Below are 57,671 nucleotides of genomic sequence, written 5' to 3'. Positions count from 1 at the left end.
AAGTTTACCTATCAAGATGTACTGACTGTTGTAGAACGCCGTGACATTGGGGTTTTCACCGCGCTTTGTCGCTTTTTCAAAATCATAGGGGATCACGACGGTGGCGTAAGTTTTGGCGCTGTTTAACGATGCGGATGCATTATCTACGTCATCGAAGGTACGAATCGCGAGTGTGGGGGTGGCATCGTAATAACGTACTAACGATCGAGACAATGCGCTGTTGTCTAAATCGACAACCCCAATGGGCAAATCGCGTCCTGTTCCCGAGGAGAAAATCGCCCACACCAATAAGAACATCACCAATGGCAAACCGCCTAAAAGAGCCGCGAGCCAACGGTCAGAAGCGATGAGTCGCCATTCTTGCCAGAGTAAGGAGGTGAATGCGGTGTTTTTCATTCTACTTACCCTTGGGTAGCGTTTTCAGTGACTAACACGCTCATGCCAGCTCGTAGTTCGCTAATTGGCTCAACAGGGCGCGCTTCAACTTCAAAGGTGCGCATGTCATACCCTTGTTGACTGTTTGTCGCACGCCATGTGGCGAAATCGCCCATAGGGGCCACGTGCGTGACTTCAAAGCGGTAAGCGCTTTCGCCTAAGGCTGGAATGCTGGCATCAAACTGCGTGCCTTTTTGGAACTGACGTAGTTTGTCTTCACGAATGTTGAACACGGCCCATGCATCGTTCATGTCAATCACTGTCACAACAGGGAAGCCTTGTGGCGCGAGTTCGCCTGGGTGCAGCAGCACTTGGCTCACTTCGCCTTGATACCAACTGTGGATCTTGGTGTCTTTCGTGTAAGCCTCTACCTCTGCAACCGCGCCTGCTGCCATGCGAACCTTTTCTTGTGCAGCGCGTTTGGTTTCTGTGCGCGCACCCTCCTTCGCCATGTCATACATTTGGCGAGCGGCGTTTTCTGTGTACTCGGATGCTTTCCACCGGGTAAAGGCTTCGTCGCGTTTTTGCTCTGCGGTCACGCCTTCACGATACAGGGCATCAACACGGCGGTAGGTTTTTTCATATAGCGCTGATGCAGCCTTGGCTTTTTGCCATTGGTCGCGAGCTGCGTTGATCTCTTGCGAACGTGCGCCACTCTCTGCTTGTTCTGCCATCGCGCCCGCAGCTTGTTCGCCTGCTTTTGCTTGCTCAAGTTTCGCATCAAGTTCTGGGCTGTATAAGGTGAAAATTAAATCGCCTTTATCAACCTGCTGACCTTTACGCACTAGCACCTCATCAATACGCCCTGGCACTTTCGAAGACACACTATACTGCTGCGCTTCGATTTGCCCCTGAAAACGCTCAGGCGCGGGTTGATACGCTTGATAGAAGCTGTAACCGACCCAACTTACCAGAGCCACAGCAGGAATAACGAGAATGGCAGATTTTACTTTAGACATGATGTTTATCCCTGTTGCGATGTGTGTAGAGAAAGGGTTGGCGACGTTGATAATTGCAGTGCAGCAGCTTGGTAATTCGCGAAGTCGTTCATGTCACCGCTGATCGCAAGAAGGCGAGACAGGGATAAAACATATTGATAAGCAGCCACAAGTTGTTGCGTCTTGATGCTAGCGAGGTAAAGCTCGGCATCGACCACATCCAGTGATGTAGATAGCCCTTGAACGAAAGCTTTTTCGCGTAAGCGAAGGTTTTCATCAGCCAGTGAAATGCTTGACGCTAAACCTTGGTATTCTTCTAGTGCTTGTCCTGCTTCACGCCATGTCTTCTCCACCAACAGTGATAAATCTTGCTCTGCTTGAGCCCGAAGGTGATTCACTTGAACGGCTGTGCTGTGTGCTGCTTTCAGTTTGTCTGAACGGCCGCCATTATCGACAAGCGGAATGCTGACACCGACACCAACAGCCCAGTCTGGGGTCAATTCTGCTGTTAATGAATCGCCTTCATACAAGTTGTAGTTTCCGTAAAGGAAGACTTGCGGGTAGTACTTGCCTTTTTCGAGGTCGACAAGGCCATCTGCCTGTTGACGTTTCGCATCTAACACTTTTAAACCAGGGTATGTTGCGAGGGTTTTAGCAAGAAACGGTGACATGGCAGGCACGGCATCTTGGGTAAATAGGCCGTTTGAAGGTGTCACAGGCGCGTTGCTTTTCACCAAGGTTTGCAGTGCTGCGTGGGCGATATCTAAATCCCGCTGTGCTTTCTTGCGTTCCGTTTTTGCTTTGTCGAAGGACACTTCTGCTTGGAGGCGTTCAACGCGCGCGATTTGGCCTTGTGCTTCCATTTTTTTCGCGTGGTCGAGGTGTTTTGCGAGGCCTTGCTCAACCTCTAAGCGGGTTTGCACCACTTGTTCGGCTAACACGGTTGAGAAGTACACCTTGGCGAGATCTTCAAACTTGGCTTGCTGCGCCATTTGCATCAAATAGGTCGCTTCTTGTTTCTGTGCGCTGGCGATGTCTTCAGCAGCCAAAATGCGACCACCTGTAAATATCGGCCAGATAGCACGGATTGAACTGGTGTATACATCGCGGTCCGCCAAGGTGGTCGTCAACATGTTGTCGAGGTTGCCTAAGCCGGGAGGCAGTAACCCCGCCAGATTACCAATCGCATCGCCACCATTCATATGATGCGCAAGCTGAGACGGCGACACTTCTACGTTTTGATCTAACCGTGTGTAGTTACCACTGACAGAAATGCTGGGTAAGTGATGTGCAGAGGCGGCGTTTTCCATGTGTTCGGCGCGTTGCACGTTTGCGCGTTCTGCGGCAATGGCATCATTGCGGGTTAGAACGGCTTGCCATGCTTCGGCAAATGACAGGGATTCTGCGTGGGCGTTTTGCGATACTAATGTGACAGGAAAAAGCAGGGTCACAAGGGCAAGTACGCGCAGAGAAAAAGGGATTCTGGCAAACATCAAGGTGTCCACATTGGGAGAGATGCAAACAGTTTAGAGTTAATGCTCTAAAATTGCCAGTAAGATGAAGGAATACGTCTTACTCATTGAACTGGGTGAAAAAAGACCATTGATTTTGTGATGATAAAAGGTAGAATCTCGACCGAAAGTAACACTTTCTCCTATCTAAGCCTGTGCGAACGTTGGCGTCATCGTTTGCTCAAGGCGACACAAGGTAACGGTTGTCAGGTTACATTGTGGGAATGCAGCACTATCCTCCGTTGTATTCTTCGAGCTGGACTCATCCATGACCTTTCTGCCTTTCGATGTGCTCCCGAGCAGGCAAATTCTTAGACACTGTACTGATCTTCATCTTCTATTTTTTCTACGCTGTTAGTGCGCCGTAAATTTGAGCATTTAGCGAAAGCCGCCGACTAAACCGTTTTCGTCTTTGGCGAAAATTACGCGTGTCGAAGTCAGTGCAACGTCTGCCACTCGCATTTTCTAATGCAAAACGTTCTTTTGTCTAAAAGGGGCTGACATGCCAACCAGTGCATTAAGCGAACGTACTATTCGTTTTTTGATTTTGATGATATTTCTCGCCGCAGCGATGGAGACGGACATTTATCTTCCGGCGTTTCCAGACATGATGGCTGCGTTTAACACCAATGAAACGATGATCCAACGCGTACTCAGTTTCAACTTTTTGGGTATTTGTGTTGCATCGTTAATTTATGGGCCGCTTTCTGATGCCATTGGGCGTCGTCATGTGCTTAACCTCGGCTATGCCTTGTTTATTCTCGGCAGTATTGGCTGTGTGTTTTCCAACAACATCGACATATTGATTTTCTGGCGCTTTGTTCAAGGCTTCGGCAGTGCGGCGTGCATGATCATCGGTGCGGCGATGGTATTTGATTTATACAAAGCCGAAAAAGCGGCTGAAATCGTGTCTGATTTGAACAGCTTGGTGGTGAGTATCATTGCCTTCGCCCCCATGCTCGGCGGTTGGATAAACTACCAGTTTGGTTACACCTATAACTTTGTGTTTATTGCTGCACTTACCATTGCTACAGGGCTGATTTGTTTTCTCAAATTGCCTGAATCCTTGCCGATAGAAAAGCGTAAACCGTTGTCAGTGAAAGGCATTGGACGCGACTATGTGACGGTATTGAAAAACGGTGAGTTCTGGGCAAACACCTTGATCACCACCATGATATTTTCCGGCTACATGATTTTCATTTCCAATATGCCGTTGATATTCGTGAACCACTTGGGTGTCGACAGCGCGGTGTTCCCGTTCTATCAAGTGAGTTTGCTGGTGGCCTTCGTGATTGCGAGCGTGAACAATGGGCGAATGATCAAAGGGTTTGGGGTGAATGGTTTACGTCGTTACGGCTTTCTAACCATTGTGTTGATGACCTTTGCCATGTTTGTCATACCCACGCATTGGCAGCAACACCCATTGTTGATCACTGCGCTGATGGTGATTTACTCACTCGGGGCGGGTGTGTGTATTGGTATTTTCTTCGCGCGTTCAATGGAAGCGGTACCTGAACAAACTGGCGTTAGCGCCTCATTAGTCACGGCAATTCGTTTGGCGCTTGTGGCAGTACTTATTGATATCAGCGGCGCGATGTTTGATGGCACCATGACGTCGGTGATTAACCTTATCAGCGGGTGTATTTTGATGAGTGTGGTGATCTATCTGTTGGATGAACATAGATCGAAACGACAAAAAGTGAACGTCGCTTTGTAGCCTTATCTACATTATAAAGATGAAAAAGCCTGCATGATGCAGGCTTTTTACGTCATATCCTGCTAAAACGCCAAAAACGGTATAGCTAGCTATCAACGCTGGCGATGCGATCAAACGGCAGAAAGCTGTAATGGAAACGTGTAATCCTGCAAGGCGTTTTCAATGGCAGCAATGGCCATTTTCACGCCAATGGGCACGTTGCCGTGAAATGGGTGGATGGCATACACGTTTACGCGCGGCATCTGAAAATCCGGCAACACGGGCTTGAGCGTTGGGTTTGCGGCCACAATAAAGTTGGGCAAAATACCCATGCCATAGCCTGACTCAATCAGAGCAAGCGTCGTTTGCATCGCGTTCGTTCTGTGTTGCGGTGAAAACGTGAGCGACAGCGTTTCATCAGTTTTGGGATTGTAGAGCTGATGCGCAATGAGGCGTGGTTGCCATTGATGAACCACATAGGGCACTTCATCCATGGGGGAGTCATTGCCAACAGCACAGCACAGCACGTCGCGAAATTCTCCAATGCGGCGCTGTTTGTAATTGCTGTGCGCGGAATTACCCGCCCGAATGGCAAGGTCGATATTGTTCTCCATCAAATCGAGCTGACTGTCATCGTTGATCAGATCTAACTCCACATCTGGAAACTCAGAGAATGTGTCTAGCAGCGCAGGAACAACCAATGAAGACATCAACGCGTTCGGTGCTGTGAGGGTGATCTTCCCCTTTGGCACAGTCTGCTGAATCTTCATGTCTTCCCATGCTTGCTCTGCGAGCCGATGCATTTCACAGCAGTATTTGTAGAACTGCTCACCCGTTTGGGTCAGAGATTGACGACGCGTTGTTCTTTTAAGCAAGGTCGTTGCTAGCTCTTCTTCGAGTTGTTTTAAGGACTGACTAACGACGGACTTCGAGATATCGAGTTTGTCCGCAGCCTTTGTGATGGAACCTGCTTCGACCACGTTCATGAACAAGGTCATTTTTCTAAGTTTATTCATATTGTCTTGTATGGACGAACAATGCGTTTGTTTTACTTTATTTATCTTATCTAATCATGTTTCTACACTTAGTCCTTTCACATATGTAAGACAAGGCTAAATTAATGAACAACTCAGAAGAGCTTTCTATCTACAATGCAGGCATAAAAGCGTGGCAAGATGCCTTTAACAATCAAGATGCAGCGGGCTGCGCAGCACAATATGCAGACCACACGACTTTGATGGTCGCACGACCATTTGGTGAGTTTACCGGGCATGAAGAAATCCAAGCGTTTTGGCAGCAAATCATCGATCAGGGCTTTACCGATGTTGAGTATACGAATGTGACGTGGAAACCCGCAGAGGGTGATGAAGGGTATATTCTTTGTGCTGACTGGACCATGAACAAAGCATTTGGTGTTGTTCATCATGAGCATTGGAAAATCCAAGAAGACGGCAAAGCGCGTTTGGTGTTTGATGAATTTGAAGTGCAGGGCGAACGTTAATTGTCTCTATTGACCCTCTGTGCCTAAATAACCCAAAGATACCCGTATCAGAGGCCATCAGTGCGTTCAATTCGAGGCGAATTTCGCGACGAATAGCATCCTATTTTCGTGTGATTTAACAAAGAAGTGAGCGGATTGAGGGCCTCGTTTCGGGTTATAGACCTCGCTGCGTTTAATACGCCTTTCACCAGCACACATTTCACCACCAAAGGTGAACAGTCCCTAGGCTGGTCAAAGGTGTTTCACCAAATCTCTGATGGCATCGATCACGATTTTAGGTTCTTCTGCGGGAATGAAATGGCCGCTGTTTGCCGTAAAAATGTGGTGACTTAACGGTGATAAGTTTGTCATTTCTTTGTGCAGTTTTGTTTTATCTCTGAGCATCGATGGGCGTTGTAGCCAAGGCGGAGCATCAGGCTTTGTGCTTGTCAGTATTTTTATGGGGATGTGAGGAAAGGCACCTTCATGCTCAATCATACTCGCGGTGTTTTCTAAATGATTCAACTCTGAAAGCGGGAACAGTTTCTTCATTGTCCATAGAAGACTTTTTTGTAGTGCATTGAGGTGACCACTGAGCATGCTTAACTGTTTAGGGTGTGTGGGATCGACAAAAACGATCCCAGAGACGTTTTCTGGGTATCTTCTTGCATAGAGATTGGCAAGCAGTCCGCCGCTTGAATGACCTATTAGAATGTAAGGAGGGGCAAGCTTCAGAGCACTCAATAGATGATTCAGTGTTTCGATAATTTCGTCACCTGTTTGGGCTCGAACAGGTTTACTGCTTTTTCCTCTGCCGGGGCGATTGAACAGCAATACGTTACCTAGCAGAGAGATACTAGAGGTAACGTCATTCCACGAGCGTTGGAAGTCTAGGCCATCTCCGTTTAAGAAGATAAACACGGTTGATTCAGTCCCAAAGACGGTATTCAATGTGCTGTTCATTGAGTGAAATGATATCACTCATCATTGGTCGTGATCCCCTCGTATGCTCCTGGGGTGCTCACTGCTTTGATGTGAACACAGACTCGCCACAGAATCGCAATCGACCACCCTTGAAAGAGGACGACCTCAAATGGGGTTGTGACTATCTCTCCATGCGCACCAAAGGTAAACGCATAGTAAACAGCAAGGATGACGATAATGGGAATCAACAGCAATAAAAACCGGATGGTGACAACAATGCTAATGCTCAAAAATCGACCAAGGAAGTCAGTGCCTTTATGTCCCCCATTACTTCTGTACGCAAACATGCAGCCAAAGAACATGACGAGTATATTCATGAAAGATAATACATAATCCCAGTCATGATAGGGCTCAGCCGGAAACATGTAGGACGCTTCTATAAAGAGAGCAATGAGGATAAAGTAAATAAGTCCATACAGAAATCGGTCTTTTTCTGAAAACGAACCTGACTTAATGTCTTCTTTTAAACGTTCAATTTTCCACACGCGCATTTTGGTTGTTGGCCTTATTTTACTTGGCTAATAGGGTCAAAAAACTAGCAAAGGATGTATTCTTTTGGGAATGAGCAAGCGCGTTGTGCGACGCGGTATTAATAATTTTTGCAACGTTCACTGAAATGAGTGTGCTAGCTGGATTATTTTTTCGCGTTTTTTAGGTGAAAGAAGCCACCTCTTTTTCCGTTAAATCTCGCCATTTTCCTTCTTCCAGATCAAGTAACACCTCTCCAATGCGCTCGCGATGTAACGAAACAACGCGGTTCCCTATGGCAGAAAACATGCGCTTTACTTGATGGAACTTCCCTTCGGTGATGGTGAGCGTGACCTCTTTAGGGCTAACGATGTTGAGCTTGGCGGGCAAAGTTGGTTTGTCTTCGCCCTGCAACAGGACGCCGCGTTCAAATTGCTCTGCTGCATCATCACGGATGGGACGAGAAAGCCCAACGCGGTAGACTTTTTCACAGTGCTTGCTGGGTGTGGTGATATTAAAAGACCAATGCCCATCGTCAGTGATCAAAACCAAACCCGTTGTGTCTGCGTCTAATCGTCCTGCGATATGCAGTTCTTCTGTGTGCTCGATATGAGTGTCGTTAAACAAAGAGGGATAGGCTTCATCCACATTGGAACAAATGGTGCCTGCTGGTTTGTGCATCAATATGTAGCGGAAAGGGCGAGGCGAGAGTGTTTCACCATTTAGCATTACCGCGTTGCTTTCATGTACCTGCGATCTTTCGTTTTTCACGATCTCTCCGTTTACCGAAACAGCACCATGTTGAATGTATTGGATGGCGTCGGAGCGGGTTAACGTGGTGCTTTTACAAACAAACTTATCAAGGCGCATTTAGAGCACTTTTTCCAGCAAGAGGAGAGGGCGCATTATCCTCTCACCAATTGAATTAGCAACCTGAAATCGCCGCCTTACTACTTATCAAACCTGCCCGCGTACATTACAACATCAAGTGTCACGCGTTTCTTTTCCTCTCGATTTAGCCAGCACTTTTCCAGTTCAAGTCAGACACATTGCTCTTTTCTAAGTGCTCCAGATACAAAAAAAGGCCGATTGCTCGGCCTTTTCTTAGGGGGAGGTGTTACTGAGTTATGCCGGTTTCAAATCGTCTTGGTTTTCTTCTTCCAGACGTTTGCGCTCACGCATCAATTCATTGAAAGCCATGCGCGCTTGTTGTGCTGCTTCAGACGCTTGAAGCTTGTGCTCTTTGGCTGCCATGGCTTCGTCTGTTAAGCGTTGTATTTCGTCCAATTGCGCTTGAGGCGCGTCGCCGAGCTCCATGCCAGATTCGCCTTGTGAAAGGGCAGTGGCACGAATTTCTTTCTTCAGGTTCCAAATCGCGTTCAGTTTTTCACGCTCTTCTTCTGCTGCGGCAACTGCTTCATCTTTCAGGCTCTCAAACTTAGCCATCGCCATGCCTTCTTTTGACCATGGGTCAACGTCTGGGAACTCTTCAATGTTGATAACAGGGTCGATGTAACCTTCTTGGTGAGAAAGGTCTAGTGTCGCCGCTTTCACGCCTGAAATCATTAACATCACAGCAATAACCAGTAGTGGTAAACCACCGACAATAGCTGCTGTTTGAAGTGTCGCAAGGCCGCCCATGAACATCAGTACCGATGGCATGAATGACAGGGTAAATGCCCAGAACAGACGGTTCCAACGCATTGGGTCTTCAGTTACGTTGTTCTGAACCACAGACGCCAGAATGAACGAGATGGAGTCAAACGTTGTTGCGGTGAAGATAATACAAAGTACGGTGAATACCGCGATCACCACGGTGCTCATCGGCAATGTTTCAAGAATTGAGAAGATGGCGCGAGTAGGACCTTCAGAGTTCAGGATGCTCACCACATCAAGCTGACCAGACAGTTGTAGCGACAGACCGTAGTTACCCAAGATCATGAAGTACAGTGCACAGCCTAGTGAACCGAAGAAGATAGAACCTGACACCATTTGCTTGATGGTACGACCGCGAGAAATTCGCGCAACGAACAAGCCCATGCTTGGTGCAAACACTAGCCACCATGCCCAGTAGAAAATGGTCCAATCTTGTGGGAAGTGGGTATCCTCAAACGTACCGTAACCGCCGAATGGTTCTGCCCATGTTGCCATGATGAAGAAGTTCGACAGCATGCGACCAATTGAATCTAGGCCAGTCTCCAACATGAACAAGGTTGGTCCTGCGAACAATACGAACGCTAGAAGACCTAATGCACCCCAGAAGTTGATGTTACTCAGTACCTTGATGCCATCATCCATACCTTTGTAAGACGAGTAAGCAAACAGCGCCGTACATAGCAACAACACACCGATTTGTGAGGTCGTTGAAGAAGGAATGCCGAATAGGTAGCTGATACCTTCGTTGATCAGCGGCGCTGCAAGACCAAGCGTAGTTGCTGCACCACCAAGTAGACCAAAGATGAACAGTACATCGATAAGTTTACCGGTTTTACCGTGGCTACGCGCTTCGCCAATCACGGGCATTAACGCTGCAGATACTTTCAATACGGGTTGCTTACGTACATAGAAGAAGTAAGCGATCGGAATTGCTGGGATCAAGTAGATCGACCATGCAATTGGACCCCAGTGGAAAATACCGTAGGTCGCTGCCCAGCGAACGGCTTCTTCACTGCCTGCTTCCAGTTGGAAAGGTGGATTCTGGTAGTAGTAAGCCCACTCGATCGTACCCCAGTAAAGGATACTCGCGCCGATACCACCACAGAACAGCATGGCTGCCCATGAACCCGTTGCGAATTCAGGTTTTTCGTCAGCATCGCCAAGTTTGATTTGGCCAATATCGCTGAAAACGATGTAGACCATGAAAAAGAAGGCGGCAATACCTAGACCAAGGTAAAGGAAACCGAGTTTATCGGTCATAAAGGTTTTCGCGATCGCAATCCACTCTGCGCCCTGAGTAGGCCAAACAAGAAGTGGGATGATCACGGAAAAGAGGAGCCCTAATGCGCCAAAAAAGGTTGGCTTGTCAATAAGCTGAAAGTGGCGTCCCATACGATGTGTATCTCCATTAATATGTAATCCAATGGAATTGTGATGTTTATGGCGCTAAGCATCAATTCACGCTGTTTGTGCTAATGAGCAAAGATTCTCATCATAATCACAGGGTGAATGTTTGTTGCTGGTATGCGTGCGATGTGTGAATGCAAATGCTGACGGCTTTGAACGGAAGAGTTAACGAAAGTGAGTGAATTAATAAGGTTTTTTTACGATCTGGATGTGTTTTGTACGCTTGGGTAAATAATTAGATTCAGACGTTTCGTCGTGTAATGATTTTTGTGAAGGGCGTGCTGTTTGCCTAACAAGTGACCATACGATCGTTGGATCATTGAACTGCGAACATGGATTTGGATGCAGGTGTAGATGTGAAGGCGCACTGTGATTATTGAGTGTCGAGGGCTCGTGAGCACAAAAAAGAGCGCGGGATTCGTTTCCGAAAACCCGCGTTCGATGTTTCATACTGTCGTTAGCTCGTTAGCTCGTTAGCTCGTTAGCTCGTTAGCTCGTTAGCCGTCATGTGAATGATCGCCCGAAATTCAGGCGATTTTTTCTGCCTGCATCAAGCGGTATTGTACCATGTCTTCAATGGTCAATACTGGCATGTCGTGCTTTTCACCGAATGCGATGATCTCTGGGGTTTTGGCCATTGAGCCATCTTCGTTCTGCACTTCGCACAATACACCGGCTGGCGATAATCCTGCCATTTGCATTAAATCAATGGTGCCTTCAGTGTGACCACGACGTGTTAATACGCCGCCGTTACGTGCACGAAGCGGGAATACATGGCCAGGGCGTGCCAAATCAGAAGGCTGTGCATCTGGGTTTGCGGCGGTTTTGATTGTGGTGACGCGGTCAGCGGCCGAAACACCTGTTGTCACACCGATCTTTGCTTCGATTGAAACAGTGAATGCGGTTTGGTTGGCGCTGTTGTTGTCTGCCACCATCGGGTTCAGCTCAAGTTTGTCCGCTTGAGCTTCTGGCAGGCACAAACAAACGATGCCGCTGCATTCACGGATCATGAGTGCCATCTGTTGATGGGTAAGGTGGTCGACAGAATAGATGATGTCGCCTTCATTCTCGCGGTCTTCGTCATCAAGCAGCAATACGCCTTTACCTTGACGAAGTGCTTCTAGCGCGGCTTCAACGCGTTCGAATGGGGTGCCTAGTGGAGCAAGTAGCGAAGTATGTGTCTGATTCATGGTAACTCCTATAGTACGTACCAGAATCAGGGCATAGATGAGCGGCATTCGAGAATTCGAATACGCACAATTTACCGATCAGCAGATGCCGGAAGCAGCTGCTGAATGGGTAAACATATCATCCTCTTTCATCCGGACTTTAACCGTCGGCCTTGGCATCTCACCAAGTCTGCTGACCCCGAACTAGGTTCGGGCGCTCGCGGGCTCGTCAATGGCATTCACTGACATACCGCCGGTGGGGAATTTCGCCCCGCCCTGAGAATAATTCATTGTGATGTTCTGATCGTTCAGAACATGCTGAGTTTACTGTGTTTCTCATCAAAAAGGGAAGAGGCGCGAGCTTGAGTGTTCAAAGAATGATCACGCTTCAGTGAAGTTCTCGGTTGAGCCCTCATATTTTCTGGTCTGTCGCTAATTTTGGGACGACATCAATGTGTGGCTTGGGTGTGATATGTGCGGATGACTATCTCGATGTTTACAGGTTGAGATGGCGGAGATACTCATTCGGCGTGCAACCTCTAACACGTTTGAAGGCTTTAATGAAACTCTGTGGATTCGTGTAGCCGAGCAGTTGTGCTATGTCGTCTGGCGCATAGCCCTTGAGTAAGTAACGCACGGCGATGTTATTCAGCACATACGCCAAGATGCTGGTAAACGAGAACCCAAGCTTTTGTAATCGACGTTGAAGTTGCTGTGGTGACAGTGCCAGTAGATTTGCGATGTGTTCTACGGTTGGCATGCCGTAATAACGCGCATAGTTCACTACTTCGTAAAGTGCTTTAGTGGGGTCATCCCGTTGGGGCATGTTGACCAATTCATCCAGTTCATTCAGTGACAGTATGGCTTCTCGGTTTTTCTCTATTGATGTGGTGTGTTCGAGTAACAATAGTTTGGTATCAAACCATACTTCGGTTTGCTCACAACCAGCTATGACTTGACAGCCAAACCATGCTTCAGCTTCTTCCACATCGATATTGGTACCTGCAAGGCGAACCATTAAGGGTGAATAGGGTGAGGTTTTTCTCTTTCCCTGCTGTTGAAAGCCATGGGGGGTGTCGTCGTTGGAGGTATCCACTGCGGGGGATGAGAAATGACGTAGAACTTGCGTAAACATGATGGCGACGCGTAAGGCATCGATGTCGGTAACATCTTCAGTAAACGCATTGTGATAACACCACTTGAGGATATGACCTGACTGACGACCTACGTAATGACCACTCGAATGAAAACAACTCATGCCGTAATTGATGCGTCGGAACGTAATGGATAAGTCGGGGGCGGATGTTAACCAGTTGGCGCAAACATTGATGTTTGCCACATCAAGAAACTCGGTGATGCGAAAAGGGAAATGTCGATCCCCAGTCAGTGTGACAATCGTGCGTAACCAACGGTTAATTTCCGAATGAGGGATCAATGCCATGTCGTCGGCGTAGAGAGAATGAGGAATACCAATCTGCGAAATGTTGAGTCGATAAACCTGCATAACACCGTTGATAAGCGGCTTGATGTACGCCATTCGGCAAAAAGTAATGTCGATCATGCTCTGCCATTATTTTGGATAGATTCGATCAATATACACGAAATAGTGAATCAATCGTTCCTTGATGTTGCATAAAAGAGACATCAATGTAACTATCTGTCCTCTTTTTATTTCTTGGAGACAGTGATGAGCCTTTTGGCGACACCTTTTGTTGATGCTTCAACGGATACTGTGCTGCATGTTATTGCAGCCGTGGTTTTAGTGGGTTCCGTTTGCGCCATTGCGTTCGGGTTCTGGAAAATTCATGAACTGCCTGTCAGCAAGGCAAAGAAAAAGCAACATCAGCAGATGGGGCTGATCACGGCACTCACGTGGATAGGCTTTTTGTGGCATTGGGTATGGGTGGTGGCGGTCATTGTTGCCTTTGTGGATAGTGACCAAGCACTTCGTCGCATTCGCGATATTTGGCGTGAACCTGCAAGAACATCCAATGATAAAGAAAAAGAGCAAGCTTCTGAGGGCGTTTCTGTCTCGCAACACACCCTGCCAGAACAAGGCGATCAAGATGTGAATAAAGAGGAGAAAACCAATGCTTGAAGGTTTAGCGGTATGGGCGTTGTTTATCTACCTCCTTCGCATGGTGGGAATGCCTTGGAATTTATATAGCAAGCTGTTCGCCTACATTGGTGGTGGCGCGTGGTTGTTGTTCGTTTGGATTGGATTGCTGAACTACACGCCAATGGATCTCTCTGGTGGCTCTGTTGTTCAATCACCACACATTCAGCTTCGTCCGGGTTCAAGCCAAGTGCGAGGCAACGTTGACGAGATTTTTGTTTCGCCAAACGAAGAAGTGAAGAAAGGCCAGTTGGTGTATTCCATTGAAGATGAGCCTTATCAAATCGCGTTAAATCGCGCCATTGTTGCTGAGAATTCTGCGCAGATCGCGTTGGATGTTTCTAAGCAAGATGTCACGTTGACAGAGCAACAATACCAAGCAACGAAAGCGGATCTGAATGTGCTTGAAAGCCAATTGAATGCGGCACAAGAAGACGCGAAATGGAAAGAGAGTCAGTTAAATCGCTACCTACAACAGAACCGAAAAGCACCGAACACGGTCGCGACCTCGGTACTTGATGAACAACGTAACAAAGTGCAATTGGCGAAATCGCAGGTAAGTACGCTTGAAACGCAGATCGTAAAAGCGGAGATCGGCGTGGAACATGCCCGATTAAGCCAAGAGAAATCCGTGCTTGCTGTCGCTGCTAAACGTGCAGAACTCGATAATGCCGTTGAAGCTGTTTCTCAAGCGCAATGGAATTTAGAACAAACTCAAATCATTGCGCCTGCAGATGGGTATGTGACCAACTTCATCATGCGTGAAGGCCAATATGTGGGTGTGTTACCGCGCTTACATATGTATACCGATGAAAAATACGTCTTGATGCGCGTGAATCACCAAGCGATTCGTAACGTTAAAGTCGGCCAATACGCGGAGTTTGCAAGCCCTGTGTATCCGGGAAAAATCTTCAAAGCAGAAGTGGAAGGCATTGTAGAAGCGACCGGAGAATCACAAGGTAAATTGCTTGCACTCGAAGAGGGTGTGCGCGTGACGACGGGAGCAAACCTGAAGAACAAACATCACTTTGTTCGCTTGAAGCTAGCTGAGCCTGAAGGGTATGACATTCCCGTTGGTGCTGTTGGGTTGGCATGGATCTCGGGTGAAAAGCCCATCGCCTTCATGAGCTTCCTTGATGTGGTTCGTGGCATCATTATCCGCATGAAAGCACAGCTCTACTTCGTACACTCGGTGTAACGAAAACCAAACGCAGCAACCTAACTAAAAGGGCCCGAAAGGGCCTTTTTTCTTGCCCTTGCTACGACGGCGGCGTATTAAGTTAGCCAATCTTTAAATGCACCAAAACAACACCAGTTGTAAGCAGCCAATAAGGCGGAGAAAAATGAGTGTGGTAGGGCAATCTCCCAAAGGGTTAAAAGCGATCGCAACGTTGGAAGCATTGAAAGGCGTGCTCTCTTTTGCTGTGGGTTTTGCTTTGCATGAATTGGGTGGGAAAGAAATCCAACATCTTTGCGAAGCCTTGCTGCAACATTTGCACTTAAACCCTGCCAGTGAAATACCCAGTGTGATTATGCACTCAGCTTACAAGATCAACGATCACAACCTGACATTGTTGGCTTTAGGCTCAGTGCTGTATGCGACGATAAGGTTAGTGGAAGCATTTGGGCTTTGGCGTGGGTATGCGTGGACGGAATGGTTTGCATTGGCAAGCGGTGCCGTGTACCTGCCGTTTGAAATTTACGCCGTGGCGACAGAAGGGAAAATGCTTCCTGTGCTGGCGTTGGTCGTAAACCTTGTCGTGGTGGCATACATGGCCATGGTGATCCTCCAGCGTCGAAAAGAAAAACACGCGTTGCCGTAACCTGCATTGCTCATCTTCAATTCCGCCGCGCTTCTCCTTTGTGATGAGCGCGGCGGTTTCATTTATGGCTTAGGTTTTGCTCCAGTTGGTTGTGTGTGGCTAGGTTGTGCCTCGTCACCCGATATTTCTGTTTTTGCTTCGCGTTCTACGCCGTCTTCAGCATTACTTTGAGTGGCTTTTTGTTTTGTTAAGGCGCGTTGTAATAGTTGGCTGTAAAGTGGTTTACCGCCCATCACTTGCGCCGTCATGGTTGCGCCTAACGTTGTAATGAGCAGTGGTAATATCAACTCGTAGTTATGCGTGAGTTCCATCACCAATAAAATGCCCGTGATCGGCGCACGCACGGTGGCAGCAAAAAGCGCCCCCATGCCCGCCACGGCAAACATGCCCGCGGTGATGTCCATGTGCGGGAAAAGGTGCATGCAAAACAGACCAAACCCTGTACCGAACAGTGTACCTAGCGCCAGCATAGGCGCGAACACACCACCGGGCGCACCAGATCCAAAACAGACGAGGGTGGTGATCAAGCGGGCAATGAACAGGAATGCCAACATGGAAAGGGCGAAATCGCCATGTACGGAATCAGGAATGAGTTCGACGCCTTCACCTGTGAGTGTCGGCAGCAGAAAGAGCATCAAGCCGAACATCGCCCCAAGCCCCGCACCGACAGCGACGAACCGTTTGGTGTCGTGCTGGTGGAAGCGCTCAAAGCTGTCCATGGTGATCACCACCATGCGGTTAAACATCACGCCAATAAAACCAAATATCAGCCCTAACACCAGAAACAGCGCCAAAGCGGCCAGCGGCACGTCGGCATGAGCAGGCAAAGGGATCATCGCCCCTTGCCCTTGCAAGCTGCGATATACCACAGTGGCGGTAATCGCAGCAATCATCACGGCTTTGATGGAGATGAGGTTGTACTTAAATTGCGGCCGCATTTCCTCAACCACAAACATGATTCCCGCCAGCGGCGCATTGAATGCCGCAGCAAGCCCTGCTGCAGCGCCAGAAGCCAGTAAGGTGTGGCGGCCTTCGTCGTCTTTTATGCGGAAAATATCCGTGAGCATACGCCCAACGCTTGCCCCCATCTGCACAGAAGGCCCTTCGCGACCCAACACAAGCCCCGCACCAATGGTACCGACACCACCAAAGAATTTCACAGGAATAACGCGCCACCAACGCACGGCCCTGAGGTTATCCAGCGCACCTTCAATTTCAGGAATGCCAGACCCCGCAGCTTCAGGCGCAACACGGTTAACCAAGAAAAACCCAAATGCGGATAGCAAGGTGCTGGTGATCACCACGGCAGCAATCGTTAGAACATCAACTCCTCCGTCAGTTTTCACCCAGTGCGAACGTTCGTTGACGAGCCAATCAATCACTATGTCGAAAGCCGTGCACAGTAAACCTGCGAACAGGCCAACAATGGCGGAAAGCAACAGCACTGACAGCGGGCTTCGATGATGAGAAACAAATCGACGAACAACCTTAGTGGGCTGTTCTGTGACCTGAGCGCTTGTGGCGTCAGAATGCGTCGGTTCGGCCTGTACTGTTTCGATGTAGGTTTCTTGTATGCTGACAGGTTGTTTATTGTTTGAGTTTGAAGTCATTGCGCGTGTCCAAAGCGATCTCTCTTTTCCCAGCGTAGAAGAATTCGCCGCAAAGGCGTTTGCAGGAAATGATACAAAGTAAAATCAGAGCATTAAGCCTTAGCAAAATACCTGAATAAGCGATCTTGAGAAGGGTGGCGACCTATGTTGCTCGAAGGCGTATGTCGCGCTTATCGCACGTAAGGTGGGGAGTGGTAATCAGAGACGCGGTGTTGATGCGCTTTGGTTGTATCGAAGAGTGGCAAGCTAGGGCAATTGTGTTGATTCATATCCCGTGGCCTAATTCCTGAGTGATTAATGTTTCGCTCTTCATCTTGTTTGAATGCGCGCGACTCAGAGGGAAAACTGCACAAGAAATTGTGCGCCAAATCACACTGGATTTTATAGATCGATATCAATGTTTCCCGATAAATCGAAGAAGAGACGAACACACAATCCCTGTGCAATCTCTTCTTATATAAAGGATTCTGATGGTGGAGGCAGAGCCCTTACTCGCCATACAGGTGAACGAGAAGGGCTGTTGTCATTATCGCGTGAGATTATGCCGCGAGGATTGTTTTCAGATCGGCTTCAACGGTTGATATCGAACGCATGTCGAATTTCTCTTGAATAATGGCAATCAAGTTATCTGTTAGGAAGGCGGGGGCGGTTGGGCCGGTATAAATGCCTTTAACGCCCAGCGCGAACAAGGTGAGCAAAATCACGATGGCTTTTTGTTCGAACCATGACAATACCAAGGTCAACGGCAATTCGTTGATGTCACATTCTAATTCCTTCGCTAACGCCAAAGCAAGTTGGATCGCGGAGTAGGCATCATTACATTGGCCCACATCTAACAAGCGCGGAATGCCGTTAATGTCACCGAATTGGTTTTTATTGAAGCGGAATTTGCCGCAGGCCAATGTCAGGATCACGGAATCTGCGGGTGCTTGAGTGGTGAAGTCGGTGTAGTAGCTGCGCTCGGATTTGTCGCCGTCACACCCGCCCACCAAGAAGAAGTGGCTGATGTTGCCTTTTTTCACTTCATCAATCACCGCCGGTGCCGCGTTCATGAGTGCATTGCGACCAAAACCAACGGTGATCATGTGTTCGATTTCGTCGTACTGGAAACCCGGTTGCGCGAGCGCCGCGTCGATCACGTCGCTGAAATCATCCCTTTCAATGTGTGCAACACCCGGCCAACCCACAATGCTGCGTGTGAACAGACGGTCTGCATATTGACCCACATTCGGGTTCAGTAGGCAGTTTGAAGTCATTACAATCGCGCCTGGGAAGTTGGCGAATTCTTTTTGTTGGTTTTGCCATGCGCTACCGTAGTTGCCGACAAGGTGAGAGTATTTATTCAGTTCTGGATAGCCGTGGGCGGGTAGCATTTCGCCATTGGTGTAGACGTTAATGCCTTTGCCTTCGGTTTGTTGCAAAATTTTCTCTAAGTCATGTAAATCATGACCTGAGACCAAAATGCATTGGCCTTTGACTGGCTTCACGTTGACCTGGGTCGGTGCTGGGTGGCCAAAGGTTTGAGTTTCGCCAGAATCCAGCATTTCCATGACGCTGTAATTCATCAAGCCAATTTTCATTGAGCAATCAAGCAGCGCACCCAAGTCTTCTGGATCGGTGCCTAGCCATGCCATGATCTCGTGATATTCACCATAAATCTCGTTGTTGGTTTGACCCAATACCAGTGCGTGCTCCATATAGGCGGCGCCACCTTTCAAGCCATACAAGCATAATAGACGCAGACCAATGACATCTTTATGCACAATGTCTTTACCACGGTTAACGGCAACCTGCGGCGCGAAGGCAAGGATCGCTTCTGCGGTATCTGGCATTTCAAACGTGGCAACGTCTGGCAATTCAGGTAGGGCTTTGTCCGCCAATTGATAAGCCGCTCGTACGTGTTGTTCAAGGTATGCTTTGAATACAGACGCTTTATGTGTGAGTTCAAGAATTCGCTCAGGGTCGAAGTTAACGTTGGTAAGAGTTGAGAAAAATGCCTTCGGTGCCCAGTGGTTGATTTCATCATTGATGATGTCGAATTCGTGCGCGATATCCGCCCAGAAAGATACCCCTTGCAATGCGTACACCAACACATCTTGCAGGTCTGATACTTCTGCCGTTTTGCCGCACATCCCTTTTGCGAATGAGCAGCCTTTGATGGTTGGGGTTTGAATTGTCTGCTCACATTGAATACAGAACATAAGTGGGTCTCCAGTGTTTATTGATTTAATTCAATTGATGCACTGGAATTGCAGGGTTTGTGCCAATATTTATCTTATTGATAAATATAGAAATAAGTAAATATATGAAAAGGCGAAAGTGTAAAAAAGACAACGAGGGTGTTGTCTTTTTTACATCGGCGTGTGAATGGAAGTGAAATAAACCTCAGCGATGAATGCCGAGCTTCTTGCCCATGCGATAGAGATTGCCTCTGTCCATGTGCAAAAACTCCGCGGCTTTTGCCCAAATACCGCCCGTTTTTTCAAGCGCATGAGAAATAAGGTCGCGCTGATAGGTTTCTACCAATTCACGCATACCATGATGGTCTGGCGGGAAATAGTGCGATGTGTTTTTGACATCATTATTCGCTGAGACGACATCAAAATGCCCCATTTCAATGGTGTGACATTGTGCTTGAATAGCACGCAACGCTGCCCGAGTGAGCGAGTGTTCTAATTCACGCACGTTTCCAGGCCAAGGCAGCTCTTCCAGCATGGCTAAGGCTTTTGCATGAATGTGAAGGTTCGGCACATTAAATTGGTGACGCACTTTTTCTAGCAGATAGCCCGCTAACACAGGAATGTCGCCTTCACGTTTGCGCAGCGCAGGCACAGCGATTGGGAAGACATTCAAGCGATGGAAAAGATCTGCACGGAAATGGCCAGCATCCACTTCTTTTTCGAGTATGCGGTTCGTGGCCGCGACGATACGGACATTCACCAACAAGTGTTTATCGCTGCCGACACGTTGTAACTCGCCTTGCTGGATCACGCGAAGCAGCTTTGCTTGCAGTACCAAGGGTAATTCGCCCACTTCATCGAGGAACAGGGTTCCCCCATCAGCCAGTTCAAATTTCCCTGCTCGGTTGCTGGTGGCACCGGTAAACGCGCCTTTGACATGGCCAAACAGTTCGCTTTCAGCCAAGCCTTCTGGCAATGCTGCACAGTTCACATAGATCATGGGTTTGTCGCTGCGGTTTGATTGCGCATGGACGCTGTGTGCAACCAATTCTTTTCCTGTGCCCGTTTCTCCCGTGATTAACACGGCATAGTCCGAAGCGGCAACTGTGGCGATATTGTGTCGAAGCTGCTGTATCTGCGGGCTGAGCCCTATCATTTCGCCTTGCAGCGAACGCGCTTGTTGGATCAGGGTTTCGGTGACTGATTTTTGTTTGTGATTTTGTGCTTTTAGTGCGTTCACCAAACCCATATTTCGCAGCGTGGCAGCGGCCAATGCAGCAAAGGTCTCAATCGCGACGGGTTCTATTTGATCAAACGCGCCCACGGTTAATGAATCCATGGTGAGTGCTCCGACCAAGTGCCCGTCAACATACAAGCTGCACCCCATACAATCATGCACATCAATGGATGCATCTTCCGTGAGTAACACACCGTCAAAAGGGTCGGGGAGCGGGCAGTTTGCATCGAAACGAACCGGTTTTTTGGTTTCGACGATGGCTTCGAGACGTGGGTGAGATTTTGGGAAGAATCGTCGCCCAAGCACAGCGCTGGAAAGCCCTTTTACGGCGACAGGCGAGAGGAATCCATCTTTATCAAAAATAAACAAGGCGCTGGCATCACAGGGAAAGACGTCACTCATCCCGTCAATCAAATGTTGATACTGTTTCTCGCTGGCAAGGTTTGAGCTGAGGTTCAATGCGATATTGAGTAGCACATGGTCCATATTCGAAGACATGAGAAGAACCGAGAAAAGGAAACACGGAGGAATAGTAGCAATCTGATGTCATTTGAACATCGAAACCAAGCATTGATTGATGTCTGATTGACCACGATCAAACTAGCAAAATGGATGTCATTTGAGGTGAAATTTACACTTTCCTCATTTCGTCGAGGTAAGCCCATGAATGTTTGTTGATTTTGACATTTATCTTAAAATTGAACCGAGCATCTAGAAAACGCAGGCAATCATGTCGGCGGGCTAACTATCGGTGATACGGTATTCATTCGATATAACCTAAAACAACAAAGGAAATACGAATGTTCAGTCACGTAATGTTAGGTGTGGACGACATGGAAAAGTCAAAGGCTTTTTATGATGCGATTTTAGGCAAACTTGGGTATAAGGAAGGCGTGTTTGACCCCAAAGGCCGTTGTTTCTATTTTTCGCCAACCAGTGTGTTCGCTATCACCAAGCCCATTAATGGTGAGCCTGCGAGTCATGGGAATGGTAGCACCATCGGCTTTGCTGCGGCGAGTCCTGAATTGGTTGATGCGTTTCATGATGCGGGTTTGGCAAACGGCGGTACAACCTGTGAAGAACCTCCGGGTGTCAGAGAGTCCGCAGTAATGAAGCTTTACTTAGGGTATTTACGTGATCCATCAGGCAACAAAATCTGCGCAACCCATCGATTGCCAGAATAATCACGACGAAAGGGTATGTTCATTGCCCTTTTTCTCCTCCCTCTGTGTCTATGATTGCTGGCTAGTCACGAGAAGTAATAGCATGAGCGATTATTTTAGTGCCTTTTTTGTGCCGCGCGAATGCAGCTTAATGCTCAAAGGCTTATTCCAAACTCAAGTTCTGTGCGCAGGTAAAATGCCTGGGTTGATGCGTGATCGGATCGATAAATTCCACGGATTTTGCCAGCAGTTGCAACGGGGCATCGAAGTTATCCGCAGAAAGCGGCTGTAACGTCGGGTAGTATTTGTCGTTCAATATTGGCCAACCCAATGATTGCATGTGAACACGCAGTTGGTGGGTTTTCCCTGTCACAGGGTGCAACTCAAACAATGCTTTTGAGGCCGATTGTTTGATGCATCGAATCACTGAATGGCTGTTTGCATCACATTCCGTCACCACCATTCGAAAACGCGGTTCAGACTGAACGAGACAATTTTTAACCTCCCACTCTTGGCCGACAATGTTTTCGCCCTCGTTCAGTTGAGCAACGGCTTGGTAGGTTTTGTGTATCTGCCGGGTTTCGAACAGGTGGTGATAGTGCTGGCGGCTTTCGGGGTTAATGGAAAACATCACCAAGCCTGCGGTTACTCTGTCTAAACGGTGCAGTGCCTGCAAGTCTGACAAACCTGTGCGCTTTCGCAGTCGATTCTGAAGACACTCATTCACAAACGCACCGCCGGGGATTACCGCGAGAAAATGCGGCTTATACGCCACCACAATGTGTTCGTCTTGGAACACGATGTCTTCGTTGAAGGGAATGCGCTGCTCGCTCTCCACTTCGCGGTAATAGCAGATGCGTTGCTGAGGCTTAAATGGAGAGTGTTCGGTGACGAGTGTGCCGTCGAAGAAGTGCACCTTTCCATCACGGACACGTTGGTGCCAAACCTGCGCGTCAATGAAGGGGAATTTGATGATGAGGTATTCCAATACCGTCTCGACCCCAGGATTGGTTTGCGGCAAGCTCAATGTGGAAGGTTGCTCTGAAATGCTCATGATGGGTCATCTATTCTGCGTGGCGGGCGGGCGATTATAGTGTAAGTCGGCTTCTAGAGTAAGAAGAAGCCGAGGTTTACGCATCACGGATGAACTTGATCCTCCCTGCACACATCCCTCTGAACCAATTCTTATACCTATAGAACCAAACTCTTTGCTTGTCAGACGGGGAGTATTGCGTTTGAGGTATTTGCCTGCAGACTGGAGGTTATCTTCATACTGGTCTGTCCTTAACTTTAAACACGCTTAGAGAGAAGGATGGCGAGTTCTGGAATCCTCTAATAACAATCACATGGAGTGATGATGACTGAATCTGTGCCTACGCTGGTGACATACGCGGTTTTAGGGTGGATGGCGCTTAACGTTATTTTTTACGTGTCGGAAAAATGGAGGGTATTTTCCGACATCATTTGGATTCTACTGGCGGGCATCGCATATGGCTGGGTGTCGACCAATCCAGAATCGGGTTTGCCAGAATTGGTGATGGATCCAGATGTTGTCTTGTATGTCTTTGTGCCGCTGTTGATCTTCGCATCCACCAAGAAAATGTGCCTGTTCCATTTCAGGCCCATCATCGTGCCTGCCGTGATCGCAGGAACGCTCGGCATCGTGGTGAGTATGTTGACCATAGGGTTGGCTATCCACGGGTTGTTGGATGTTGCCTTACTGCCTGCATTGCTGTTTGGCGTGATCATTTCAGCGACCGACCCGCTTGCCGTCAGTGCCTTGTTCAAAGGCAACGAAAGCATCACTGAAAATCAAAAATTACTGATAGAAGGTGAATCGATCCTCAATGACGGTTTTGTTGTTACTGTGGCTGGCATACTCGCATTGCTGATTTTCAGCATGACCAGTTTCAGTGTGGTTGATACCAGCGTGAGCTTCGTTACCCATATTGCGGGTGCGCTGATCAGCGGGGCGCTACTCGGTCGATTAGCCCGTTTTATTCTTCGATTAATGCACACGTCGCACTACATACTCACCACCAATATCACGCTCGCCCTTGCTTATGGCAGTTTCGTGGTGGCAGAAACCTTGCATTTTTCTGGCATTTTGGCGGTGTTCGCTGCAGCGCTCGCTTATGGGTACAAACCAGACAAAGACAGAACCAACCGCCTTGCAGAAGAAAGGGTGTGGGAATACCTCGATTATGCGGCAAACGCTTTGCTGTTCTTCTTGCTAGGTACCAGCTTCTTTGCGTTGACGGCAAATACAGACTTGCCCGTTAGCCATACGTTGTTAGCGATAGGGTTGTTGTTCGCAGGGCGTTTTGTGGCGCTTTCTTTGTTGAAACCTTTGATGCGAGTAGAAGGTATGCGCCTTTCGATGAATGAGTTTTGGCTACTGAATTTCTCTGGGGCTCGCGGTGCCGTGTCGGTAGCGCTTATTTTACTGCTGCCTGCAGATTTTGAGTATCAATCGCTGTTCTTGTCGTTGGCGTTTGTCATGATTTTGTTCTCTCTGCTTGTTTACCCGCTCGTGACGGTAAGAATACTGTCGAAAATGACGCGTTGATATCTCAGCCCCCAAGCTCTCGCATTTCCAAAGGCAAACACACCAGTGTTTGCCTTTTTTGTTTCTGGCGAATTCTCAACCTATGTCCATTCAAAGCTACATCCACTCAAAGCGATGCCCATTCAAAAAATAATGCTTAGTGGGCTAAATAATGAGCGGTTGTAAAATTCATAGCCTTCCACTCTAAAATTATAACTTGATGAAAAATAGACAGTTAAATTCATTTGTTCATATTTACAAACAGTTATGACACTAACTTGATTTTGACAAGTCGTGTCTTATTTGTAAGTCTATTTTTAATTGAACGATCAATCAAAAAAAATTCCACTACATTTACTGTCGATGGTTCATCGATTTCAACGTGGAATGATGATCGCTGAAGGACGAAGACCAAGGAGGGTTTGAATGCCAAAAGTAGGAATGCCGGCAATACGTCGTCCCCAGTTAGTGGAAGCCACCATGGCTGTCATTGATGACGTGGGTCTTGCTGGCGCAAGTGTCTCGCTCATCAGCAAAAAAGCCGGTGTGTCGGCGGGAATCATCAATCACTACTTTGGCGGTAAGCATGGCTTGATGGAAGAAACCATGCGCTCCGTACTTCGCCAACTCTCTAGTGGCGTGCAACAACGATTGAGGTTGGTTGACCGAAGCGATCCTAAAGGGCGGATCCTTGCGATTGTCGAAGGGAACTTCGATGGCAATCAAGTGAACAGCAAAGTCACCAAAACATGGCTCGCGTTCTGGGCCCATGCCATGCATGAACCTGCGTTATTTCGTCTTCAACGCGTCAATGCTCAACGTCTTCTCTCACACCTGACTCTCGAACTCAAAATGCTGATGCCAGCCGAACGCGCTGCATTTGTCGCGCAAGGTATCGCAGCAATGATTGACGGTATCTGGCTTCGCGGCGCGCTAAATCCTGATGGGATTGCCCCCAAATCTGCCGTCGCTGCCATCGAAGATTATCTCGAACTTCAGTTACAACACGCGTCTAACGCGTCACCTTCTTATCCAGACCAACAAGGTAAAAATTAAATGGATACTCAACAACTCTATATCCACGGCGGTTATGTAGACGCGACCTCTGGTGAAACATTCAAAACGCTCAACCCAGCAACCAATCAGCCGTTGGCAGATGTGCAACAAGCCAGCCAAGCGGATGTGGACAAAGCCGTTCAATCAGCATGGGAAGGCTTTCAAGTGTGGTCAGCAATGAGCGCGCCTGAACGTCGCACCATTTTGAATCGTGCCGTTGCCATCCTTCGCGAACGTAATGACGAACTGGCGGCCTTGGAAGTCTTGGACACGGGTAAGCCCATTCAAGAAGCTTTGTATGTGGACATCGTGACTGGCGCGGATGTGATTGAGTATTACGCCGGTCTGGCGGTTTCCATTCAAGGTGAACAGCAAAGCTTGGGGGAAAACCAATTCTTCTACACGCGCAAAGAGCCGTTGGGTGTGTGTGCTGGCATTGGCGCGTGGAATTATCCGATTCAAATTGCGATGTGGAAAGCAGGGCCTGCACTGGCTGCGGGTAACACCATGGTGTTTAAACCATCGGAAGAAACGCCTTTAACGGCGTTGAAATTGGCGGAAATCTTTACCGAAGCGGGCATGCCCGATGGCGTGTTTAATGTGGTGCAAGGTGACTACCGCGTGGGTCAAATGCTGTCACGTCACAAAGACATCGTGAAGGTCTCGTTCACGGGCGAATGCGGCACGGGCAAAAAAGTGATGGCGGATGCGGCTGGCACACTCAAACCAGTGACCATGGAGCTAGGGGGTAAATCACCCCTTATCGTGTTTAGTGATGCCGAACTGGATAACGCCGTCTCTGGTGCCATGCTGGCGAACTTCTATACCCAAGGGGAAGTGTGTACCAATGGCACACGCGTGTTTGTGCATGACGACATTTATGATGCGTTCATTGAGCAACTGAAAACCCGCACTGAAAAACTCATCGTTGGTGACCCTAGCCATCCTGATACACAAATTGGCGCACTTATCTCAAAAGATCACCTCAAAAAAGTGCTCGGCTTCATCGAGCAAGGAAAGCAAACCCATGCCCGTCTGTTAACCGGTGGCTACCAAATCACCGAAGGAGATTTGGCGAACGGTAACTTTGTCGCGCCGACCATTTTTGCTGAGTGCGACGACGGCATGCCGCACGTTGAAAGTGAAATCTTTGGCCCTGTGATGTCTGTTTTACGATTTAGCGATGAGCAGGACGTGATTGCGCGCGCCAATGACACCCACTATGGCCTCGCTGCAGGCGTGTTCACGACGAATTTCTCTCGCGCTCACCGAGTGATTGCCAAGCTTCAAGCCGGCATTTGCTGGATCAACAACTGGGGTGCGTCGCCAGCAGAAATGCCTGTTGGCGGTTATAAGCAGTCAGGGATTGGTCGTGAAAATGGCGTCCAAACACTGAGCAGTTACACCCAAACCAAGAGTGTGTATGTCGAGCTTGGGGATGTGGACAGCCCTTACGCGTAGCCCCGAGTCAGTAAAGGAATTGAACGATTCATGAGTAATACTGAATTTGATTACATTGTTGTTGGCGCAGGCTCTGCGGGCTGCGTGTTGGCAGACCGCCTGACCGCATCTGGTTATCACAAAGTTCTCTTGTTAGAAGCGGGCGGCACGGACAGAAGCATTTTTATTCAAATGCCGACGGCACTGTCGTACCCCATGAACACAGAGAAATACGCCTGGCAGTTTGAAACTCAAGCCGAAAAAGGCTTGGACGGGCGAAAGCTTCATTGTCCGCGCGGCAAAGTGTTGGGTGGCAGTTCTTCCATCAATGGCATGGTGTATGTGCGAGGCCATGCCCACGACTTTGATCAGTGGGAAGCGGAAGGCGCAAAAGGCTGGAACTATCAGTCTTGCCTACCGTATTTCAAGCGCGCAGAGCATTGGTCTGGCGGCGGGAATGACTACCGTGGCGGGGACGGGCCAGTTGGCACTTGCAACGGCAATGACATGGCATTGAACCCGCTATACCGCGCTTTCATCGATGCAGGAGAACAAGCTGGTTACCCTGTCACGGATGACTATAACGGTTATCAGCAAGAAGGCTTTGGCCCGATGCACATGACGGTCGATAACGGTGTACGTGCTTCAACGTCGAACGCCTATCTTCGCCCTGCTTTGAAACGTTCTAACCTGACCCTGATTAAAGGCGTGACGGTCAACAAAATTATTCTGGCGGGAAAAACCGCCGTCGGTGTGAGCTACAGCAAAGGTGGCCAGACGGTTGAGGTGTATGCCAACAAAGAGATCATCAGTGCTGCAGGTTCAATCGGTTCTCCGCAATTGCTGCAATTGTCAGGCATCGGCCCAAAAGCGGTGCTTGAAAAAGCAGGGGTCGAGGTAAGCCTCGATTTACCCGGTGTCGGCGAAAACCTGCAAGACCACCTTGAAGTGTATTTCCAATATCACTGCAAGCAGCCGATTACGTTAAACGGCAAACTCGGGCTTATCAGTAAAGGCTTGATTGGCACGCGTTGGATCTTGTTCAAAGACGGTTTAGGTGCAACCAATCATTTTGAATCGTGCGCATTTATCCGCAGCCGCGCGGGCATTAAATGGCCGAACATCCAATACCATTTCTTACCAGCAGCCATTCGATATGACGGTAAATCTGCCGTTGAAGGGCACGGATTTCAAGTGCACGTTGGACCTAACAAACCTGAAAGCCGCGGGCATGTGCGTATTACGAGCGCCAATCCTGCTGACAAGCCAGAGATCGTTTTCAACTACATCAGCACAGAACAAGACAAACAAGATTGGCGCGATTGCATTCGCCTAACCCGTGAAATTCTCTCACAGCAAGCGTTCGATGCCTTCGGTGACGGCGAGATCCAGCCGGGAATGAATGTAAATACGAATGAAGAGATAGATACCTGGGTGAAAGCAAATGTGGAAAGTGCTTATCACCCATCATGTACTTGCAAAATGGGTGCAGACAGCGATCCGCTGGCGGTGTTGGACGAGAAACTCCGCGTGCGCGGTATTGAAAACCTCCGTGTGGTGGACTCTTCCATTTTCCCTACCATCACGAATGGAAACCTTAATGGCCCAACCATTATGGTGGCAGAACGCGCATCAGACATCATTTTGAATGATGACACTTTATCACCAGTAGATGTGTCGGTGTGGCAAGACCCGAATTGGCAAACCAAGCAGCGCCTTTTTCCGCTCGATGAGCGAGGCGAGAATCAAGTTTGATTGAGTTAATGACTCATTGAGTCGACGTAAATCCCGATGAGAGAAACATAAGAATAAGAGAACACCTGTAAACGTCAGTAAAAAAGGAGTGGATGCGGCAATGATGTTGCATCCTCGCACTCAAAAAAGGAAAAGGAACGTAATGATGGATAACAAACAGACCAAACGACTAACAGGGCTGAGCCTCGCACTTGCAGCAACCATGGCTGCTGCACCTGCAATGGCGAGCCAATGCGATGTTGTGCGTTTTTCTGATGTAGGTTGGACTGACATTACTGCGACCACCGCGGCGACAACGCTTGTACTGCAAGGTATGGGATACAAGACCGACATTCAGTTGCTCTCAGTACCTGTTACCTATACCTCGCTGGCAAACGGTGACATCGATGTTTTCCTGGGCAACTGGATGCCAACCATGGAAGGCGATATCGCTAAATACCGCGATGCGGGCACGGTTGAAACCGTAAACATGAACCTTGAAGGCGCAAAATATACCCTTGCTGTTCCTAAGTATGCGTTCGAAGGTGGTGTGCAGAGCTTTGAAGATATCGCAAAACATGAAGACAAATTCAAAGGCCGTATTTATGGCATTGAGCCGGGTAACGACGGTAACCGTCTGATCCAAGACATGATCGATGCAGATGCGTTTGGCTTGGAAGGGTTCAATCTGGTCGAGTCGAGCGAAGCGGGCATGTTATCGCAAGTGAAACGTGCTGTACGTCGTGATCAATGGATTGTGTTCCTTGGTTGGGCGCCGCACCCAATGAACAGTAATTTCGAGTTGGAATATCTGGCCGGTGGTGATGATTACTTTGGCCCGAACTATGGCGGAGCCAATGTCTTTACCAATGTGCGTAAAAACTATCTCAGTGAGTGCCCGAACGTAGGCAAACTGTTGACCAACCAAAAGTTCTCGCTGGCGATGGAAAACGACATCATGAACGGCATTTTGAACGATGGGGATAAGCCTGAAATCGCGGCACAAGAGTGGTTACAAGCGAACCCAGACGTGCTGAATGCATGGTTAGATGGCGTTAAAACTGCTGACGGCAAAGATGCGTTGGCAGCGGTAAAAGCGCATTTAGATATCCAGTAATCATCGTTGTGTCTCCCGTCCGCAGTGATTGACGGGAACATAGGGTAGGTGGCGCATGTGCATTTTCTCTGCGTTGCCGCCCACACCATGATGGATTTTGGAGTACACATGAACTGGATTACAGACAATAAAATTCCACTCGGCAGCTACATGGAAACCGGTGTGGATTGGCTAACGTACAACGCTTCTGGCTTTTTCGACGCGCTCTCCGTGTCGCTAGAATGGTTGATTCTCTCCCTTGTTGACGTCATGCAGTGGTTTCCGCCTTATGTGCCGATTGCACTGACCGCCGCCATTGCGTGGTTGCTTCACCGCAGCGTGCCATTGGTCGCTTTCGTTGTGGTCGCACTCTTATTGATTTTGAATCTCGGTTATTGGCAAGAAATGATAGAAACCTTCGTGCTGGTGCTCACCGCCACGTCACTTTCTGTCGCTGTGGGTGTGCCCCTTGGCATATTGGCTGCACACCGTCCTTGGCTGTATACCTTCATGCGGCCCGTGTTGGATTTGATGCAAACCATCCCAACGTTCGTTTATCTGATCCCGACCTTGGTGTTGTTTGGTCTTGGCGTCGTGCCGGGTTTGATTTCGACGATCATTTTTGCGATTGCTGCACCGATTCGCCTTACGTACTTAGGCATTCGCAGCGTGCCGGAAGAATTGATTGAAGCGGGTAAAGCGTTCGGCGCAACCCCTTCAAAATTACTCTATAAAGTGGAACTTCCTGCCGCGATGCCGAGCATCATGGCGGGGATCACCCAGTGCATTATGTTGTCGCTTTCAATGGTGGTTATCGCCGCACTGGTTGGCGCAGATGGTTTGGGGAAACCCGTGATCCGCGCGCTTAACACGGTGAACATTTCTCAAGGATTTGAAGCGGGTCTGGCGATTGTCTTGGTGGCGATTATCCTCGACCGTTTGTGCAAAGCACCTGCATCTCAAAACAAGGAAGGCTAACCATGAATGCACTTACGATTAACAACCTCGATGTGGTGTTCGGGCAATCTTTGGACAAAAGCCTCGCCTTGTTGGATGAGGGGAAAACCCGTCAGGAAATCCAAGAGGCCACGGGCGATGTTGTGGGCGTACACAATGCCTCGCTCACCGTTGAAAAGGGCGAGATCTGTGTGTTGATGGGCTTGTCCGGTTCGGGTAAATCGAGCTTGTTACGTGCCGTGAATGGCCTTAACCCCGTGACACGCGGTTCCCTTGAAGTGAACCTAGGTGATGATGTCGTGAACCTTGCTGGTATTGATGAGAAATCGTTGCGTGATTTGCGTTCACACCGTATCTCCATGGTGTTTCAGAAGTTCGCCTTAATGCCGTGGTTAAGCGTGGTCGACAACGTCGCCTTTGGTCTTGAGATGCAAGGCATGGGGAAAACTGAACGACGCAAACACGCAGAAGACAAGCTTGAACTGGTTGGACTGAGTGAGTGGAAAGACAAATTTCCGCATGAGTTGTCGGGCGGCATGCAGCAGCGAGTGGGTTTAGCGCGTGCTTTCACCATGGACAGCGATATTTTGCTGATGGATGAGCCGTTTTCTGCGCTGGATCCTTTGATTCGAAATCAGCTTCAAGATGAGCTGATTGAGCTTCAACGCAAGCTCAACAAAACCATTGTGTTCGTGAGCCACGATTTGGACGAAGCACTGAAAATTGGCACTAATATCGCCATCATGGAATCGGGCAAGATCATTCAACATGGCAAGCCAGAAGACATCGTGCTTCGTCCTGAGAATCAGTATGTAGAAGACTTTGTCGCGCACACCAATCCGCTTAACGTGCTGCGTGGTCGCTCCCTAATGACATCGCTCAGCGACCTTACACGTGTTGGCGACACCATAGTGTTAAAACGCCATGAACAGACGGTGTTGAAAACCAATGAGCAAGGGCTGGTAGTTCGTGCTCAACGCCAAGAGCAAGATTTACCCTTGGTGAAGTGGAGCAAAGGCGACAGCATCGAGGCATTGGCTGTGGATTCTGTGGTGCTTGCATCGGCAGATATATCTATGCGCCATGCGCTCGAAATTCGCTATCAAACTGGTCAGCCAGTGTTGCTGAGTGAAAACGAGAAGGTTATTGGCGTGCTGTGTGATAACGACTTTTATCATGCACTGCTCGGCAAGCATTTCTCACAAGCGGCTTAGCCGCCCAGCAGCTGACTAATCTACGAAATAGTCATGAAAATGAGGTACAGACACATTGGATGTCTCTACCTCATTTTTTTGCCGTGCAGCTTGTTGAAAGTGGAATTGGCTCGCCTTATCAAGCATCTTTCGGTGTCTCGAATCACCTTTTCATGTGGGAAGTAATGCGTCCTTACATTAGGGGTTGTTAACGTAAATCACCCCGTTAACGTTTATCTTTTTAGGTAGCCCAGATGACCGCTATTTTCATTGTTTCACTTCTTTTCAGCGTGTTCTTTATCTTCGGAAATAATAGGGGGTGTTGGGACGGCGAGCTTACTTGTCACTTCTGCAGGTGCAATTTGCTTCCACGTGCGTTTTGATACGTGGAAAGACGGTATCCCTGCCATCGCCACTTTGTTTCTCTAACGCTTTGTGCTCTATGCGAAATTGAATGTGTTGTGACTTATGAGTAGTGTGGGGGAGACGGTTTTTACTCACACAAACGCTCAAAGGACAACACCTCGTTATGGATATCAATGATCTGCCTTTTGGTACAACGGATTGGAAAGCTATTACGCCTACTGAACACAAAGGTGAAACGGGCATGGCTTACTGGCGCACGCAGCACTTCGGGAACATGCGCGTTCGCATGGTGGAATACTCCGCTGGGTATTTGGCAGACCATTGGTGTTCGAAAGGGCACATTCTATTTTGCTTAGACGGTGAGCTAGACACAGAGTTAGATGATGGGCGCACCTATACCCTTACAAAAGGCATGAGTTACCAAGTGGCAGATAATGCTGAAGCGCACCGTTCTTCGACAAAAGTGGGTGCCACGTTATTCGTAGTGGATTGACGTTTTAAAAGGGTCTCAGAAACCTACTTCATCGCATTAAAATAATCCCTGAGCATTGCTCGGGGCTTTTTGTATAGGGTGTTGGTGGTCATTTTGGATATTTTTTAAGGGTGTTCGATTAATTGGTATAGTCGATTTTCCCTCATGGGTTTTTAATGTTTTAGTTTGAAGGGAATTCTAAATTTCTAATTTATAACCATCTAATAATAATGCTAAACCCGCACTTTTAACTGACTAAAAAATTAGGGCGGTGAACCAATTAACGACTAATTGGAAAAGTTTGACATGCTTATTTCTTAGGGTGTCTTATATTTTTCCTGCCTTTGATTTAAAAGGCTTCATTCACGTCAGCTAATATTAGGAAGTTATAATGAAAGTTGCGAAGTTTGGTTTAATGCTAACAGCTTTAGCATTTTCAACCTCATCATTTTTTACACAGGCATCGGGCCTCTATCCAGGTCACGTGCTGAATAAAACTCACCGTGCGAATACCCATCATATTGTTCGAAATTTTGTTGAAACACGGTCAGGTTATGGCTATGTCACTTTCAGTGGCGGGAAGGCCATTGGCAACACTGATAATGCGTTTACTGTGACCGTTGGGCCGCACAACACAAAGATCGGATCAATACGTGGTGCGGTTGATTTGAACTTTAAACCAGAAGAGTTGAACTGTGTTCGTGGCTTACACCTCTCACTCACTGTGAGTGAGAAGGTTCCACTTTCAATAAGCCCAAGCTGTGATGCACTTCTTCGCGCAGACATCAAACGGAGCATTAGTCATACCGTTGCCGGCGGTGAAGTTCCCCTTCCGGAAGTACCAATTGATCCCGCAGGCATTTTTCGACTTGGTGTAAAGGTTGGAGCAACGCTGAAGGTCGGTGCGGACTTTGCCGCTGGTCTAGAGGTGGGTGGTTTTGACAAACCCAACGAGTCGATTGAAATCAATGGTCAACGACGACCTGACTTTGTCTATGCCAGCGTTCGACCATTTATTTCAGGTGCGGCGAAAGCGAGTGGTTACGCCAAATTAAACCTCTTTTTAAAAACGGTTGAAAAAGGCGTAAAAGGGAAATTAAATTTAATTAATGCAGGAACGACAGCTTACGCGGAAGCCGGTGTGACGTATAAGCCTGAAACAAATGCACAAGAACCTGCGTTTAAGATAACCACACTGCCACTAATTATGGATGCGAGTGGTTGGGTTATGGTGAATCCAACTTACAATATGGATCAAAATAAAAAGTATCAATATTATACCCGATTAAAGTGGGATGCGAATGCATCCGGTGGTGATGGGAGTGTTGGACTTTATTGCGATGTGAAATTGTTTGGTATGGCGAGAATATTCTATGCGGAAACCACGTTGATCAGTTGGTCGCCTATTTATGAGTACACCAGAACAATTTATGACAGAACAACATATATCTAAATTAATTTGAGGCATATGTCCGAGTCGTCTTTCAAGGGAAATTTGCATACCAACGGGTTGTGGGTTTCTTAGATGTTCTCGGGCATATCATGTGACCCTATTTTTCGATTGGAGACACAATGAATAGAAAATTATTCTTCATCTCGTTGCTTGTCTGCGCAATGATTGCCTCGTCATTCCTTTTGTTTGAATCGACACCACAGACGACGGCCGACAACAAAACGCAGCAAGAGGATGCTGAAAACAGTACCACGGGTGTTGAGCGTCCCACCGCGATCATTAGCAGCAAGGTCAATACTTCTTCAACGGGCCTTCCTATCGCATTGAGCGACAATGAATTTAAAGCTTACAGCGTGATTATTCGATCAAAGTTACGAGGGGAAGGTGCAGCACTGGCCGACTTCACCAACACATTGAATATCGCGCTTAGCCTCAAAGGGAAGGGGCCATTTAAAGGTGTTATCTATGAGGTGAAATTTGAATCTGAAGATCCTGACACTGATATTCCTCCCCACCTCGGTTTTACGTTTGATTACCGTTCGGGCGAATTCAGCCATGTGTCGATGCTAGGGCTGCCATCTCAGCATCCTCTCAATATCGTTCCTACCTTGTTAGCGCAGTTCTCCTACTTTGAAGGCACGCGCAGCATAGAACTTGCAGACGGCATACATACCTATGTTTATACGCTCAAAGGAGACCAAGTAACACGGCTGAAAGCGGAGAATGCTCGCTCGTCGGCAAGCTATGAGACGTTGGCAGAACATGACATATGGAATCTGACGTTGGACGCCTCCCTGTTTCCATCGCGGCTACAAACCAGCGCAGGTAAAACCTTTGTCATGGATGGATCAGAGCTTCAACTTGAGCAGGACATTGCGATCACCCCCATCGAAGCAGATGCTTCCATCTTGGCTAATGTCAGCTTCGACGTGGGCACTAACGCCCAATACAGGGTGGCGTTTAATGAAACAGGCCCAAAAATAGACGTGAACGATGAGAATTTCATGGAAACGCTGGTGGCATTTGATGCATCGCCGGATTTATCCACGGCACAAGCGCTGGGCGTGTATTTGGTGAATCAAGGATGGGGATTTGTGCGTGATTTATTGAACGAAGATGACATCACGGACAGCATGCGATCAAGCCTGATTTTCGCATTGGAGCGGTCGGGTGCGCAGGAAGGCGAGTACATGCTTGCCGCTTTGATTGAAGATGACTCCCTCGGTGAAACCGATCGTCTTCGTGCCATTATGTCGATCGTGAAAATGGGAGAGACAAACAGTCAGGTGGCGTTGAGTGCGCTGCAAAACATGCTCGATCACCCTAACGAACTTCTGGCACAAACCGCCATATTGAACATTGGGATTCTGGGAAACCAAAACCCGCAAATGAGCAGTGATGTTACGTCGTTTTTATCCGAGCGCTTATCGTCTGAAGGCTCGGGCTACAGCGAATTGTTGGCTATCAGTAACCTTGGGAATTCAGCGCTCGACAGTCAAGTTTTGCCATACCTCAACAGCGAGTATGCAGATGAAAGGCAGGTCGCCGTAAAATTGCTAAGTCGAAATCCTGATATGCAGCCTACATTGCTAAACCAGATGTTGAGCGACAGCCATCCCAATGTGGTGAAAGCGATCACGACGGGCATTGAAAACCATAGCCAAGACTTTCAGTTAAATGAAAGCGACCAAGCGAGAATACGCAGCCGCTTAGATGCGCCGGATATTCTTGCACCCACGCGGGATTTGCTGTTTATGTTTCTTGCTAACAATGCCCAACCAACAGCCTTGAATAAGTCTGCGGCGCGCAAAATGCTAGATGCTCCCGGTGTTTCAGAATCGACGTTGGTGCTCGCCCAAGAGTTACTGAACCAATAACGATCGTCAGAAACTAAAAACGCCAACATAACGTTGGCGTTTTTGTGTTTGACCAAGAAGCGTTGGCTTACTTACCGCAGCACTTCTTGTATTTCTTTTCGCTTCCGCAAGAACATGGGTCGTTACGGTTTGGCGTTTTATCAAACACTGTGGTTTGAGGTTTTGCCAGTAGCGTTTCCAACTCAGTGATGTCTTCTGGCTGGTCTGCATCGACGGTAATGGACACGAATAGCTCGCTTTCAAGCGCGATCGCTTCAAGCTCTGCTTTGCGTTCTTCAGTCTGCACCGTTAGCGTTAATGGTAGGTCTTCTGAACCCGGTTTTGCAGCACGCTTAGTGTTATAACCAAAACTTTGATACTTTGGTTTTTTCTCAATTCTGCCTTTATAGAAAAACTTAGACATGGGATTTTTCCGGGTTTGTTAAATGCGGAGTGAGGTTATACAGCAAAATGCCCATCGAAGAAACGGAATCTAATACCTAGATGGGCAATACCTGTATTTAATTGGGTTTAATTGCCTGCTTAAGCGCTTGAAAACGGGCGCTATCGCGATTGTCTTCAGCACATACGCTCAGCAAATCATCAATAAAGAAGTCTAGTGCGCGTTGTTCAATTTGCTTGATTTGGCTCTGCTGTTTGTCATCCAGCATGTGGTACATACTCGCCGCGCCGAAGTCACCAAAGAGGATGTTGGCCTCTTCGTCAAACAAGGTGTTATGGGCGTACAAATCGCCGTGACACACTTGATTGGCGTGCAGGTGCTCAAACACATCACGCATCTGCGTCACGATCGTATCTATTTGCGCAATGGACAGGGTAAAACCTGCAGGGAAAGTGTCGCGTGTGCAGGTATCAAAATTCGGTGGCAAACCGAGGTTTTTATAATGCGACGGGATCAGGTTCATGATCAGGGCAAGGAAACCCGGTTCGTTGACCTGCGCCAGTGATTGAACCAGGTTCGGGTGATTGCCGACTTTCAAACAGGCGTTGAGTTCATCCTGCGGGTAACCATCACTGGTCACTTCGCCTTTGAAGACTTTCACTGCGATATCGTCTTGGAAGTCTTGCTGGGCTTCGTTCCACACCGCTTTTGAGATTACCCCTGATGCGCCTTGGCCCAATACGTTTTGTAGCGTGAAGCGAGAAGATGCCACATGGGGAACTGAGTCAATGCTCAGGTCTGTCTGGCAGAAAGGGTTGCCAGCAAACGCAAACCACGCCAGTTTTGGCAAATCCAACAGTTGATTTGGGCATTCGGTCAGTTGATTGGCGGAAATGCGCAGAAGCTCCAGGTTTTCAAGGTGGCGCATTGTCTGTGGCAATGAAGTTAAGCGGTTACCCGCCAGTGCGAGCTTTTGCATGCGCGGACGCTGGCCGAGTGAATCCGGTAAGGTTTCAATACGGTTATCTGTCAGGATTAGCCAACGCAGTTTGGGTGGCAATGCATTCTCAGGAACATGCACAATCTGGTTGGCTTTAAAGCCAATCATTTCCAGTTCAGGACAGTTGCCAAGTACTTCAGGCATGGTGTTAAAGCGGTTGTTTGATGCAAAAAAGATTTTCAGTTTATGCAGATGTGCAATTTCAGCGGGAAGCTTGGATAACTGGTTATTGGACAGATCCAGTATTTCCAAACTGTCGGCAAGAGACAGGATTTCGAGGGGAAACTCGGTAAGGTTTTCTGACAGTGTAAGGCGCGTCACGCCTACAAGTTCGCCGGCACGCAGCTGAGAAAGAGAATGCAAAATGAAAATCCATAGTAGCGGTAAAACAATCGGCGCTTAGTCTACAAGAAAGTCATTCAAATCGTTAGAGGTTCTGTGTGGGCTCTCGCAACGTTTTTATGCGCCCGTTTTTTTGCTATGTGCTGAATTGCTCTTGCAAAAGCCTGTAGAAACCACAGAGAACCTTAGAGATTTACAACACAATGAACCGTTCTCGCAGTCAAAGCGTGGCCTGTTTTCATCAGGCCACGCTTTAACCGAGACGCATTGATTGACGGTTAAACCTCATAATGCTTTGTAATGCAATGTTGAGGATTACTTATGGCGTAATGTCCACTTCAATCGTGCCCAGATACGTTGCGGTCAGCTGTACTTTGTCGCCAGCTTGCAAGTAGCGGTTATCTGCAAAGCTCTCTGCGATATATTCCTCAAGAATATAGTCGATTGGCCCTGACTCTACGAAAGAGAAGGTGGCTAACCACTTCAATGATTTCACTATTCGATAGCCCCAGCCCGGAGTGTTGTAGATGACGCCAGCGGGTGTGCCCGTCACGATATTTTGCTCGCTGGTGATCGCAGTGCCTTCAAACAACACCACGTCTTGATCCTCATAGCGCCATATCGGTGCTGCTCCAGAAGACAATATCATCGTGATGAGGTCTTTAGGTGAACGAAGCATTTCTTTGGCTTCGGCTTGCTGTCGTTGTTGACCATTCACGTAGGTGGACAAGGAAATGTCGTTTAAAAATGTTTGCCAGTTTTTGGGAACCACAATGTAGGGACCTGTAGGAAAGCGTTTTTCACCACTTTTGGCATCACTAAACCCATGTCCTGATGTCACGTTATCAACGTCGATCTTGCGCAGAAGCTCGGCACGATCTGTGAAATCACCACAGACAAATAAACCGACATGGCCTCCGACCTGTTCTGGTTTCTCAAGGTTGTCCACCCATCGCATACAAAGCTCAACTTCATAATCGAGTAACACATCCGATTGATAGCGGATTTGAGAGTAGCTAGGTGTTGCTTGCGCGAATTTAGGGAATAAGAAAACCTCGTCAATGTCGGCTTCTTCACCATGTTCGGCATAGTTAGTGCCCGCAGCAATGTGTGCGTTCCCGTCGCCACCGGCTGCGAGCAACGTTTGATAGTCAACGACCGTAGAAGGGATAGCCTTAAAGCTGCTTTCTATTTCTTCGTATCCGTATTGTTTCAAAAAATTGAGAGGGTCATCGGGAAAATAGTCAAAGTGTTCACTAATGTTCTTCGCTGTGACCTTATTTTGCATAACTTGTTGTACTAGATAGGTGTTTTTCTCCCCCGAAGGTGACATCACTTGCGCTAACGTAAGCGCAGTGTTGGGAGAGGCAATGTCGTTGGCACTGGCGATGTTTATACAAGCGAATGCGAACAAGCTGGTGATACAAAATGGTGTGAATGGGATTTTCATGGCGTTCTCCTTTGTGTGATGTTGTTAGGTTAAGCGCTTGAACGTCACAGGTGTGTCACTAGAGGTTGCAACAATAACAGCCACCCTAAGCCCATGTTTTGATAGTTTTATAAAGGATGATTATGCGAATTCTTGTTGCCGAAGATAACCATGCCGCGGCACAGAACTTAGCGGACTATTTGACCTTGGTGGGTCATGACGTTGATTTTGCTTACCATGGTGCGAGTGCATTGCAATTACTCAATGCTCACCGATTCGATTTGATTATTCTCGATATCATGATGCCCGTGATGGATGGGCTGAAAGCGTGTGATGCGATACGCGCTGGTGAACATGCAGATACGCCTATCATCTTCGTCACTGCGCGTGACACGTTGGACGACAAATTGGCGGGATTTAAAGCCGGGGCTGACGATTATCTTGTGAAGCCTTATGCGGTTGAGGAGCTATACGCGCGGATACAAGCCTTGGAGGCAAGAAATCAGCGCAGGATGAGCCCAACACTGAGTTTCGGTGCTTTAACGTTTGATTCTGCGACTGATTTGGTCCGTGTAGAAGGAAAACCTTTGTTGCTTGATCCGACGCAAAAGCGCATCGTACGTTTGCTGTTGAGTCGAGCGCCAGCGCTTGTGGCTAGCCAAGATATTGCCTATGACATATGGGGAGAAGAGGAGGTAGACAGCAGTGCGCTGCGAACACAAATTTACCGTCTGAGAAAATCCCTGCCGGAAGGGATGTTGATCACCGAGCGCGGTAAAGGATATCGACTCAATGCTGGTTAAAGCCCGTCATACCTTTGAACGCTGGTACACTAGCCATATTCGCCATCAAGTGTTTGTGATTATTAGCGTATTAATGTTGTTGGTCGTGCTAGCGATAGGCATCATTTCTTGGGCTGCCACAGAAATTGCTGCGGATAGCTTTATCAACCAGCGAGTCACGTTGATGCAAAGGCAGTGGATGCAATCCTCAATTCAGCTCGGGACTGCCGCTAATATTACTTCTCCATACCTTGCGCTTTATTCGGATGATGACAACACGATCCCAGACTTCCTCAAAGGTATCGACACCTTAGGTGTGAAAGAATTTGAACTCAGCAATGCGCATGTGGTGACGTTTCTTTCTCCCTTTAAAAGTGACTGGCTGCATTTTGTATATTTTCCCGATAAAGACCCTGAAATGGTGAATTACGGCCAAGGCGTTATGGCGTATGTCGCGTACATGATGTTATTGGTTTTCGCCTTGGGGCTGGTGGCAGCGCATCTGATTTCTCGTCACTTTAGTTTACCTATCCTGGGACTGGTTCAACAGGTTCATCAATTGCCTGTAGATGGGGCAAGTATAAAGAGGCGGGCACGGAATGACGAAATTGGCGCCCTTCAAAATGCCTATCAGAATGCTTACTTGCGGATCCAATCTTTTCTTGAGCGAGAAAAACAATTCACGCGGTTTGCCAGCCATGAATTGCGCACGCCCGTTCACGTGACGAAAGGCGCTGTAGAGTTGCTCAAGATGATAGAAGGGGACGAAAAAAAGACAAACATCCTCAGTCGTATTGAGTTGGCCAATCAGGACATGGAAAAGCTGATCAATACGTTTTTGCTTATCGGCCGAGAGGAGATGGGCCAGCAAAATAGGGTGTCACTTGGAAATATCATCAACGAAAGTCTTTCGCGACATCACTATTTGTTGTCGGATAGACATATCGATGTGATGCGAACCATCGAATCCGATGTGATCGTTGCTGAAGATTTTGCGAAGGTTGTGTTGGCGAACCTTGTTCGCAATGCGTTTAGTTATTCACTCAGTTCGGTGAGGGTTGCGTTAGAGGGACGGCGGTTAGTTATTCAAAATGATATTAGCGAGGCTGCTCAACATGGTTTTGGTCATGGCGAGGAAATCGTAAAGGTGGTTTGTCGAAGCGCAAATTGGCGTTACCATTTTCGGATTGCTGCCTCAAAGGCGACGGTGGTGATCTACTTTTGATGCCGCACTGACATCCCTTTCTCATTGGGTAATTTACGGTGATTTATTGGTGACATGGTTGTGACATAAAGAAGGATAGAGTGAACAGCATCATAAACAAACAAGGATGCTGCTATGAAAACTGTCCGAAGCTTTTCACCAACCACAACCAACAAACGTCCTCTTAAAGGCAATGCCTCATTTCCCTTGCTCACCACGTGCCGTCAAACTGCAAAAATGTTCTCGATAATTTGCTTATTGACCAGCCCCTTCGCGACAGCAGAAGACTCTGTACCTCAAGGTTTTTATGGGTCCGTGAGCCTGTTTACGGGTTTCAGTGGAACCACATCGCCGCTGAGCACGGATTCAGATGCTGTTATCAGTGAGTATTCGACATCTGAAAACAACAGTGAAGTGGTGGTCATTCCCTTTTGGGATGTGAAATATCGTCTAAATAGTACCAGCGAGTTGTATATTGAAACCGACATCGTTGGTATGGCGAGCGATTTCTACCTCAACGCCGGATACCGCCATTACTTGAAAGATGATTCCTATCTCGCTTTGGGTATTGTGCCGGGCTTATTGGAAAAAGAGGTCTGGAAAAACCCCTATCTGCTTAATACTCAGCGTGAAACGACAAAAGCCGCTGTTCGTGGCGTGATAGCCAATTACAACAAGCTATTGGGCTCTGATTGGTCTGTTGAACTCGCACGGGGTGAGTTCAACGTTGATGAAGATACTACCGTTGCTGAACTCCAGCGTGACGCGACGCTCAGCTATGCAGAACTGAGCTATGACATGCAGCTTAATCAACAGTGGGGCGTTGAATGGGTTGGCCATTATTTGGATATTCAGTCAAACGCGAGTGCCCCTGATAGTCAACGTTATGGCATGGATATTGAGACACAATATCGTACAGGTCGACATGTGGTGATGGCGGGGGCAAGTAGCGGTCAGCAGAACTTTGATAAAGAATTAGCGTTGTTTGGCCGTACCCGTAAGGATGACAGATTCGGATTGTCCGCAACCTATGTTTACGCCTCTCCATTCAATATCGACAGTACATTAATGATTGTTCGAGGCGGTTGGGATCATGTTGATTCGAATATTGATGTTTACGACAGTGACAATTACTTGGTGACGATAGGCATGCAATATCAGTTTTGAATAGGCTGGTAAAAACTCAATGTTTACGTTTTAACGAAAAAAGCCCGGTGAGTTCGCCGGGCTAGCGCTAGTCCTCTGTCTTCATCTTCTGGCTTGTATGGCAATGTATATTTTTCCTGCTTTTTTGTGGTCACAATTGGTTGGGGTGTATAGATCGATCAAACAATCTTGCGAAGGCTCTCGCACCTTTACATCCTCCTGTCATTTCTTACTTTTTGAGATTAGATCTTATATCGATGGTCTTTTAAGCTTGTTTCGGTTGTTCGAAAAATACCAAGTAGAAGAAGGAAAGCAATGTGTACTTAGAGAAGGATTTCTCGCTACAAAACGGTGAATTCACCGTCAGAAAAGATTCCTACGCGATTCGTAAAATTTCTGCGATTAAAGTAGAAAAAACCTCATGGGTGGGTAACGTTTTGCAGGTGGCCTTCTGGGTATTTATTTTCTCGTTCGCCGTTTGGCTTGCCTGGAGCCAATTTGATAACCCGGGGACGTTTTATCTTGCCATTGTTCTGTCGGTAATGGGTCTTATGCTTGGCGTAAAATACACCAACAAATATGCACTTAAAATTGAATTTCAACATGGTGATGGAACGGGTCGCCAGTGGCTTACGGTGGCGCGATGCCGAACGGGGAAAAGCCTTGTGGTGTTTGACCACCAAGTAACGAGATTGACGAAGGTGATATGACATCGCGTTGTCATATTGAAAGCAGAAATAGAATCAGAGAGGAAGCGGAGTGGGATTAGACACAGCCTAAATACCAGTAAATGAAAACATATTCTCTGGCACATTTGGGATAAAAATTCATAAGGGCGTATTCTTACAGGCTTATTTTCAACTCCTCCAGGGCTCCAATTGCTATACAAAGTCAGCCAATCTTACATTCCTATCGTTTGAAGTATTAACACTCTTTTTCGGTCTCATGGTTTTCATGATGCCTAAGGCGGTTGTCATTTCACTTTTGCTCATGCTCTTGGGAGGCATGTATAAATACAACAAACGGTATCATTACTTTCTAAGGCAGATGCCGCTCAATGATGAGCACCTGAACGATTAACGTTATCTTTTGTTGCTGAGCACTTTTGTCGGGCACCCTTTAGCAGGTTAGTCATGAACCATAAAGGCCTACAAATACAGGCTTTTTTATCATTTCTAAGTGGTTTTTGATTCGCCAGCTTGAGGTATTGAACAATATCAATACGAGATCCCACAGCGCTTTCAACTATATGGGCAAACGCTATCGCATCATCATTGAAGAATTGGAACATCGAACGTCCTTATTACTCGATGGCTTCATGCCGTACTTCAAAGCCTTCATGCTGAACTTGAAAAGCACGGTCAAAGGCAATCAATAAGCCTTACGGATGTCATCTGAAAGAAGGGTTTTAAATACTACTAACGCGCGATATTGGCGGAAGGAAAGGGAAGATATCATGTTGCGGTTCGTTGAGTTCAAGCTGATGACTAAGGCTTAGACACGAGATCTTAGCGAACGAATGGAACTCCATTCATAAGTAGATCCCTTATTCGACACGATTCGTGCAGATGATGTGAGGTTATTCTGATCTTAGTGTTAAAGCGCCAAGGAAACTTGGCGCTATTTTTTCGTTTCTAACGTTCGGTGATCAGTGCTTTTTAGGGCCATTACGGACAAGGTCTTTGCCGTTATCGAACACGTCTTGCGTTACCCAACGCGCCAAAAGCAGTTGGTGGTCGTCACCTAAAACGGCAACAAAAGGGCGGCCGTCTGAGTTATTGGTGGCTAGTGCGACGCCTGCGACGTCTTTTAGCCCCAAACCACCATTTTCGACAGCGACAAGGAAGGTCTCAAGATCTTGTAGGTTGTCGATGATATCGGTTTCATTGTACATGTGTTCAACACTCTTTCTGTGTTTCAAAGTTTTGTGCTTGGATTATTTCACGGCGTGCCAAGCGAGGCAATGTGCGTGACAAACGCATGGCTTTTCCGTGCCGCTTCAACCCTCCGAGTATTGAAGTTTATTATTACCATTTGGTAAAAATAAGTTTCAATATTCATGGATTATCAATTTTCCTGTAATCCCTATAATGCTCGCCATTACGTTCGAGGCGACACGTGCGGGTGTGCTTCAACTGCCGATTTCAGATGATGCGGTGCCTTTACTGCGCCATCAAACCTAAGTTTGGAAAGACAATGTCAAAACAAAAGAAAAAAACAATTGTGATTGGTGGCGGTGCTGCTGGGCTAGAGTTGGTTACGCGTCTTGGGCGTGACAAGCACGACGAAGTCGTTTTGGTCGAGCCGTCTTCTCACCACTTTTGGAAACCTAGATTGCATGAAATCGCTGCGGGAACGTTCGACGAAGAGTTGGATGCAGTCAGCTACTTGAAGCATGCTTTGTGTAATAAATACCGCTATCTACAAGGCCGAATGACAGGTGTTGACCGCGCAGCAAAGACGCTCCAAGTCAAAACGGCGGAGGGTCGTTTGGTGACTGAACACTATGACCGTCTTGTGATTGCTGTTGGCGCGGTAAGCAATGACTTTAAAACACCCGGTGTGGCGTCTCATTGCATGTTTCTTGATTCCGCGGAGCAAGCGCACAACGTGTGGCAACGCATTAATCCATTGTTGCGCGCCCAAGGAGAACATCGTATCTCGATTGTTGGCGCAGGTGCGACGGGGGTTGAATTAGTCGCTGAACTCGCCAAAGTGAGCCAAAAGCTGAGCCGATACAATACAGGTAGCGAGCTTCAGATCACCTTGATAGAAGCCGCTGACCGTGTTTTGCCAATGAGCCCTGAGTGTATGTCTGGGAAAGTGCAGTCTATGCTAGAGAAACAAGGCATTCGGGTGCTGACGAATACACGTATCCAGCAAGCAAAATCTGGTGCATTGATCACGGCTAAAGGTGAGGTTATCGAATCTGATGTACAGGTGTGGGCTGCGGGTATCAAATGTGCCGATTGGCTGACACAACTTGATGGGTTGGAAACCAACCGTATTCATCAATTGAAAGTGCTACCTACCTTGCAATCGACCTTAGACGAGAACATTTTCGTGATAGGCGATAGCGCCGAGTGTCCGCAACCTGACGGTGGTTTTGTGCCGCCACGTGCCCAAGCGGCCAATCAGGCTGCAACGCATTTGGCTAAGCAATTTAAACGTCAGCGTAAAGGGAAAGATCTCCAACCGTTTGTTTTCAATGATGGCGGTATGCTCGTTGCGCTGGGACATGACTATGCAGTCGGTGCTGTGATGAATGATCGAGTGGTGCTCCGTGGTCGACAAGTGCGCAAACTGTACGACACCATTTTCCGTTTACACCAACAAGTGCTGTTTGGTTGGGGAAGGGTAACGCGATTGATGGTGCTGAAACGCATTAAGTGTCTGATGAATCCTTACTACAACGGAAGAGCATAAATGAGCTGGTTCTTTTTATTGATGGGGGTAGGGGCGGAGACCCTGTCTCACGTGGCCCTAAAATCGACGGATGGCTTCAACAAACCTCTGCCACTGTTCATTGTTGTGATGGGGCATTTGGCGGCGTTTCTGTTTCTGAGCCATGCAATGAAAGGGATCCCTGTGGGTATTGCTCATGCACTATGGGCGGGACTGGCTATTTTGTCTGTCACTATGTTATCTGCGATTGTGTATCGACAGCACGTCGACGCAACCGTATGGATAGGTATGGTGTTTGTTGCCATTGGTATTGGCATGATTAATCTTTCTCACGGCCACTGAACAGAGAGGTTTACCCCGTTATCGTTGAAGAGCCAATGTGTGTTGGCTCTTCAATTTTGCATAACATGCAGATTTATCGATGAACCATCTCCCTATTTGAGGCTGCAATTTACCCCCATTAGTCCCCCTTCATTAGAACGAGATCTTTTCGTTCTAATTTGCCATATTCCCCCAAAACCTCGAACGATAGCATGAGAAATCGCTGCACAACTGACCCTCAAACATCGGTGGTGACAGCGATGAGCAGTGAATCTTAACAATAAATACAGGGAGTATTAGCACGATGAAGACTCATGCAAATTGTTTATTGCCGCTCGGTTTGGCGGTGATGTGTGCAAACGCGACGGCGGCAGTCACTTTGTACGAAGACGACACACACTCTGTCAGCACGGACTTGTTAGTGAATGTGTTTTATACCAACTCGAGTGTTGACCGTTTGGCGGATTTTAACGACGCCAATAGTGGCACAGTGAGCCGAGACCAATCGCGTGTTCGTGTTGGCTTTCTGCCTAATTACATTGGGTTTAATTACAACACCGAAACCGATGATGGCTTGAAAATCGGCGCGCGTTCATCGTTCTGGGTCACATTGAATGACACAGACACTCAACGTGGCGCAGAAGGTTTGGGCACACGCTCGGGTATCGACGTTCGTCAGTTCTACGCGACGGTCGATGCGGAGTGGGGGCAGGTCTTGCTCGGCAAAGATTTTGGTTTGTTTTCGCGCAGCAATATCCTTACGGATGAACTGTTATTGGGGCACGGTCAGACGAGTGATTTCTATGGCTTGATCGATGGCGGAAACGTGTCGTTCGGGAACATTGGGTCGGGTTACACTTATCCGTTCCCGAAAGCACAAATTACGTATCGTAGCCCTGACATGTCAGGTGTTCAGATCGCTGTTGGTGTCATGGACCCGAACAAGAAAAGTGCAACAAGCTCTGAAGATAATCCGCGCTTTGAAAGTGAAATCACGTACAACAATACGTTCGATTCTGTGGATTTTAAAGCCTACATCAATGGTGTAACACAAAGCTCTGAAGACAGTGCTGGCAAAACCGATTCAAACGGTGTCGGCGGTGGTATTCGCGTGGGTTATGCCGGCGCAGCGTTTAACGCTTCAGGTTTTAACACGGAAGGTTTAGGGGATGTTGCGGGTTTAGATACATTGATTTCGAATGAGCAAACCGAGTCGGAAGGATATTTACTGCAAGGGTCATATTCTATTGATGCAGAACGTTTTGTACTGTCATACGGCAAGACAGAAGTTGAGACCCAAGGAACGACGTCATTGGAGTACGAAAACTATGCTGTCGCTTGGTTTCATACTGTGAATGCGAATCTGAGCTTGGTAGGTGAATACAACCGTACCGAAGTGAATGAAGGTCGAACGGAAGAAAATAATACGTTTGCTGTTGGTGCTGTGGTCACTTTTTAATTCATCGCCCTCAGCGGTGTATTTTTGCTACCGCCCAATGACGATTGAATCCTTTTTTCCCTGCCTATCAATTTGAGACACAAATCGTGCAGATGATGTGAGGTTATTCCGTGTTATGTGTCGCAAGCGCTAGGCGAGGTTTAGCGCTTGTTTTTTATTCTTGGGGGAAAAGCGATGCCGAATAGACCTCGTTGATACATTTACCCACCATAATCCTTCAACACAGCATAATCCTTCAGCACAGCATACTCTTCCTACCCAACATACCGCTTCGTACTATTTCTCACAAAGCTCTCTCTGATTTCGCACATCTTTCTATCGTCGGAATATTTTGGCGTGCCGTCGGTTCTGTTTCTATCTAACGCGTAGAAAACGAAAGGAAGCAAAGGATGATGAGAGTAGGTTGGAGCCCCTTGTCTGGGCTAACGCTGTTGGCGCTTTCAATGAACGTATCAGCGCAAGAAACGTATCAGGATTTTGGGTTTATTGGCGGTGGCGTCACCGTGGGCGAGTCAGTGTTTTCCAGCGACGGCACCAAGGTCGGTGTGGAGCCAAACCTGTTCTACAACGGCGAATACGGTTTTATTGACGGTAGTTTGGTGAATTATTCGGTGCTGCCGTGGCTGGGTATTTCCGGTCGGTGGCGATTTGCAGAAGTATCGAATGATTTCGATGATATCCCGAATGGGATTAATGATCGTGAGGGCAATGGGGAGCTAGGTATTACGCTGGGCACCGTTGGCGCGCGTTTGACCTATTTGCATGACGTGACGGGCGAGCATGATGGTTATGAAGTACAGCTTCACTTGGGGCGAGCATTTGATACGCCGTTTGAACAGTTCACACTGTCGCCGTACGTGGAAGTCGATTACCGCGATGAGAAGTTGTCGAATCACCTCTATGGTATTTCAGTGGGAGAAAGCAGCGCGTCTGGCCTTGCCGCCTTTAATGCTGACAGCACTTGGGTGTACAAATCCGGTCTGATTGGCATCTATGATTTTTCTGATGATGTCATTGTCTTGAGTAAGCTCGAATTTGAGCGCCATGACAGTGAGAGCGCTTTGGTTCAGCGCGATCTGGGATGGCAATTCAGCATTGGTGCTGCGTATACGTTTTAGGCGATTCCCACGTTTACACGTTTGGCTGACGTTGAAGGTGATGCTCACTCTCAGTAAGAGTGAGCACATTGCATACATAAACTATACCCAAACAACCTGAAGATGCAGGATTCAGCGAGGTTTACTGACGATATGATCTAGGCGTCCCTTTGCCGATGTAGTGAGCTCCATCAAAAGGGATAACACCGAGCATGGCGTCAGTAAACTCGCCCTAAGGGAGGCCTTCAGTGCGTCCACTTCATCGTTAAATTCCTGTGAAATAGAATGACTATTCCTACAAGAATTTGCCTTGAACTGAACGCACTGATGGCCTCTGAAGTCGAGCATATTCAGGTTGTTTGGGTATAAACCGTAAGACGCACCATAATTCCTCGTTGCAACAGTTACATCTATTTTTGAATGGGAATCTCAATATATTGAAGGGGGAATATCTATTTAGCCTTGTTTAATTGTGCAGGATAATTTATGTCATGGCTGTGTAAAATTTTTATAGTGGCAAATCGATCTTCATTCAATTCCGTAGCATTTTATTTTCATTAATATATTCTAATTTATCAATTGCTTTTCGTTGGGTTAATATCTCATAGTTGTCATTAATTCTAATTAATCCTTGTTGTTATTTGTGTTGGTTTTATTTTTTTATCTAGTATTTCCTTGCCTGTCATTGGCAATGTTTACGTAGTTAAGTGTTAACTTTAATATGTAATTAGGAGATTCTAATGAAGAGTAAAAGGTTATCAATAATATTTGCAACACTTGCAATATCATTATGCTCATTTACAGCACACGCAGTGGGCCTATCACCGGGAACCGTACTTAACAAAACACACAAAGCTAAGACGCATAATATTGTTAAAAACTTCATCGAGACCCGAAAGGGTTATGGTTACGTCACCTTTAGTGGCGGAAAAGTGATCGGTAATACCGAAAATAAATTCTCAGTGACAGTCGGTCCTCATAACACGCAGATTGGTTCAGTATTAGGCGCAGTCGATTTAAACTTTAACCCTGAAGAAATACAATGTGTTAGAGGACTCCATCTTTCTTTGAGTGTTGGCTCTGATGTCCCGTTTTCCTTGAGTCCTACTTGTGATGCGCTGTTGCGTGCTGATGTGAAACGAACACTTAGCCATACGGTTGCTGAGGCTGAAGTGCCAATCCCCGAAGTGCCCATCGACCCTGCTGGCATTTTCCGTCTTGGTGTCAAAATTGGCGCAGCGCTAAAGGTTGGGGCAGATTTTGCAGCGGGTTTGGAAGTGGGTGGTTATGATAAGCCTAACACACCTATTTATGTTGCTGGTAATCGACAGCCTGACTTTATTTATGCAAGTGTTCGTCCCTTTATTTCCGGTGATGCTACCGCGAAAGGTTACGCCAGTATTAACCTTATATTTAAAACCATTGAAAAAGGCGTAAAAGGTTCGCTCACTCTCATTAGTGCAGGAACAAAGGCCATCGCTGAGGCTGGAATTACCTATGAGCCTGATAGCGATTGTGGAAATTGCAATGAGGAAAAGAACTATCAGTATTATACCAAGCTTAAATGGAATGCGAATGCGCAGGGGGGAAATGGCAGTATCGGATTGTATTGTGATGTGAAAGCATTTGGCTTAGCCAGAATATTTTATGCGAAAACCGATCTTATTAGTTGGTCTCCAATTTATGAGTTCGACCAAACCATTTATGAAAAAGCAGTGTACTTCTAAATAACACCAGCCCAAACAACGCCAGGTTAATGAACATTCACATGCTTATGTTGTTTGGGCTTCGGCATCTATATGTCAACTTGGAGAGGTGTGTAAATAATGAAAAAGACGATTGGACTTTTAATGCTGCCGTTGTCCGCGGTGTTGCTTTTAGAGTTTTATGTTTTTGATAGACACGATGCCGTACGCGGGACACCTTTACCGAAAAAAGTGATTGTTGTGTCTGCTGATAATCAAGATGAAGAGAAAGGAGAGGTATTGTCTCCATCCAGTCAGAGAGATTTTTCTGTCACAGAGGAAGGTCAACAGACTCTGGCTTATCAGGCGGTGATCGTGTCCACGCTGACTAGCGATAGCAAAGCGCTTGCACACTTCACGAACTCGTTGAAATTTGTTCTTCATCACGATAAAAACCGTGTTCAAAGGGAAGAAGCGCCGCGGAAAGGGGCTGTTTATGATGCGAGTTTTGAATCTGAAAACCCAGAAACCGCGATGCCTGCTGTGATGGGGTTTACTTATAGATACGGAGACGGGGCGTTTCACGACGTGTCATTGCTCGGATTGCAGCCAGAGCATCCACTCAACATTGTCCCTGTGTTATTGCAGCAACTTTCTTACTACCCAGAAACGCACACGATAACTTTCCCAGACGGCGAACGTACGTATAACTATGCCACAAAAGGCAGCAAGGTCTCGCGTACGTTAATCAGTGATCAGTCAGCATCTGCAAGTTACGATACCTTGTCTCAAAGTGACAGTTGGTTACTCAATCTTGATGTATCGGGTTTCCCCATGCAATTGGAGAACCGCGTGTCGAAAACGTTAATGATGGAAAATCAGCCACTCAAGCTTCATCAGAGTATTACGGTAACGCCCATTGCGCCTGAAAATGATGTTTTGTTGTTGGCGAACTTCATCGCGAATGCAAACACAGGTTATGCCGTCTCTTTCAACCGTCAAGAGAGCGACGTTGTTGTTCAAACGCCGGAAGCATTTATGTCAACGCTGGTGGTGTTTGATCGTAATCCAAACTTGGACACCGCTGAAGTATTGGGCGTGTATGCCGCAGAGCAAGGGCTAGGCTTTGTGCGTGAATTGATGTTTTCGGAAAACGTGACTGACAGTATGCGCTCAAACATCATTTTTTCGTTGGAACGATCTGGGTTAGCGGAAGGTGAGTTTATTCTATCTGCATTGATTGAAGACGAAAGCATCGAAGAAACAGACCGTATTCGCGCAATGATGTCGATGGTAAAGATGGGTGATGTGAATAGCACCGTCGCTCTGACAACACTCGAGTCGATGCTAACGGATGATAACCAGGTATTGGCACAAACGGCGATGTTGAATATCGGTATTCTCGGTAAGCAGAATGAACGTTTAACCCCCCAGGTGACGGCTTTTTTGTCTGAGGCGTTAGTGTCGAAAAAAGACGGGTATCTCTCGTTGTTGGCCGCCAACAATTTAGGAAGCAATGCCTTAGATGCGGAAGTCGCACCGTATCTCACCAGTTCTTTCTCAGACGAACGTCAACTGGCCGCTAAGCTCTTGAGCAAGAATCCTGATATGCGTTCGCAGCTAATGACTCAAATGCTTAATGACTCTCACCCAAGCGTGGTGCGTACGATTGCTACTGGGCTTGATAATCAAGAGGTGTCTGTTGCCTTAACGGAAAGCTATCAGGCGAAACTGCGTCATCGTATTGAAGATGAGGACGTCTTAGCACCGACGCGCGATCTCTTGTTCGAATTTCTTGTCGGCCATACCGACGAGTCAGCCATGAATATGTCGGTGGCACGTCGTGTCATAGAAATGGAAGGGGTCAGTGAATCGACGCTGGAATTGGCGAATCAATATTTGGCCGGGAAACCATAGTTCATGAGATACCAAGCCCTTGGGTTTTGAAGAAAGAACCAAGGTTAAACTGAACATGATTGCCACCGACAATGAGGTGGCAATCGTGCGGTATTTTATTTTAAATTAATCAAATACTTCAACGCACCACGAATGGCTGCGACTTGTGCGTCGTTACATTCTTCATCAGTGACTTTCGGGCTGTCTGGATACACTTCGGTGGTGGTGCCGAATTTGCACGCGGTGAAACCGTTACACAGGCCAAGCGACGCCAATGGATAGTTAATCACGCCGTCTTGCTGAACCGGAGACCCAATGATGTTGCCGTCTGCATCAGCAGGGGCAATGTGCGTTACCGTGCGCACTTCATCGATAATGGCTTTCTGGAAATCGGAATTTGGGTTTTCAGTGTCGCCCACGGTGTAAAAGCCATCAGGCACGATATCTTCTTCGTAGTCTTTACCATCACGGGCTGCGAGAGCAGGGCGGAATTCAGATTCGTCCGTGTCAGTGGTTTCGTGAAGATCGATATGGGCGAAAACTTCAACACCCAAGCCCTTCACAAATGCCATCACATTGGCGGCTTCTTCTGATGGGCTGTTGTCTACAAATGAACGGTTAGGATCGACAGCAATCGAGTTCCAGCGGTTGATGGTTTCGTAACCCCAAGGGCTGACACACGGCGCGACGATAAAGTTGAAGTGCTCAACAAATGCGTCGGCTTCACTGTCTAAAAACTTCAATGCGCCATGAACACCACTGGTCTCGTAACCATGCACACCACCCGTGATCAACATGGTGGGTTTGCTTGCATCAAAGTTGCGGCTTTGAATGCCAAATTGCGGGTAACGCGCTGGGTCGATGGACAACGCACCGTATTGCGTTACATCAAAGCGGTCGCGAAGTGCGTCGATTTTGCTGAGAACATCGTCTTTATAGCTGCGTTTGATGCTGGTTGTTGCTAGCCACTGTGCTTTTTCTTCGTTGCCCCAAGGTTGACCAGGTGTGCCAATTGGGAAGCTGTTTGATGTGCTCATGAAATGTCCTTCATATGTTGCTGTTATGCCAGCGAGGTTACCACCCGTGTTGAGGGTAGCAACCAGAATTCAATGTGGGCTTGCTCAAGTGGTGAGACTTTACTCAGCTTCTTCTATCAAAAAGGCTTCAAGTCGGTCAGATAGCCAGGCTGTTAACGCGCCGCGACGGGCATCGCTGGCGGTGATTTCGCCATAAGGCTGCCACTGCATTGCACTGGCATGGCGAAGCACTTGAACGGTGCCGCTTCGCAGGTATTTGCGCAGTAGCATTGAGGGCACGTTTGACCAGCCCGAACCGTCTAATACCGCATCACGTAAATGCTCATAAAAGGGCAGCGCGATGTAATGGGGTGAAATGGGGTCGAGGGCTTTCAAGCCTTCATCATCGACGTAGGCCAGCGTTACCTCGGTGTGCAATTCCAAATCGGCACGAGACACGCGTTTGAGGGCGGCGAGAGGGTGATCTTTATGCACTACCGACATCATTCGCACTTGGCCTAGCTTCTTGGAAGATATGCGGCCAAAGGCGCGGGTTTCGGGCAACAAGCCGAACGCAACATCGACCATGTTCTCATCCACCATTTCATAAAGCTCAGGCGGCGGAGCGACATACAACGAGACGCTCGAATCGGGGAAGCGTTGACGAATTTCGCGCATCGTCGCGCGCCAGAATGCTTCGGGCAGGGCGTCGTCGCGGCCGATACGTAAGGCAGATTCGATGCCGTTTTCGAATTGTCGGCATTTGGCTTCAATGTCGAAGGCCGCTTGCAGCAATCGCTCGCAGTCATCGTGGATCATCCTTCCCGCATCGGTCAGCATGACGCTGTTTCCTGAGCGTGAAAGTAACTCAACCCCCAGATTATCTTCCAGAGCGCCAATGGCAGCACTAACAGTGGTTCGACTTTTTTCGAGCGCTCTCGCAGCACCTGCAATGGACCCTGTTTCGACGGCACTCAAAAACATTTCTATCTGACTGCTTCTCATAAGAATTCCCCACTTTCACTCCCTGCGAGTGCTAAATGATTCTAGCTCTAAATGTTTTAGATGGAAGCGTTAGCGACAAAAAAGTTGTCGCTCAGTAACTCTGTGAATTAAAAAGTTGGCGTTATGGTGTCATTCAAGCGCTCGAAGATAGCGCTACAGTCAAAAAATTTGTCACCTTGTGGGGATTTATGTCGAATGAATATGCGAAAGAACGTAACTTACTGAAATTTTCTACCTTTGCTTGTTTTTGCTTTGCAGCACTCGGAATCGGCCTCGGTATTTGGGCTGGATCTATGGTGATCGTCTTCGACGGTGCTTATTCGCTAGTCAGTTTATTACTCTCTTTAATGGCGTTGGTAGCCACCATTTACATCAGCAAACCAGCATCGAAAAACAAAACGTCAGGTAAGGCGGTCTCTGCGCAGAAAGCGGCGGTAATCGAATCACTGGTTGTATTAATTAAAGGCCTCGCTGTCGCGATTGTGTGTGTGGTGTCTTTCGCTTCTGCCTTGGACGCCCTGTTTACGGGTGGGCGAGATGTGAATGCAGGGTTTGCACTCGTGTTTGGTGTGGTGAACGTTGCGGGTTGTTTGGCCACGTACCTTGCCATTAAGAAACACTCAAGCGAGGGGGCTTCAACCATTCTTAAAGCGGAATCCAGCCAATGGTTGATGGACACTGTTATCAGTGCCGCGGTTCTGGTTGGCTTCTTGGTGGCTTGGGGTTTGATGATGACAGGCTATGGTGAATACGCCGTGTATGCAGATCCAATGATGGTGATTCTGGCCTCGGCTTACTTTGCTACCGTCCCTGTGAAAATGATTAAAGATTCGGTGAAGCGTTTGATGGCGCTAGCGGAGCAGCGTGAAGACGCACAACACCACGGTGTATTGGCTTGACTCACTGATATCCTTGTTTCGCATTAAGCGCAAAAATGTGCGAAATAAGAGATGCAAAACAACGAAAAACGGCCGCGAAAGCGGCCGTTTTTGCGTTTGAGTAAGGTGACGAGCAAACCCAAACGCGAGGTGGTCTTCAATCTCTTTTATTGATGGTGTTTCATCGCCAGCGATGATGATATGTTTCAAGACGATAACGTGACAGGATGCGAGGAAAAACATGGACAGTTTGAAGCTTAAAATCCCCCCTTTGGTGTTGGTGGTGATCACCTTAGTGGTCATGAAAGCCATTTCGGTGGGGTTACCCACAAACGCAACACTCGCGAATCTGCCTTTGCTTTTTCCGATATTATTGGTGGGGTTTGGAGGTGCTGTGATGGTGGCTGGGGTGTATGAGTTTCGCCGCAAGCAAACAACGGTAAACCCAATGTTGAAAACAGCGTCTTCCGCGTTGGTCTCTGATGGTGTGTACCGCTTTACGCGCAACCCTATGTACCTCGGGATGCTTTGCATCTTAGTGGCCGCGGCACTGCTTTGGAACAGCGCGTATGCGCTTCTTGGTTGCGTCTCCTTTGTGCTTTACATGAACGCCTTTCAAATTTCCCCAGAAGAAGATTACCTCACTGAGCTGTTCCCCGACAGTTACCCCGAATACAAAACGCGAGTTCGCCGCTGGTTGTAACACCTATTTGTGTTAGGCATCGTCAGTTTCACCTTGAAGGATTGTGGGTGAACGGGCGATGTCGATGAGCGTTGCAAAGGTTTGTAGGAAACGAGTTAGTCACCTCGTCATTCATCGCGAATTTTGTCACTTTGGTGCCTAAAAAATCGACTGAACTCACTTCGATTACAAAGCAAACCTGATGGCATTTCAAAGAAGTAGAATCGGAAGCATAAAAAATGTCTATTTTAGTATGCAGTTCTGTATGCATTGTTAATAATTTGTGCCTATAATTAATACCGCTGGAGCGACGAGTAACACCTGTGAGGTAAGGAACGCGTCTTAGTCGGGTAGTAGAGACAAGGTCAACGCCTCCACCCACTGAATAAGAAGGGAAAGACGATGCGGGTACCTTTTTTTATTAAAATTTTAGTACCAATTTTGCTGCTGATGGGCTTTATGGCAAGCCCAGTACTCTCTGCATTTTGACGACAAACATGCAGTAACTCAAACCTATTGAAAAAGAAAAACAGCCACTCTTGAGTGGCTGTTTTTTTATGCCTACCATCTGCGCTCAAATCTATATTGCGAGTAAACGCCGTGCGCTTAGCTTGCTCTGATTCAGGCCTTGCGGGCTTCCATCGCGTTGGGCTTACCCAGTGGCCAAAACGCAACAGCCAGTTTGAACGCCGCTGGCACGAAGTAGAATGAGAGCAGGGTGGTTAACAAGGTACCGCCTGCAATGGCAATTGCAAAGGGCGGCCAAAATCCACCGCCAGCCAGAATCAATGGTAAGAAACCGCCAATGGTGGTGATCGTGGTTGACGTGATGTGCCGTCCACAACTACTGACCGCTTCAACAATGGCTGTGCGGTCACCTTGCAGTGCTTCTGGGCTTGATTTGAGCTCAGCCAGAATGACGATGGATGCATTGATCGCCAAACCCACCAATCCCAGTAAGCCGATGATCACGGTAAACCCGAATGGATAGCCGAAGACCCATACCGACAGCAATCCTAAGCCTGCTGCTTGCACTCCGACCATGAAGATAATGCCGCTCAATCTAAAGGAATTGAAAGACACCACGACCACGGCTATCAACAAGGTGATCACAATGGTGAGGTTTGCCATGAGCTGATTGACAGAATCGTTTCGCTCGGCGGATTCGCCCCCGAACTCCATGCGATAGCCTGGGGGCAATTGAAGGTTGGCGGCTTCGAGTTTTTCGGTGAAATGGTTCAACGCAGTTTGTGGCAGCACGCCCGCGGTAATGTAACCTTCAATTACATTCAGACGTTCACCGTTACGACGCGGGATTGCGCCGCGACTTGGCTCAACACTTAAATCGGCGATCGCTGAAATGGGTAAGTCAACTTGGCCTTCATTCGAGGCAATCGGCAAGCGTAAGCGGTTGAGCTGATCCAGGCTGGTTCTCGCTTCATCGTTAACGCGCACACGCACAGGAATGGATTCAGTTTCTTCGATTAAGCTTCCTTGTACGCTGCCTGACATCGATGCATTTAATAAAGTAGCGATTTCACGGAGTGTCAGCCCGGTTAACTGGCTGGCTTCTTCGTTCACATTGACCGAGATTTTCGGCAGGCCCGGTTGCAAGGTTTCTCGGGTGTTAATGACATCCGGTGTTTCTGCCATCAATAGGCGAATATCTTCACCAATCGCGCGGAGCATGTCGAGATTTGGCCCGAACACACGTACTTCCAACGGGGCGTTGAACGGAGGGCCTTGTTCAAGTTTTCTCACCAATATTTGTGCATGAGGAAAGGCTTCAGACAGTTCCTTTTGCAGTTGGGGAATCCTTACATTGGCGGTTGCAACGTCTCTGGTTTTTACCATCGCTTGTGCAAAGTTTGGAGCAC

At 47.7% G+C, this 57,671-nt stretch carries 50 protein-coding genes and 1 riboswitch (2 of these 51 running past the window's edge); of the genes, 29 read left to right on the top strand and 21 right to left on the bottom strand.

Features of this window, described 5'->3' with window-relative positions; translation table 11 throughout:
• The 3 genes in view from BM082_RS05680 to BM082_RS05670 are tightly spaced (at most 5 nt apart) and all read right to left on the bottom strand, a layout consistent with a single transcriptional unit that may run on beyond the window.
• Nucleotides 1–396, bottom strand: partial view of an ABC transporter permease gene (locus BM082_RS05680; RefSeq protein ID WP_074925678.1) — the start only. Its footprint begins 795 nt before the window's first position; the window shows 396 of its 1,191 coding nt (coding positions 1–396); the start codon lies at nt 394–396; its stop codon lies beyond the left edge, outside the window.
• 5 nt (nt 397–401) lie between these two features.
• Nucleotides 402–1,394: an HlyD family secretion protein gene (locus tag BM082_RS05675; RefSeq protein ID WP_074925675.1), complete on the bottom strand. Its 993-nt coding sequence runs from the start codon at nt 1,392–1,394 to the stop codon at nt 402–404.
• A 5-nt stretch (nt 1,395–1,399) separates the two neighbouring features.
• On the bottom strand, nt 1,400–2,866 hold the full coding sequence (locus BM082_RS05670; RefSeq protein WP_017015829.1) for a TolC family protein: 1,467 nt from the start codon (nt 2,864–2,866) through the stop codon (nt 1,400–1,402).
• A 520-nt stretch (nt 2,867–3,386) separates the two neighbouring features.
• On the opposite strand from BM082_RS05670, the gene BM082_RS05665 reads away from it, so the two are divergent.
• Complete coding sequence (locus BM082_RS05665) at nt 3,387–4,601, top strand: multidrug effflux MFS transporter (RefSeq protein WP_017009828.1); 1,215 nt, start codon at nt 3,387–3,389, stop codon at nt 4,599–4,601.
• Between the two features lie 110 nt (nt 4,602–4,711).
• Here BM082_RS05665 and BM082_RS05660 read toward each other — a convergent pair whose 3' ends face one another.
• The gene (locus BM082_RS05660; RefSeq protein ID WP_017014703.1) at nt 4,712–5,578 is read right to left on the bottom strand and encodes a LysR family transcriptional regulator; all 867 of its coding nucleotides are present in this window, start codon (nt 5,576–5,578) and stop codon (nt 4,712–4,714) included.
• A gap of 122 nt (nt 5,579–5,700) precedes the next feature.
• On the opposite strand from BM082_RS05660, the gene BM082_RS05655 reads away from it, so the two are divergent.
• Nucleotides 5,701–6,081: a nuclear transport factor 2 family protein gene (locus BM082_RS05655; protein WP_017009830.1), complete on the top strand. Its 381-nt coding sequence runs from the start codon at nt 5,701–5,703 to the stop codon at nt 6,079–6,081.
• A 231-nt stretch (nt 6,082–6,312) separates the two neighbouring features.
• Here BM082_RS05655 and BM082_RS05650 read toward each other — a convergent pair whose 3' ends face one another.
• The 6 genes from BM082_RS05650 to BM082_RS05625 all read right to left on the bottom strand — a co-directional run bounded on the left by BM082_RS05650 (nt 6,313) and on the right by BM082_RS05625 (nt 13,305).
• On the bottom strand, nt 6,313–7,023 hold the full coding sequence (locus tag BM082_RS05650; RefSeq protein ID WP_244275938.1) for an alpha/beta fold hydrolase: 711 nt from the start codon (nt 7,021–7,023) through the stop codon (nt 6,313–6,315).
• Nucleotides 7,024–7,037: 14 nt separating this feature from the next.
• Nucleotides 7,038–7,535: a hypothetical protein gene (locus BM082_RS05645; RefSeq protein ID WP_074925669.1), complete on the bottom strand. Its 498-nt coding sequence runs from the start codon at nt 7,533–7,535 to the stop codon at nt 7,038–7,040.
• A 160-nt stretch (nt 7,536–7,695) separates the two neighbouring features.
• Nucleotides 7,696–8,382 carry a pseudouridine synthase gene (locus tag BM082_RS05640; RefSeq protein WP_074925666.1) on the bottom strand — a complete coding sequence of 229 codons (687 nt, stop codon included), beginning with the start codon at nt 8,380–8,382 and terminating at the stop codon, nt 7,696–7,698.
• A 255-nt stretch (nt 8,383–8,637) separates the two neighbouring features.
• Complete coding sequence (locus BM082_RS05635; protein WP_074925663.1) at nt 8,638–10,560, bottom strand: BCCT family transporter; 1,923 nt, start codon at nt 10,558–10,560, stop codon at nt 8,638–8,640.
• Between the two features lie 542 nt (nt 10,561–11,102).
• Entirely contained in the window at nt 11,103–11,765 is a 663-nt protein-coding gene (gene ribB, locus BM082_RS05630; protein WP_074925660.1) for a 3,4-dihydroxy-2-butanone-4-phosphate synthase, read from the bottom strand.
• A gap of 116 nt (nt 11,766–11,881) precedes the next feature.
• A riboswitch (FMN riboswitch) is annotated at nt 11,882–12,032 on the bottom strand.
• 208 nt (nt 12,033–12,240) lie between these two features.
• On the bottom strand, nt 12,241–13,305 hold the full coding sequence (locus BM082_RS05625) for a helix-turn-helix domain-containing protein (protein WP_074925657.1): 1,065 nt from the start codon (nt 13,303–13,305) through the stop codon (nt 12,241–12,243).
• A gap of 126 nt (nt 13,306–13,431) precedes the next feature.
• On the opposite strand from BM082_RS05625, the gene BM082_RS05620 reads away from it, so the two are divergent.
• The 3 genes from BM082_RS05620 (at nt 13,432) to BM082_RS05610 (ending at nt 15,683) form a co-directional block, all read left to right on the top strand.
• Nucleotides 13,432–13,842 (top strand): hypothetical protein, encoded by a 411-nt coding sequence (locus BM082_RS05620; RefSeq protein ID WP_017009837.1) that lies wholly within the window; start codon nt 13,432–13,434, stop codon nt 13,840–13,842.
• On the top strand, nt 13,835–15,058 hold the full coding sequence (locus BM082_RS05615) for an HlyD family secretion protein (protein WP_074925654.1): 1,224 nt from the start codon (nt 13,835–13,837) through the stop codon (nt 15,056–15,058). Before BM082_RS05620 ends, BM082_RS05615 begins: the two co-directional genes overlap by 8 nt.
• Nucleotides 15,059–15,203: 145 nt before the next feature.
• Nucleotides 15,204–15,683: a DUF2127 domain-containing protein gene (locus BM082_RS05610; RefSeq protein WP_074925652.1), complete on the top strand. Its 480-nt coding sequence runs from the start codon at nt 15,204–15,206 to the stop codon at nt 15,681–15,683.
• Nucleotides 15,684–15,745: 62 nt separating this feature from the next.
• On the opposite strand, the gene clcA is transcribed toward BM082_RS05610, so the two are convergent.
• The 3 genes from clcA to norR form a co-directional block, all read right to left on the bottom strand.
• On the bottom strand, nt 15,746–17,293 hold the full coding sequence (gene clcA / locus BM082_RS05605; protein WP_083417911.1) for a H(+)/Cl(-) exchange transporter ClcA: 1,548 nt from the start codon (nt 17,291–17,293) through the stop codon (nt 15,746–15,748).
• Between the two features lie 539 nt (nt 17,294–17,832).
• Entirely contained in the window at nt 17,833–19,494 is a 1,662-nt protein-coding gene (gene hcp / locus BM082_RS05600; RefSeq protein ID WP_074925650.1) for a hydroxylamine reductase, read from the bottom strand.
• 184 nt (nt 19,495–19,678) lie between these two features.
• On the bottom strand, nt 19,679–21,208 hold the full coding sequence (gene norR / locus BM082_RS05595) for a nitric oxide reductase transcriptional regulator NorR (protein WP_074925647.1): 1,530 nt from the start codon (nt 21,206–21,208) through the stop codon (nt 19,679–19,681).
• A 302-nt stretch (nt 21,209–21,510) separates the two neighbouring features.
• On the opposite strand from norR, the gene BM082_RS05590 reads away from it, so the two are divergent.
• On the top strand, nt 21,511–21,894 hold the full coding sequence (locus BM082_RS05590; protein ID WP_017010671.1) for a VOC family protein: 384 nt from the start codon (nt 21,511–21,513) through the stop codon (nt 21,892–21,894).
• Between the two features lie 142 nt (nt 21,895–22,036).
• On the opposite strand, the gene BM082_RS05585 is transcribed toward BM082_RS05590, so the two are convergent.
• Nucleotides 22,037–22,927: a pseudouridine synthase gene (locus BM082_RS05585; RefSeq protein ID WP_074925644.1), complete on the bottom strand. Its 891-nt coding sequence runs from the start codon at nt 22,925–22,927 to the stop codon at nt 22,037–22,039.
• Between the two features lie 303 nt (nt 22,928–23,230).
• Here BM082_RS05585 and BM082_RS05580 point away from each other — a divergent pair, with 303 nt between their 5' ends.
• The 10 genes from BM082_RS05580 to BM082_RS05535 all read left to right on the top strand — a co-directional run bounded on the left by BM082_RS05580 (nt 23,231) and on the right by BM082_RS05535 (nt 36,065).
• Nucleotides 23,231–24,442 carry a cation:proton antiporter gene (locus tag BM082_RS05580; protein WP_017010673.1) on the top strand — a complete coding sequence of 404 codons (1,212 nt, stop codon included), beginning with the start codon at nt 23,231–23,233 and terminating at the stop codon, nt 24,440–24,442.
• Between the two features lie 405 nt (nt 24,443–24,847).
• The gene (betI, locus tag BM082_RS05575; RefSeq protein ID WP_017010674.1) at nt 24,848–25,477 is read left to right on the top strand and encodes a transcriptional regulator BetI; all 630 of its coding nucleotides are present in this window, start codon (nt 24,848–24,850) and stop codon (nt 25,475–25,477) included.
• Nucleotides 25,478–26,938, top strand: coding sequence for a betaine-aldehyde dehydrogenase (betB, locus tag BM082_RS05570; protein WP_017010675.1), 1,461 nt, complete (start codon nt 25,478–25,480; stop codon nt 26,936–26,938). It begins immediately after the preceding gene.
• Nucleotides 26,939–26,968: 30 nt separating this feature from the next.
• Complete coding sequence (betA, locus tag BM082_RS05565; RefSeq protein ID WP_074925641.1) at nt 26,969–28,672, top strand: choline dehydrogenase; 1,704 nt, start codon at nt 26,969–26,971, stop codon at nt 28,670–28,672.
• Between the two features lie 202 nt (nt 28,673–28,874).
• Nucleotides 28,875–29,768 carry a choline ABC transporter substrate-binding protein gene (locus tag BM082_RS05560; RefSeq protein ID WP_371734895.1) on the top strand — a complete coding sequence of 298 codons (894 nt, stop codon included), beginning with the start codon at nt 28,875–28,877 and terminating at the stop codon, nt 29,766–29,768.
• A 108-nt stretch (nt 29,769–29,876) separates the two neighbouring features.
• Complete coding sequence (gene choW, locus BM082_RS05555; RefSeq protein ID WP_017010678.1) at nt 29,877–30,725, top strand: choline ABC transporter permease subunit; 849 nt, start codon at nt 29,877–29,879, stop codon at nt 30,723–30,725.
• Between the two features lie 2 nt (nt 30,726–30,727).
• The gene (gene choV / locus BM082_RS05550) at nt 30,728–31,918 is read left to right on the top strand and encodes a choline ABC transporter ATP-binding protein (RefSeq protein ID WP_017010679.1); all 1,191 of its coding nucleotides are present in this window, start codon (nt 30,728–30,730) and stop codon (nt 31,916–31,918) included.
• Nucleotides 31,919–32,426: 508 nt separating this feature from the next.
• On the top strand, nt 32,427–32,756 hold the full coding sequence (locus BM082_RS05545; protein WP_017010680.1) for a DHCW motif cupin fold protein: 330 nt from the start codon (nt 32,427–32,429) through the stop codon (nt 32,754–32,756).
• A 370-nt stretch (nt 32,757–33,126) separates the two neighbouring features.
• Nucleotides 33,127–34,188, top strand: coding sequence for a hypothetical protein (locus BM082_RS05540; RefSeq protein WP_017016635.1), 1,062 nt, complete (start codon nt 33,127–33,129; stop codon nt 34,186–34,188).
• Nucleotides 34,189–34,307: 119 nt separating this feature from the next.
• A complete protein-coding gene (locus BM082_RS05535; protein ID WP_017015699.1) occupies nt 34,308–36,065 on the top strand; it encodes a HEAT repeat domain-containing protein in 1,758 nt (585 codons plus the stop codon).
• Nucleotides 36,066–36,132: 67 nt separating this feature from the next.
• Here the strand turns inward: BM082_RS05535 and BM082_RS05530 are convergent, their stop codons facing one another.
• The 3 genes from BM082_RS05530 to BM082_RS05520 all read right to left on the bottom strand — a co-directional run bounded on the left by BM082_RS05530 (nt 36,133) and on the right by BM082_RS05520 (nt 39,239).
• Nucleotides 36,133–36,468 (bottom strand): PBPRA1643 family SWIM/SEC-C metal-binding motif protein, encoded by a 336-nt coding sequence (locus tag BM082_RS05530; protein WP_017015698.1) that lies wholly within the window; start codon nt 36,466–36,468, stop codon nt 36,133–36,135.
• Between the two features lie 97 nt (nt 36,469–36,565).
• Entirely contained in the window at nt 36,566–37,810 is a 1,245-nt protein-coding gene (locus tag BM082_RS05525; protein WP_074925638.1) for a leucine-rich repeat-containing protein kinase family protein, read from the bottom strand.
• 298 nt (nt 37,811–38,108) lie between these two features.
• Nucleotides 38,109–39,239, bottom strand: a complete 1,131-nt coding sequence (locus BM082_RS05520) for a fumarylacetoacetate hydrolase family protein (protein WP_017010685.1) — start codon at nt 39,237–39,239, stop codon at nt 38,109–38,111.
• Nucleotides 39,240–39,361: 122 nt separating this feature from the next.
• On the opposite strand from BM082_RS05520, the gene BM082_RS05515 reads away from it, so the two are divergent.
• The 5 genes from BM082_RS05515 (at nt 39,362) to BM082_RS25415 (ending at nt 43,728) form a co-directional block, all read left to right on the top strand.
• Nucleotides 39,362–40,021, top strand: a complete 660-nt coding sequence (locus BM082_RS05515; protein WP_017016637.1) for a response regulator transcription factor — start codon at nt 39,362–39,364, stop codon at nt 40,019–40,021.
• Nucleotides 40,011–41,225: a sensor histidine kinase gene (locus BM082_RS05510; RefSeq protein WP_017015695.1), complete on the top strand. Its 1,215-nt coding sequence runs from the start codon at nt 40,011–40,013 to the stop codon at nt 41,223–41,225. Before BM082_RS05515 ends, BM082_RS05510 begins: the two co-directional genes overlap by 11 nt.
• 114 nt (nt 41,226–41,339) lie before the next feature.
• Nucleotides 41,340–42,371 carry a DUF2860 family protein gene (locus BM082_RS05505; RefSeq protein ID WP_074925635.1) on the top strand — a complete coding sequence of 344 codons (1,032 nt, stop codon included), beginning with the start codon at nt 41,340–41,342 and terminating at the stop codon, nt 42,369–42,371.
• Between the two features lie 296 nt (nt 42,372–42,667).
• Complete coding sequence (locus BM082_RS05500) at nt 42,668–43,060, top strand: hypothetical protein (RefSeq protein WP_017010689.1); 393 nt, start codon at nt 42,668–42,670, stop codon at nt 43,058–43,060.
• Between the two features lie 539 nt (nt 43,061–43,599).
• Entirely contained in the window at nt 43,600–43,728 is a 129-nt protein-coding gene (locus BM082_RS25415; RefSeq protein ID WP_017010691.1) for a hypothetical protein, read from the top strand.
• Nucleotides 43,729–43,998: 270 nt separating this feature from the next.
• Here BM082_RS25415 and BM082_RS05490 read toward each other — a convergent pair whose 3' ends face one another.
• Nucleotides 43,999–44,244 (bottom strand): hypothetical protein, encoded by a 246-nt coding sequence (locus BM082_RS05490; RefSeq protein ID WP_017010692.1) that lies wholly within the window; start codon nt 44,242–44,244, stop codon nt 43,999–44,001.
• Nucleotides 44,245–44,546: 302 nt separating this feature from the next.
• Between BM082_RS05490 and BM082_RS05485 the strand changes: the two genes are divergently transcribed.
• The 6 genes from BM082_RS05485 to BM082_RS05460 all read left to right on the top strand — a co-directional run bounded on the left by BM082_RS05485 (nt 44,547) and on the right by BM082_RS05460 (nt 52,234).
• On the top strand, nt 44,547–45,776 hold the full coding sequence (locus tag BM082_RS05485; protein ID WP_074925634.1) for an NAD(P)/FAD-dependent oxidoreductase: 1,230 nt from the start codon (nt 44,547–44,549) through the stop codon (nt 45,774–45,776).
• Nucleotides 45,777–46,097: a DMT family transporter gene (locus tag BM082_RS05480; protein ID WP_074925633.1), complete on the top strand. Its 321-nt coding sequence runs from the start codon at nt 45,777–45,779 to the stop codon at nt 46,095–46,097.
• A 283-nt stretch (nt 46,098–46,380) separates the two neighbouring features.
• A complete protein-coding gene (locus BM082_RS05475) occupies nt 46,381–47,535 on the top strand; it encodes a porin family protein (protein WP_017015691.1) in 1,155 nt (384 codons plus the stop codon).
• 389 nt (nt 47,536–47,924) lie between these two features.
• On the top strand, nt 47,925–48,653 hold the full coding sequence (locus tag BM082_RS05470) for a MipA/OmpV family protein (RefSeq protein ID WP_074925632.1): 729 nt from the start codon (nt 47,925–47,927) through the stop codon (nt 48,651–48,653).
• Nucleotides 48,654–49,372: 719 nt separating this feature from the next.
• Complete coding sequence (locus BM082_RS05465; protein ID WP_074925631.1) at nt 49,373–50,359, top strand: hypothetical protein; 987 nt, start codon at nt 49,373–49,375, stop codon at nt 50,357–50,359.
• A gap of 99 nt (nt 50,360–50,458) precedes the next feature.
• Complete coding sequence (locus tag BM082_RS05460; protein WP_074925630.1) at nt 50,459–52,234, top strand: hypothetical protein; 1,776 nt, start codon at nt 50,459–50,461, stop codon at nt 52,232–52,234.
• 95 nt (nt 52,235–52,329) lie between these two features.
• Here BM082_RS05460 and BM082_RS05455 read toward each other — a convergent pair whose 3' ends face one another.
• Complete coding sequence (locus BM082_RS05455) at nt 52,330–53,250, bottom strand: M14 family metallopeptidase (protein ID WP_074925627.1); 921 nt, start codon at nt 53,248–53,250, stop codon at nt 52,330–52,332.
• A 99-nt stretch (nt 53,251–53,349) separates the two neighbouring features.
• Complete coding sequence (locus tag BM082_RS05450) at nt 53,350–54,234, bottom strand: LysR family transcriptional regulator (RefSeq protein WP_017010703.1); 885 nt, start codon at nt 54,232–54,234, stop codon at nt 53,350–53,352.
• 188 nt (nt 54,235–54,422) lie between these two features.
• On the opposite strand from BM082_RS05450, the gene BM082_RS05445 reads away from it, so the two are divergent.
• On the top strand, nt 54,423–55,133 hold the full coding sequence (locus BM082_RS05445; RefSeq protein ID WP_074925624.1) for a cation efflux transmembrane domain-containing protein: 711 nt from the start codon (nt 54,423–54,425) through the stop codon (nt 55,131–55,133).
• 220 nt (nt 55,134–55,353) lie between these two features.
• Nucleotides 55,354–55,815 carry a methyltransferase family protein gene (locus BM082_RS05440; protein ID WP_074925623.1) on the top strand — a complete coding sequence of 154 codons (462 nt, stop codon included), beginning with the start codon at nt 55,354–55,356 and terminating at the stop codon, nt 55,813–55,815.
• A 600-nt stretch (nt 55,816–56,415) separates the two neighbouring features.
• Here BM082_RS05440 and BM082_RS05435 read toward each other — a convergent pair.
• A protein-coding gene (locus BM082_RS05435; protein WP_074925622.1) for an efflux RND transporter permease subunit crosses the window boundary here: on the bottom strand, nt 56,416–57,671 show its final stretch. The gene runs 1,837 nt beyond the window's last position; only the last 1,256 of its 3,093 coding nucleotides appear in the window; the start codon falls outside the window, past its right edge — the gene reads right to left on this strand; its stop codon occupies nt 56,416–56,418.

This window comes from Enterovibrio norvegicus DSM 15893, assembly GCF_900115495.1.
GTDB lineage: Bacteria > Pseudomonadota > Gammaproteobacteria > Enterobacterales > Vibrionaceae > Enterovibrio > Enterovibrio norvegicus.
This window is presented reverse-complemented; position numbering and strand designations above follow the sequence as displayed.

Coding starts and splice junctions, on each gene's coding strand:
- BM082_RS05675 (WP_074925675.1), bottom strand. CDS start 1,394: ATGTCTAAAGTAAAATCTGCCATTCTCGTTATTCCTGCTGTGGCTCTG.
- BM082_RS05670 (WP_017015829.1), bottom strand. CDS start 2,866: ATGTTTGCCAGAATCCCTTTTTCTCTGCGCGTACTTGCCCTTGTGACC.
- BM082_RS05665 (WP_017009828.1), top strand. CDS start 3,387: ATGCCAACCAGTGCATTAAGCGAACGTACTATTCGTTTTTTGATTTTG.
- BM082_RS05660 (WP_017014703.1), bottom strand. CDS start 5,578: ATGACCTTGTTCATGAACGTGGTCGAAGCAGGTTCCATCACAAAGGCT.
- BM082_RS05655 (WP_017009830.1), top strand. CDS start 5,701: ATGAACAACTCAGAAGAGCTTTCTATCTACAATGCAGGCATAAAAGCG.
- BM082_RS05650 (WP_244275938.1), bottom strand. CDS start 7,023: ATGAACAGCACATTGAATACCGTCTTTGGGACTGAATCAACCGTGTTT.
- BM082_RS05645 (WP_074925669.1), bottom strand. CDS start 7,535: ATGCGCGTGTGGAAAATTGAACGTTTAAAAGAAGACATTAAGTCAGGT.
- BM082_RS05640 (WP_074925666.1), bottom strand. CDS start 8,382: ATGCGCCTTGATAAGTTTGTTTGTAAAAGCACCACGTTAACCCGCTCC.
- BM082_RS05635 (WP_074925663.1), bottom strand. CDS start 10,560: ATGGGACGCCACTTTCAGCTTATTGACAAGCCAACCTTTTTTGGCGCA.
- ribB (WP_074925660.1), bottom strand. CDS start 11,765: ATGAATCAGACACATACTTCGCTACTTGCTCCACTAGGCACCCCATTC.
- BM082_RS05625 (WP_074925657.1), bottom strand. CDS start 13,305: ATGATCGACATTACTTTTTGCCGAATGGCGTACATCAAGCCGCTTATC.
- BM082_RS05620 (WP_017009837.1), top strand. CDS start 13,432: ATGAGCCTTTTGGCGACACCTTTTGTTGATGCTTCAACGGATACTGTG.
- BM082_RS05615 (WP_074925654.1), top strand. CDS start 13,835: ATGCTTGAAGGTTTAGCGGTATGGGCGTTGTTTATCTACCTCCTTCGC.
- BM082_RS05610 (WP_074925652.1), top strand. CDS start 15,204: ATGAGTGTGGTAGGGCAATCTCCCAAAGGGTTAAAAGCGATCGCAACG.
- clcA (WP_083417911.1), bottom strand. CDS start 17,293: ATGACTTCAAACTCAAACAATAAACAACCTGTCAGCATACAAGAAACC.
- hcp (WP_074925650.1), bottom strand. CDS start 19,494: ATGTTCTGTATTCAATGTGAGCAGACAATTCAAACCCCAACCATCAAA.
- norR (WP_074925647.1), bottom strand. CDS start 21,208: ATGTCTTCGAATATGGACCATGTGCTACTCAATATCGCATTGAACCTC.
- BM082_RS05590 (WP_017010671.1), top strand. CDS start 21,511: ATGTTCAGTCACGTAATGTTAGGTGTGGACGACATGGAAAAGTCAAAG.
- BM082_RS05585 (WP_074925644.1), bottom strand. CDS start 22,927: ATGAGCATTTCAGAGCAACCTTCCACATTGAGCTTGCCGCAAACCAAT.
- BM082_RS05580 (WP_017010673.1), top strand. CDS start 23,231: ATGACTGAATCTGTGCCTACGCTGGTGACATACGCGGTTTTAGGGTGG.
- betI (WP_017010674.1), top strand. CDS start 24,848: ATGCCAAAAGTAGGAATGCCGGCAATACGTCGTCCCCAGTTAGTGGAA.
- betB (WP_017010675.1), top strand. CDS start 25,478: ATGGATACTCAACAACTCTATATCCACGGCGGTTATGTAGACGCGACC.
- betA (WP_074925641.1), top strand. CDS start 26,969: ATGAGTAATACTGAATTTGATTACATTGTTGTTGGCGCAGGCTCTGCG.
- BM082_RS05560 (WP_371734895.1), top strand. CDS start 28,875: ATGGCTGCTGCACCTGCAATGGCGAGCCAATGCGATGTTGTGCGTTTT.
- choW (WP_017010678.1), top strand. CDS start 29,877: ATGAACTGGATTACAGACAATAAAATTCCACTCGGCAGCTACATGGAA.
- choV (WP_017010679.1), top strand. CDS start 30,728: ATGAATGCACTTACGATTAACAACCTCGATGTGGTGTTCGGGCAATCT.
- BM082_RS05545 (WP_017010680.1), top strand. CDS start 32,427: ATGGATATCAATGATCTGCCTTTTGGTACAACGGATTGGAAAGCTATT.
- BM082_RS05540 (WP_017016635.1), top strand. CDS start 33,127: ATGAAAGTTGCGAAGTTTGGTTTAATGCTAACAGCTTTAGCATTTTCA.
- BM082_RS05535 (WP_017015699.1), top strand. CDS start 34,308: ATGAATAGAAAATTATTCTTCATCTCGTTGCTTGTCTGCGCAATGATT.
- BM082_RS05530 (WP_017015698.1), bottom strand. CDS start 36,468: ATGTCTAAGTTTTTCTATAAAGGCAGAATTGAGAAAAAACCAAAGTAT.
- BM082_RS05520 (WP_017010685.1), bottom strand. CDS start 39,239: ATGAAAATCCCATTCACACCATTTTGTATCACCAGCTTGTTCGCATTC.
- BM082_RS05515 (WP_017016637.1), top strand. CDS start 39,362: ATGCGAATTCTTGTTGCCGAAGATAACCATGCCGCGGCACAGAACTTA.
- BM082_RS05510 (WP_017015695.1), top strand. CDS start 40,011: ATGCTGGTTAAAGCCCGTCATACCTTTGAACGCTGGTACACTAGCCAT.
- BM082_RS05505 (WP_074925635.1), top strand. CDS start 41,340: ATGAAAACTGTCCGAAGCTTTTCACCAACCACAACCAACAAACGTCCT.
- BM082_RS25415 (WP_017010691.1), top strand. CDS start 43,600: ATGGGCAAACGCTATCGCATCATCATTGAAGAATTGGAACATCGAACG.
- BM082_RS05490 (WP_017010692.1), bottom strand. CDS start 44,244: ATGTACAATGAAACCGATATCATCGACAACCTACAAGATCTTGAGACC.
- BM082_RS05485 (WP_074925634.1), top strand. CDS start 44,547: ATGTCAAAACAAAAGAAAAAAACAATTGTGATTGGTGGCGGTGCTGCT.
- BM082_RS05480 (WP_074925633.1), top strand. CDS start 45,777: ATGAGCTGGTTCTTTTTATTGATGGGGGTAGGGGCGGAGACCCTGTCT.
- BM082_RS05475 (WP_017015691.1), top strand. CDS start 46,381: ATGAAGACTCATGCAAATTGTTTATTGCCGCTCGGTTTGGCGGTGATG.
- BM082_RS05470 (WP_074925632.1), top strand. CDS start 47,925: ATGATGAGAGTAGGTTGGAGCCCCTTGTCTGGGCTAACGCTGTTGGCG.
- BM082_RS05465 (WP_074925631.1), top strand. CDS start 49,373: ATGAAGAGTAAAAGGTTATCAATAATATTTGCAACACTTGCAATATCA.
- BM082_RS05460 (WP_074925630.1), top strand. CDS start 50,459: ATGAAAAAGACGATTGGACTTTTAATGCTGCCGTTGTCCGCGGTGTTG.
- BM082_RS05455 (WP_074925627.1), bottom strand. CDS start 53,250: ATGAGCACATCAAACAGCTTCCCAATTGGCACACCTGGTCAACCTTGG.
- BM082_RS05450 (WP_017010703.1), bottom strand. CDS start 54,234: ATGAGAAGCAGTCAGATAGAAATGTTTTTGAGTGCCGTCGAAACAGGG.
- BM082_RS05445 (WP_074925624.1), top strand. CDS start 54,423: ATGTCGAATGAATATGCGAAAGAACGTAACTTACTGAAATTTTCTACC.
- BM082_RS05440 (WP_074925623.1), top strand. CDS start 55,354: ATGGACAGTTTGAAGCTTAAAATCCCCCCTTTGGTGTTGGTGGTGATC.